The organism is Solimonas sp. SE-A11, assembly GCF_030345715.1.
Lineage (GTDB): Bacteria > Pseudomonadota > Gammaproteobacteria > Nevskiales > Nevskiaceae > Solimonas_A.
Window position 1 is genome coordinate 56292 of the sequence record NZ_JAUASX010000007.1, and the last position, 56384, is coordinate 112675.

At 67.8% G+C, this 56384-nt stretch carries 55 protein-coding genes (2 of these 55 cut by a window edge); 25 read left to right on the forward strand and 30 right to left on the reverse strand.

All coding sequences use genetic code 11. From position 1 onward, the window contains the following. The 4 genes from QT386_RS09735 to QT386_RS09750 form a co-directional block, all read left to right on the forward strand. Nucleotides 1–665, forward strand: the end of a protein-coding gene (locus tag QT386_RS09735) for a DUF1302 domain-containing protein (RefSeq protein WP_289273559.1). Its footprint begins 1264 nt before the window's first position; the window shows 665 of its 1929 coding nt (coding positions 1265–1929); the start codon falls outside the window, past its left edge; the stop codon is at nt 663–665. Between the two features lie 110 nt (nt 666–775). Further along, the gene (locus tag QT386_RS09740; RefSeq protein ID WP_289273560.1) at nt 776–1423 is read left to right on the forward strand and encodes a TetR/AcrR family transcriptional regulator; all 648 of its coding nucleotides are present in this window, start codon (nt 776–778) and stop codon (nt 1421–1423) included. A 30-nt stretch (nt 1424–1453) separates the two neighbouring features. Continuing rightward, the gene (locus QT386_RS09745) at nt 1454–1651 is read left to right on the forward strand and encodes a hypothetical protein (RefSeq protein ID WP_289273561.1); all 198 of its coding nucleotides are present in this window, start codon (nt 1454–1456) and stop codon (nt 1649–1651) included. 329 nt (nt 1652–1980) lie between these two features. After that, nucleotides 1981–2214, forward strand: coding sequence for a hypothetical protein (locus QT386_RS09750; RefSeq protein ID WP_289273562.1), 234 nt, complete (start codon nt 1981–1983; stop codon nt 2212–2214). Nucleotides 2215–2289: 75 nt separating this feature from the next. On the opposite strand, the gene QT386_RS09755 is transcribed toward QT386_RS09750, so the two are convergent. The 4 genes from QT386_RS09755 to QT386_RS09770 form a co-directional block, all read right to left on the reverse strand. Then, on the reverse strand, nt 2290–4617 hold the full coding sequence (locus tag QT386_RS09755) for a GH92 family glycosyl hydrolase (protein ID WP_289273563.1): 2328 nt from the start codon (nt 4615–4617) through the stop codon (nt 2290–2292). An 87-nt stretch (nt 4618–4704) separates the two neighbouring features. Then, nucleotides 4705–8319, reverse strand: a complete 3615-nt coding sequence (locus tag QT386_RS09760; RefSeq protein WP_289273564.1) for a PKD domain-containing protein — start codon at nt 8317–8319, stop codon at nt 4705–4707. Nucleotides 8320–8611: 292 nt separating this feature from the next. Then, a complete protein-coding gene (locus QT386_RS09765) occupies nt 8612–11491 on the reverse strand; it encodes a hypothetical protein (RefSeq protein WP_289273565.1) in 2880 nt (959 codons plus the stop codon). Next, nucleotides 11491–13299, reverse strand: a complete 1809-nt coding sequence (locus QT386_RS09770) for a hypothetical protein (protein WP_289273566.1) — start codon at nt 13297–13299, stop codon at nt 11491–11493. Before QT386_RS09770 ends, QT386_RS09765 begins: the two co-directional genes overlap by 1 nt. Nucleotides 13300–13578: 279 nt before the next feature. Between QT386_RS09770 and trkA the strand changes: the two genes are divergently transcribed. The 10 genes from trkA (at nt 13579) to QT386_RS09820 (ending at nt 23084) form a co-directional block, all read left to right on the forward strand. Further along, nucleotides 13579–14952 (forward strand): Trk system potassium transporter TrkA, encoded by a 1374-nt coding sequence (trkA, locus tag QT386_RS09775; RefSeq protein WP_289273567.1) that lies wholly within the window; start codon nt 13579–13581, stop codon nt 14950–14952. Between the two features lie 2 nt (nt 14953–14954). Beyond that, entirely contained in the window at nt 14955–16448 is a 1494-nt protein-coding gene (locus QT386_RS09780) for a potassium transporter TrkG (RefSeq protein ID WP_289273568.1), read from the forward strand. 215 nt (nt 16449–16663) lie between these two features. Beyond that, complete coding sequence (locus QT386_RS09785) at nt 16664–17602, forward strand: homoserine kinase (protein WP_289273569.1); 939 nt, start codon at nt 16664–16666, stop codon at nt 17600–17602. 169 nt (nt 17603–17771) lie between these two features. Then, nucleotides 17772–19064: an MFS transporter gene (locus tag QT386_RS09790; RefSeq protein ID WP_289273570.1), complete on the forward strand. Its 1293-nt coding sequence runs from the start codon at nt 17772–17774 to the stop codon at nt 19062–19064. Nucleotides 19065–19086: 22 nt separating this feature from the next. Further along, complete coding sequence (locus tag QT386_RS09795) at nt 19087–20388, forward strand: MFS transporter (RefSeq protein WP_289273571.1); 1302 nt, start codon at nt 19087–19089, stop codon at nt 20386–20388. 119 nt (nt 20389–20507) lie between these two features. Beyond that, nucleotides 20508–20837, forward strand: coding sequence for a hypothetical protein (locus QT386_RS09800; RefSeq protein WP_289273572.1), 330 nt, complete (start codon nt 20508–20510; stop codon nt 20835–20837). A gap of 41 nt (nt 20838–20878) precedes the next feature. Continuing rightward, nucleotides 20879–21325, forward strand: coding sequence for a hypothetical protein (locus QT386_RS09805; protein WP_289273573.1), 447 nt, complete (start codon nt 20879–20881; stop codon nt 21323–21325). A 112-nt stretch (nt 21326–21437) separates the two neighbouring features. Continuing rightward, a complete protein-coding gene (locus QT386_RS09810; protein ID WP_289273574.1) occupies nt 21438–21905 on the forward strand; it encodes a hypothetical protein in 468 nt (155 codons plus the stop codon). A gap of 156 nt (nt 21906–22061) precedes the next feature. Then, nucleotides 22062–22472 (forward strand): GFA family protein, encoded by a 411-nt coding sequence (locus QT386_RS09815; RefSeq protein WP_289273575.1) that lies wholly within the window; start codon nt 22062–22064, stop codon nt 22470–22472. Nucleotides 22473–22550: 78 nt separating this feature from the next. After that, nucleotides 22551–23084 (forward strand): alpha/beta hydrolase, encoded by a 534-nt coding sequence (locus QT386_RS09820; protein ID WP_289273576.1) that lies wholly within the window; start codon nt 22551–22553, stop codon nt 23082–23084. 163 nt (nt 23085–23247) lie between these two features. On the opposite strand, the gene QT386_RS09825 is transcribed toward QT386_RS09820, so the two are convergent. The 3 genes from QT386_RS09825 to QT386_RS09835 form a co-directional block, all read right to left on the reverse strand. Next, nucleotides 23248–24099, reverse strand: a complete 852-nt coding sequence (locus tag QT386_RS09825) for an alpha/beta fold hydrolase (RefSeq protein WP_289273577.1) — start codon at nt 24097–24099, stop codon at nt 23248–23250. Nucleotides 24100–24156: 57 nt separating this feature from the next. Further along, complete coding sequence (locus QT386_RS09830; RefSeq protein WP_289273578.1) at nt 24157–24537, reverse strand: nuclear transport factor 2 family protein; 381 nt, start codon at nt 24535–24537, stop codon at nt 24157–24159. Between the two features lie 92 nt (nt 24538–24629). After that, the gene (locus QT386_RS09835) at nt 24630–24860 is read right to left on the reverse strand and encodes a hypothetical protein (protein ID WP_289273579.1); all 231 of its coding nucleotides are present in this window, start codon (nt 24858–24860) and stop codon (nt 24630–24632) included. Nucleotides 24861–24988: 128 nt separating this feature from the next. Here QT386_RS09835 and QT386_RS09840 point away from each other — a divergent pair, with 128 nt between their 5' ends. Genes QT386_RS09840 through QT386_RS09855 form a run of 4 tightly spaced genes read left to right on the forward strand, consistent with a single transcriptional unit; the run spans nt 24989 to nt 27854 of the window. After that, on the forward strand, nt 24989–25918 hold the full coding sequence (locus QT386_RS09840; RefSeq protein WP_289273580.1) for a LysR family transcriptional regulator: 930 nt from the start codon (nt 24989–24991) through the stop codon (nt 25916–25918). Further along, the gene (locus QT386_RS09845; protein ID WP_289273581.1) at nt 25915–26655 is read left to right on the forward strand and encodes a DUF2238 domain-containing protein; all 741 of its coding nucleotides are present in this window, start codon (nt 25915–25917) and stop codon (nt 26653–26655) included. Before QT386_RS09840 ends, QT386_RS09845 begins: the two co-directional genes overlap by 4 nt. A gap of 1 nt (nt 26656) precedes the next feature. After that, nucleotides 26657–27283 carry a transglutaminase family protein gene (locus tag QT386_RS09850; RefSeq protein WP_289273582.1) on the forward strand — a complete coding sequence of 209 codons (627 nt, stop codon included), beginning with the start codon at nt 26657–26659 and terminating at the stop codon, nt 27281–27283. 43 nt (nt 27284–27326) lie between these two features. After that, nucleotides 27327–27854, forward strand: a complete 528-nt coding sequence (locus QT386_RS09855; protein ID WP_289273583.1) for a transposase — start codon at nt 27327–27329, stop codon at nt 27852–27854. A gap of 60 nt (nt 27855–27914) precedes the next feature. Here the strand turns inward: QT386_RS09855 and QT386_RS09860 are convergent, their stop codons facing one another. The 4 genes from QT386_RS09860 to QT386_RS09875 form a co-directional block, all read right to left on the reverse strand. Continuing rightward, nucleotides 27915–28142 (reverse strand): hypothetical protein, encoded by a 228-nt coding sequence (locus QT386_RS09860; protein WP_289273584.1) that lies wholly within the window; start codon nt 28140–28142, stop codon nt 27915–27917. A gap of 15 nt (nt 28143–28157) precedes the next feature. Further along, a complete protein-coding gene (locus QT386_RS09865; RefSeq protein ID WP_289273585.1) occupies nt 28158–28577 on the reverse strand; it encodes a PaaI family thioesterase in 420 nt (139 codons plus the stop codon). Continuing rightward, nucleotides 28568–29314: a TSUP family transporter gene (locus QT386_RS09870; RefSeq protein ID WP_289273586.1), complete on the reverse strand. Its 747-nt coding sequence runs from the start codon at nt 29312–29314 to the stop codon at nt 28568–28570. The genes QT386_RS09865 and QT386_RS09870 overlap by 10 nt, the downstream gene beginning before the upstream one ends. A gap of 101 nt (nt 29315–29415) precedes the next feature. Continuing rightward, on the reverse strand, nt 29416–30597 hold the full coding sequence (locus QT386_RS09875) for a magnesium transporter (protein WP_289273587.1): 1182 nt from the start codon (nt 30595–30597) through the stop codon (nt 29416–29418). Between the two features lie 94 nt (nt 30598–30691). Between QT386_RS09875 and QT386_RS09880 the strand changes: the two genes are divergently transcribed. Further along, the gene (locus QT386_RS09880; RefSeq protein ID WP_289273588.1) at nt 30692–31300 is read left to right on the forward strand and encodes a TetR/AcrR family transcriptional regulator; all 609 of its coding nucleotides are present in this window, start codon (nt 30692–30694) and stop codon (nt 31298–31300) included. Between the two features lie 16 nt (nt 31301–31316). Here QT386_RS09880 and QT386_RS09885 read toward each other — a convergent pair whose 3' ends face one another. After that, nucleotides 31317–31724, reverse strand: a complete 408-nt coding sequence (locus QT386_RS09885) for an energy transducer TonB (protein ID WP_289273589.1) — start codon at nt 31722–31724, stop codon at nt 31317–31319. Further along, nucleotides 31721–32632, reverse strand: a complete 912-nt coding sequence (locus QT386_RS09890; protein WP_289273590.1) for a LysR family transcriptional regulator — start codon at nt 32630–32632, stop codon at nt 31721–31723. Before QT386_RS09890 ends, QT386_RS09885 begins: the two co-directional genes overlap by 4 nt. A 104-nt stretch (nt 32633–32736) precedes the next feature. Here QT386_RS09890 and QT386_RS09895 point away from each other — a divergent pair, with 104 nt between their 5' ends. Next, nucleotides 32737–33435: a pirin family protein gene (locus QT386_RS09895; protein WP_289273591.1), complete on the forward strand. Its 699-nt coding sequence runs from the start codon at nt 32737–32739 to the stop codon at nt 33433–33435. Between the two features lie 84 nt (nt 33436–33519). Here QT386_RS09895 and QT386_RS09900 read toward each other — a convergent pair whose 3' ends face one another. Next, a complete protein-coding gene (locus QT386_RS09900; RefSeq protein ID WP_289273592.1) occupies nt 33520–34482 on the reverse strand; it encodes a DUF3187 family protein in 963 nt (320 codons plus the stop codon). 202 nt (nt 34483–34684) lie between these two features. Here QT386_RS09900 and QT386_RS09905 point away from each other — a divergent pair, with 202 nt between their 5' ends. Further along, nucleotides 34685–35749 (forward strand): 3-deoxy-7-phosphoheptulonate synthase, encoded by a 1065-nt coding sequence (locus tag QT386_RS09905; protein WP_289273593.1) that lies wholly within the window; start codon nt 34685–34687, stop codon nt 35747–35749. A 67-nt stretch (nt 35750–35816) separates the two neighbouring features. Here the strand turns inward: QT386_RS09905 and QT386_RS09910 are convergent, their stop codons facing one another. The 9 genes from QT386_RS09910 to QT386_RS09950 all read right to left on the reverse strand — a co-directional run bounded on the left by QT386_RS09910 (nt 35817) and on the right by QT386_RS09950 (nt 46606). After that, nucleotides 35817–37799 (reverse strand): SDR family oxidoreductase, encoded by a 1983-nt coding sequence (locus QT386_RS09910; RefSeq protein ID WP_289273594.1) that lies wholly within the window; start codon nt 37797–37799, stop codon nt 35817–35819. Between the two features lie 132 nt (nt 37800–37931). Beyond that, the gene (locus tag QT386_RS09915; RefSeq protein ID WP_289273595.1) at nt 37932–38240 is read right to left on the reverse strand and encodes an SH3 domain-containing protein; all 309 of its coding nucleotides are present in this window, start codon (nt 38238–38240) and stop codon (nt 37932–37934) included. A gap of 56 nt (nt 38241–38296) precedes the next feature. After that, nucleotides 38297–39277, reverse strand: a complete 981-nt coding sequence (locus QT386_RS09920; protein ID WP_289273596.1) for an outer membrane beta-barrel protein — start codon at nt 39275–39277, stop codon at nt 38297–38299. Nucleotides 39278–39403: 126 nt separating this feature from the next. Further along, entirely contained in the window at nt 39404–40243 is an 840-nt protein-coding gene (locus tag QT386_RS09925; RefSeq protein ID WP_289273597.1) for a hypothetical protein, read from the reverse strand. A 129-nt stretch (nt 40244–40372) separates the two neighbouring features. Continuing rightward, complete coding sequence (locus QT386_RS09930) at nt 40373–41200, reverse strand: hypothetical protein (protein WP_289273598.1); 828 nt, start codon at nt 41198–41200, stop codon at nt 40373–40375. A 20-nt stretch (nt 41201–41220) separates the two neighbouring features. Further along, nucleotides 41221–42942 (reverse strand): hypothetical protein, encoded by a 1722-nt coding sequence (locus QT386_RS09935; protein ID WP_289273599.1) that lies wholly within the window; start codon nt 42940–42942, stop codon nt 41221–41223. Further along, nucleotides 42939–43586 carry a hypothetical protein gene (locus QT386_RS09940; RefSeq protein WP_289273600.1) on the reverse strand — a complete coding sequence of 216 codons (648 nt, stop codon included), beginning with the start codon at nt 43584–43586 and terminating at the stop codon, nt 42939–42941. The genes QT386_RS09935 and QT386_RS09940 overlap by 4 nt, the downstream gene beginning before the upstream one ends. A 6-nt stretch (nt 43587–43592) precedes the next feature. After that, nucleotides 43593–46010 (reverse strand): hypothetical protein, encoded by a 2418-nt coding sequence (locus tag QT386_RS09945; protein ID WP_289273601.1) that lies wholly within the window; start codon nt 46008–46010, stop codon nt 43593–43595. A 125-nt stretch (nt 46011–46135) separates the two neighbouring features. Continuing rightward, nucleotides 46136–46606, reverse strand: a complete 471-nt coding sequence (locus QT386_RS09950) for an HIT domain-containing protein (RefSeq protein WP_289273602.1) — start codon at nt 46604–46606, stop codon at nt 46136–46138. Nucleotides 46607–46704: 98 nt separating this feature from the next. On the opposite strand from QT386_RS09950, the gene QT386_RS09955 reads away from it, so the two are divergent. Both QT386_RS09955 and QT386_RS09960 read left to right on the forward strand, forming a co-directional pair. Beyond that, the gene (locus QT386_RS09955; RefSeq protein ID WP_289273603.1) at nt 46705–47355 is read left to right on the forward strand and encodes an NAD(P)H-binding protein; all 651 of its coding nucleotides are present in this window, start codon (nt 46705–46707) and stop codon (nt 47353–47355) included. 5 nt (nt 47356–47360) lie between these two features. Beyond that, nucleotides 47361–47834: a hypothetical protein gene (locus QT386_RS09960; protein WP_289273604.1), complete on the forward strand. Its 474-nt coding sequence runs from the start codon at nt 47361–47363 to the stop codon at nt 47832–47834. 79 nt (nt 47835–47913) lie between these two features. Here QT386_RS09960 and QT386_RS09965 read toward each other — a convergent pair whose 3' ends face one another. From QT386_RS09965 to QT386_RS09990, 6 genes are all read right to left on the reverse strand, one after another. Continuing rightward, nucleotides 47914–48303, reverse strand: a complete 390-nt coding sequence (locus QT386_RS09965) for a hypothetical protein (protein WP_289273605.1) — start codon at nt 48301–48303, stop codon at nt 47914–47916. A 9-nt stretch (nt 48304–48312) separates the two neighbouring features. Next, nucleotides 48313–49203 carry a PPK2 family polyphosphate kinase gene (locus QT386_RS09970; RefSeq protein ID WP_289273606.1) on the reverse strand — a complete coding sequence of 297 codons (891 nt, stop codon included), beginning with the start codon at nt 49201–49203 and terminating at the stop codon, nt 48313–48315. 62 nt (nt 49204–49265) lie between these two features. Continuing rightward, nucleotides 49266–49982, reverse strand: a complete 717-nt coding sequence (locus tag QT386_RS09975; protein ID WP_367401420.1) for a hemolysin III family protein — start codon at nt 49980–49982, stop codon at nt 49266–49268. Next, nucleotides 49982–50410: an NfeD family protein gene (locus QT386_RS09980; RefSeq protein WP_289273607.1), complete on the reverse strand. Its 429-nt coding sequence runs from the start codon at nt 50408–50410 to the stop codon at nt 49982–49984. Before QT386_RS09980 ends, QT386_RS09975 begins: the two co-directional genes overlap by 1 nt. An 18-nt stretch (nt 50411–50428) precedes the next feature. After that, nucleotides 50429–51379 (reverse strand): SPFH domain-containing protein, encoded by a 951-nt coding sequence (locus QT386_RS09985; RefSeq protein WP_289273608.1) that lies wholly within the window; start codon nt 51377–51379, stop codon nt 50429–50431. A 53-nt stretch (nt 51380–51432) separates the two neighbouring features. Further along, on the reverse strand, nt 51433–51852 hold the full coding sequence (locus QT386_RS09990) for a SufE family protein (RefSeq protein WP_289273609.1): 420 nt from the start codon (nt 51850–51852) through the stop codon (nt 51433–51435). A 116-nt stretch (nt 51853–51968) separates the two neighbouring features. Here QT386_RS09990 and msrP point away from each other — a divergent pair, with 116 nt between their 5' ends. Beyond that, nucleotides 51969–52937, forward strand: a complete 969-nt coding sequence (msrP, locus tag QT386_RS09995; protein ID WP_289273610.1) for a protein-methionine-sulfoxide reductase catalytic subunit MsrP — start codon at nt 51969–51971, stop codon at nt 52935–52937. A gap of 316 nt (nt 52938–53253) precedes the next feature. Then, nucleotides 53254–53871 carry a protein-methionine-sulfoxide reductase heme-binding subunit MsrQ gene (gene msrQ, locus QT386_RS10000; RefSeq protein WP_289273611.1) on the forward strand — a complete coding sequence of 206 codons (618 nt, stop codon included), beginning with the start codon at nt 53254–53256 and terminating at the stop codon, nt 53869–53871. Nucleotides 53872–53976: 105 nt separating this feature from the next. Here msrQ and QT386_RS10005 read toward each other — a convergent pair whose 3' ends face one another. Then, nucleotides 53977–56384, reverse strand: the 3' portion of a protein-coding gene (locus tag QT386_RS10005; RefSeq protein WP_289273612.1) for a penicillin acylase family protein. Its footprint extends 82 nt past the window's final position; 2408 of the gene's 2490 nt are visible here — the last part of the coding sequence; the start codon falls outside the window, past its right edge; the stop codon is at nt 53977–53979.

The window sequence follows — 56384 nt, forward strand, 5'->3', positions numbered from 1 at the left end:
ACCTGACGACGCAGGCGCTGGGCCTGAAGGTGCCCACCACGTACAATATCCGCTACTTCGACGGCATCGACATGACCGCCATGAGCTTCTCCACGACGCTGTTCGGCGTCAGCGTGGGTGGCGAGGCGATCCTGCGCGAGGGCATCGACCTGCTCGTGGACGTGGACGGCGGCCTGCTGGGCCCGGTGCCCACGCCGAGCCGCGGCGACGTGGTGCAGGGCCTGCTGTCGGGCCTCTACACGGTTGGCCCGGCGCTGTTCTGGGACGCGCTGACCGTGGTCGCGGAGGGCAGCTACATCCACGTGCTGGACGTGGACGCCGCCTGCGGCCCCACCAGCTGCTCCAACGACCTGACCTACGACACCGACGCCTGGGGCTACTCGCTGCTGGTGCTGATCGACCGCAAGAACGTGATCGACGGCTGGGACCTGCAGATCCCGCTGTTCTGGCAGGGCATCGGCGACGGCCAATCCTCGATGCTGTCGGGCCTGGGCTCGCTGATGGGCGAGGGCGACCGCCGTGCCAGCGTCGGCGCAAACTTCACGCGCCTGCAGCAGTTCACGGTGGGGGTCAGCTACAACGCCTACCTGGGCGACCCGCACTTCCGCAAGCGGCCCTATGCCGACCGCGACTTTGCCGCGTTCACGATGAAGTACCTGTTCTGAGCTGACCGGCGCAGCACCCAGAGGCGTTCGCCACGGCGAACGCCTTTTTTTATTTCGCACGCCCTATTCAGGGGGGTCGTCGCGGCGCGGCGCTTGGAGTACAAATGCACATGACTGTCGCCTCCGAAAAACGACCCGCCCGCTGGTCCCGCCGCAGCGAAGCCCGCCCGGGCGAGCTGGTGCAGGCCGCGCTGGAGCTGTTCGTGGAACGGGGCTATGCCTCCACCCGGCTGGAAGACGTGGCCCAGCGCGCGGGCGTCAGCAAGGGCACCATCTACCTCTACTACGGTTCCAAGGAAGAGCTGATGCGCGCGGCCATCCGCCTGGCGGTGCAGCCCAAGCTGCAGTTCGCCGAGGAGGTCATGGAGCGCTCGGACCGCAGCACGCGCGACATGCTGCGCCTGATCGCGGCCAACTGGATGGAGGACAACAGCCGCTCCGCCAGCCGCGGCATCCTCAAGCTGCTGGTCTCGGAATGCCGCAACTTCCCCGAACTGGGCCACTTCTATTGCGAGGAGGTCATGCAGCGCGGCCGCGCCTTCTGGCTGCGCCTGCTGCGACGGGGCATCGAGCGCGGCGAGCTGCGCGACATCGACCCCGATGCCTACCTCGCCGTGGTGACCGCCCCCCTGACCCTGCTGACCATCTGGCAGCACTCCCTGGGGCTGTTCGAGAAACCTTCCATCGATCCCAGGGTCTACCTGGAAACCTATGTGGACATGCTGTTCCAGGGACTGGGCCGCCACGGCCAAGCCTGATGGCACGGCTGTTGCTCGACTGGAATCGTCATGGATAACCCTTATCTCCAACTGCCCGAGTGGCAGTGCCTCCTGCGTGCCGCTCGCGGCGCGTCCGTTTCCGATGCCGGACTGCCGGTGCTGGCCCGCCTGCAGCAGCTTGGCCTGCTGATCCGCGCGGGCAGCGGCCGCCATCTGGTCACGGCCCGCGGCCTGCAGATGCTGCAGCAGCCCGCCCAGGCGGCCTGAGCCCGCTTCCGCCCTCCGCGCCCCGCAGCGCGGGCTTGGTCCTGCGCCCGGCAGGCCCGCCTTGAGGCGTCGCCCAAATGGGCGGACCGCCCCTACCCTTGGCTTCAACCGTCGCATTCAGCAGCGCTTCATGCCACTTCTGAAGCCCGTGCTTTCTGCACGACCCGCTTTTCAGGCAGCGTGCGTGCTGCATGCCCGCCGGTCGGGCGGCCTTGGCCGTCTGTGACGCAGGTAACTGAAATTCCGAGACAAATATCTGACGATCGTGCCACGTTCGGGTTGGCAAGGAGCTTGCGCTGCAAGCCTTGAAACCCACGGGGGAACTGAACATGAAGAACCAACTTACCGCTGCCGCCATCGTCCTGGGCCTGCTCGCCGCCCTGGTCGCCGTGCCGCTGATGTTCCGCGCGCTGATGGACCTGCTGTTCGTCCAGCCGGGCGGCTGGCAGGTCTGGCTGCTGCTGGGCATGGCCGTGTTCGTGATCGAACAGGTCAGCGCCTGGATGGGCGCCGCGACGCCGCGGCGCCGGGTGGCCCTGGTCAAGGGCCGCGAGCGCGCCTGAAGCGCGCCTACCCCCGCTCCCGCGCCGGTCTGGCCGGCGCGGACTTTGTGCTCAAGCCCCTCGCCTTCCGGCCCCTCAAGGCCGGCAACCGAAAGCCTCCAGCCCACTGCCGCTGAGCGAAGGCGGCGTAGAATCCGCCGCCCAGCCCGTGTCGGGCAATCCCGCCGTCTGCAGCCGCACGGTGGCGGCGTCGCGCGGCAACAGCAGCCAGCTGCCGTCGATCTCTTCCCCCTCCAGCGACAGCCCGGTGACGAAGGGCTGCAACGGGCCCGCGCCCGGAGCCTCGATCACCAGCTTGCCGCCCGGGCGATGCAGCGTGACCTTCTCGAACGCCGGACTGCCCACCACCGCCAGCGGCGCGCCGGGGTTCATCGGATAGAGCCCGATCAGGGTCCAGGCCAGCCAGCCGGACAGCGCGCCGAGATCGTCGTTGCCCGGCAGGCCCAGCGGCGTGGGCGCATAGAGCGCGGCGGCGGAGCGGGCCACCACCTGCGTCTTCCAGGGCGCGCCGGCGTAGTTGTAGAGATACGGCGCCTGCAGATCGTGCTCGTTGCCGGGCGCGTACTGGTTGCCGTAGTAGAACAGGCCGAACACCGTCAGCTGGTTCTGCACGAAGGGCCAGGCACCGGGCAGCAGGTTGGCCGGCAGCAGGAAGAAGGTGTCCAGCCGGCGCTGCACCTCGGCATGGCCGCCCATGCGTTCGAACAGCCCCGGCAGGTCGTGCATCGCCAGCCAGCTGTATTGCCAGGACGTGCCCTCCTGGAAGCCGTAAGGCAGCTCCGGCAGGAACGGCGTGAGCCAGCTGCCGTCGTCATGGCGCGGGCGGATGAAGCCGCTCTGCGGGTCCAGCAGGTTGCGGTAGTTGAGCGACTGCTGCGCCAGGCGCTGCGCCTCGGCGACATCGCCGCTGCTGGCCGTCATCAGCGCCAGCGCGAAGTCGGCCAGGCCATACTCCAGCGTGGTGCCGGCTTCGCGCGCACCGCCGATGAACACCTGGAAGGGATTGCCGGGCTTCTCCACCGGCAGGTATCCGGATGACAAGACCTCACGGCGCGAGCGCTCCAGCGCCTGCGCCGCGGCCAGCAGCGGCGCACGCTCGGCGGCGGGCACCAAGCCGCGGCACCAGCCCTCGGCGATGAAGGGGATCACCGGGTCGCCGGACATGTGGCCGGCATCCACCGGGCCCTGCTGCCAGCGCGGCAGCCGGCCGCCCTGCGTGTGGAAATCCAGCAGCGAGCGCAGCATGTCGAGATAACGGGCGGGCTGGATCTCGGCCAGCATCTGGTTCTGGCCGCGGTAGCTGTCCCATAGCGAGTACTGGCTGTAGTGCGGGCGCGCCGAGGCATGCACGGCGTTGTCCGGTCCGCGGTAGCGTCCGTCCACGTCGTTGTGCAGGTTGGGAAACTGCTGGATGCGGTACATCGCGGTGTACAGCGAGCGGCGCTGCAACTCGGTGCCGCCCTCCACTTCCACCCGCGCCAGCTCGCCCTGCCACTGCTCGCGCACCCGCTGGCGCTGCGCCTCGAAATCCCAGTGGGGCAGCTCGGCGAGATTGCGCCGCGCGCCCGCAAGGTCGGTGTAGGACACGGCGATGCGCGCCTGCAGCGTGCGCGGCGCATCGTCGAAATCCAGCAGCAGCGCCAGGCGCTCGCCTTCCACCGTGACGCCCGGCTGCAGCGCCTCGCCCTCGCGCGTGGCGGCGCGGAACGGTGCGTCGAGCTGCAGCGCGAAGAACAGCGTGTAGCCATCGCCGGTATCGACGCTGCCGCTGAGCGTGCCGTCCGGCTCCAGCTGCGCACGCGCCGGGTGGTAGCCGGCGAGATCGCGCGAGACGTCCAGCAGCAGGCGCGGCGCCCCGGCGGTGTAGTGGTAGCGGTGCAGCGCCACGCGCTCGCTGGCGGTGATCTCGGCGGTGGTGCCGTAGCGCAGCAGGCCGACGCGGTAGTAACCCGCCTCGGCGCGATGATCCAGCGGATTCAGCGGCGAGGCATAGGCCGGCACCGGGTTGGGCCAGCCGATCTGCGACAGGTCACCCGGCGTCAGTTCGCCGGTGAACGGCAGCAGCGCAAACTGGCCACCCTTGGGCGCGCCCGCGGACATGTGCACCTGCGAGAATCCGGTGACCAGCAGGTTCTGCACCGAGTAGCCGCCGTAGTTCAGCGGGCCCTCGGTATCCGGGCCCGGCTGCACCATGCCGAAGGGCGCGAACGGTCCCGGATTGACGAAGCCGGGCGGGAAGCTGCCGATGAAGGGGTCGACGTAGGCGGCCAGGTCACCTGCTGCCCTCGGTGGTGCATCGGGCGGCGTGCTACCGCCGCCGGCCTGCGGCGCATCGCTGCGCGCGCCGCAGGCCGACAGCAGCAGCACCGCCAGCACCGCCGCGAATAAAGTCCGAACCCGCAAAACGCCCCCCGACGTTGCACGAGCCGGTGCCCCCTTCTTGCCACGGGGGAAAAACCTGAAGCCGGTCCTGTCTGCACGCATGCCGGGCTACGGCGCCGTGTACGGCGTCGCCACCGGCAACAGCGGCAGGCGCGCCACGTTGGCGTAGGGCTCCGCGATATTGCGCGGGCGCTCCGTGGGCACCATGAACTGCCACTGCTCGCCGTCCACCTCGGTCAGGCTCAGCGGCAGGAAGGCATTGTCGGTGTCGTGCGTGACGAAGAAGTGCACGCCATGCGCGGCATAGGCACCCTGGCGCTCGCTGCAGTCGAGCTGCTCGTAGGGCTTGCCGGCCATGCGCGCGTAGGCATCCTTGACGCGCGGGTCGTCGGAGTTGTCTCCCGGATAGGGCCGCTGCACCGGGTCATCGCCGGTGCCGTCGTCCAGGCAGGCGTCGTCGCGGTAGTAGGGCACCACCAGCGGGTTCACCAGCGAGGTCGCGCCCTTGATCAGGAAGGTGTAGACCAGCGAGCCGGAGTCGCCCTTGCCTGCCACCTGCTCCCAGTTGTCGAAGGCCAACGGCAGGTTGAAGGTCGGATCGGCGATGTCGACGAAGGCCGGGCAGCGGCCGGTGCTGGACGGCGGCCTTACGCCGTCGGAACTGGGGCACTGGCCGAAGATCGGCAGGAAGCCGTCGATGTTGCCGAGGTCGTCGTTGATGCCGTCGATCGGCACGCCCTGCGGGCGCAGGATGGTGAAGTAGCGCCCGCCCTCGATGCCGGCGGCGCGCTCGGCCTCGGTCGGCACCATCACGCCGCGGTTGTAATCCCAGGAGGTGTAGAGGCCGTCCGGCGGGATGGGGTGCACGCGCAGGCGATAGCGATAGCTGATGGCGTCGCGATAGAAGCTCTCGGTCTTGGTGACGTTGGTACCGGAGTCGGCACCCCAGACCTCCCGGATGCAGCGCACCGGGCCGCAGCGCTCGCCCAGCAACGAGGAGTTGGCCTCCCAGTTGACCTGCTCGTCCTCGAAGCCGACCAGCGAGATCACCGAGTCCGGCGATTGCTGGAAGGCGCGACCCTTCCAGCGATCGATCAGGTCCGGGCCCAGGGTGCCGTCGGCCTTGGCCACCTGGATCTCGCGCAGCATCCAGCGGCCCGAGGCCTTGAAGCGGTAGCGCGCCGTGCGCACCTCGATGCCGTCGCGCGGGAAGCGATCGCTGGACGGCCGCGCCGTGGCCGGCGTGCCGTCGGGGCAGACCATGCCGGACAGGTTGGCACCGTAGTTGGTGTTGCTGGTGCCGAGCTTTTCCGGATCGTCGTCGCGGAAGAAGGAGCGGTCGATCCACTGGTCGGCATTGGCGTCGCGCTGGTACTGCACGTAATGCGGGCGGCCGCGGAAGCTGGAGCCGCCCGGCTTGCGGAACAGGTAGACCACGCGCTGCGTGGCGGGGTCCAGCGGATCGGCCAGGCGGACCTGCTGCGCGCTGGCACCAGCAGGCACGTCGGCGGGCCGGCTGCCCGCCGGCGCACTGCCACCGGCATCGGCGGCCATGAAGACCACCTCGTCGTCGTTGTCCAGGCCCGGCACCGGGTCCGGCCTCGGGCCGGCCAGGCCTTCCTGGCGGCCGTCGTCAATGCCGTTGCGGTCGTAGTCGCGGCGGCAGATGCCGGCGGTCATGCCCCAGGACTCGTTGTCCCAGACATAGGACAGTTCAGGATCGGTGCCGGAGTAGATCGAGAAGGTGCTGTTGCCGTTGGCCAGGAAGTACGGCATGCGCTCGTCCACCTGCACCGGGATCTCCACCCAGGCGCCGTCGCGCCAGGCATAAGCCGCGATCTCGTCCACCGGCACGCCGGCCGCCGGTGCTACGCCGGGCAGCGGATACAGCAGTGTGCCGTTGTGCGCATTGCGCACGCCGACACCGCCGACCACGGTATCGAGCACGTCGATCAGCGGATTGCACAGCAGGTCCGAGGGCTCGGGACACTGGCGCAGGTCGGCGCCCGAGGGAAAGGGCTTGGCGATGCCGGTGGCGGCAGGCACGGACCAGCCCGGCAGGCTCATGCCGCTGACGACCACCGCCTCCACGTCGCGGTGGGCGGAAGTGGCACGCGCGATGGTGCCTGGCAGGTCCTGGTCCAGGCCGATGAATTCCTCCAGGCTGCCGGAGGCCGCAAGCTGCGCGAGGCTTTCGGCGTAGCCGCTGAAGGCCTGCTGCATCGCCGCGGCGGCGGACTCGAAGTCGCCGGTGAGCAGAGAGGAGATCGCCGTACCCGCCTGCGCGAAGAAGTGCGCGACCGCGCCGAGCACGCCGCCGCCGTAGCCTCCGGCGCAACTGCCATCCGCCAGGCAACCGGCGGGCGGCTCGGGGCCTTCCTCGTCGTCGTTGAGTATGCGGCCCGTGGCCAGGTTGTCGGCAATGCCGGCATTGGCCGGCGCCGACAGGATCATGCTGAAGGTCTCGTCGGGCTCCACCACGGTATCGCCACGCACCGGCACCAACACGCGCTGCGTGGTGCTGCCCGGCGGGAAGTACAGCACCGTGTCCACGGCGACATAGTCGCTGGCGGCACTGGCGCTGCCGTCGATGCTGCGAACGGCGACGCTGACCTGCTGCAACGCCGCCCGCGACAGCGTGACGACGAACTCCATCTGGCGGAAGCCGGCATTGCCTTCGGCGATGGCGGCATCGTCGATGCGCAGCAGCGGCTGCGGATCCACCGCGGGGCGATCCTGCACGGTCACCGCCACCTCGTCCTCCGAGATCGCGCCGGCCGGATCACGCACCTGCAGGCGGAAGCGCAGCACCGTGTCCATGACCACCACCGGCGCGGTGAAATGCGCCGCCTCGGTGTCGGCATCCGCCAGCGTCACGGTGGGACCGCCGGTCTGCGTCCACCGATACGTCAGCGGCTGGCCCTCGGGATCGCTGCTGCCGGCACCGCTCAGCGTGGCCTGCCCGCCCTCGATGATCGCGAAGTCGGGGCCCGCATTGGCCTGCGGCGGGCGGTTGAGCGGCGCGGCGTCGTTGACCACCACGCGCAGCGTGTCGCTGCTGCTCAGGCCCTGGTCGTCGGTCACGGTGAGCTGGAACTCGTAGACCGCACCTTCGGCGCCTACTGCCGGTGCCGTGAAGCGCGCCTGCACCGAATCCGCCGCGTCGAGCACGAGAGCCGGCGTGCCGGAGGTCTGCGCCCATCGATATGCGGCGATGACGCCGTCGGGGTCGCTGCTGAGTCTGCCGTCGAGGATCACGCCGGCGCCCTCGGTGACGCTGAGGTCGGCACCGGCATTGGCTTGCGGCGCGCGGTTGCCAGGCGCTGCGGGGATATCACGCACGGTGATGATGACCTGGTCCCGCGCCAGCGCTCCGACCTCATCGGTCACGGTCAGCTCGAAGCGTAGCGCGGCATCGGCATCCACCAGCGGCGCGGTGAAGTGCGGCTGCGCGGTATCGGCGTCGGATAGCACCACGATCGGCTCGCCGCCGACCTGCACCCAGCGATGGCTGCGGATGCTGCCTTCGGCGTCCTGGCTGTCGCGGCCGTCGAGCTGCACCGCGGCGCCCTCGTCCACGGTGCGATCGGCTCCGGCATCGGCCAGCGGCGGTTCGTTGCTTGAATTCTTGGCGTCGTCCGTGCCGCCACCACCGAGACAGGCAGCCAGCCACAGCGACAGGGACAGCACCGCGATGCGCGGCACGAAAAGCAGCTTGTCCATCAGACCTCCCCACGGTGGCACAGGCACGGCGCGCGCCCGTTCCCTGGACCCGCGCCGGCTGCTCCCCGCTTCTCCCCCAACCGGGTGCCGGGTCGATGCCGGCACCGCGCGCCTGCCGGCCCGACCGGGCCGGCGCTGTAATTTGTGTTCGAGCGAGTCTAGGACTGCGGCTGCCGTCAGCCCGATAGTAAATTTCGACTTTTGTCAGCGACGCGCCGATGCAGATCGTGCCGCAGAAAAAACAGAACCTGCGGCGCGCCCCCCGACGCACCGCAGGCCTGCCCCGGCACCGTCAGCGCAGTTCGTGCGTGCCGGTGTTGCCGTCCTGGTCGTACGCGCGGATGCGCGCACGGTCGCCGTCGCCCAGTTTCACGCTGACGCGGCAGGCCTTGCCCTGCGCATTGCAGGACGCGGCCAGGGTTTCGCTGGCGCCACCGGCGCGTATCACCTGCAGCTCCGCACGCTGGAACCAGCCATGCTGCGCCCAGGGGCGGAAGCTGCACTGGTCGCAGATGCGCGGATCGCCGTTGTCGGAGACGAAGGGGAAAGGGCTCCCTTCGTAGCTGCGCGGGTAGACGATGTCGGCCACGTCGAAGCCCACCGAGTCGGCACCGGCTGACGCATTGGCAAAGCCGATGCCGTCCCACACCGACACCGCGAAGGGCTCGGAGCAGAAGGCGTAGGGCACGGTAGCGAAGGACTGGCGCGACTTGCCCTCCACGCAGAAGCGGTAATTGCCGGGAGCCGTGCTGCCGAGGCGCGCGGGGAAGGCGGTGTAGGCTTCGTAGCTGGCGGTCCAGACCCACTCCTGCATGCCGGTGTAGGTGCGCAGTACGCCAGGCAGGCCCTCGGGGAACTCGACGCGCACCGGGATCTCGCCGCTCTGGTCGGCGTGCGGCAGCCACACGCCGGGCGCGGACTCGCGTTCCACGCGGACTCGCGGGTTGTCCACCGCGGTGGAGCCGCCACGCCACTGGAAGTGCGCGGCCTGGAAGCGCGTGATGCCTTGCGGCTGCTGCAGCGCCTCGGGCGTGCCCGAGTCATTCGGCAGGCCAGCGTTCCAAAGGTCATAGGCCGCGCCGCTGAGCGCGCCCACGGTGGTGGACACGATCTGCTGGCGCAGTTCGTCCACCGCCGCCAGTGGATCGAGCAGTTCGCCGGACAGCGCCGCGCCGCCCTGCATGCGGGCCGCCATGCGTACCAGGCGCGTGGCCATGTAGTCGGCGGTATGCGCGCCGTAGGACGTCAGGGCCTTGCGGTAGCTGTCGCGGTTCATGTACTCGCGGTAGCTCAGCGTGTAGCCGTTGTAGTCGCCGGCGTGGCCGATGCCAACGGCGAGCTTGTAGCCCGGGGCGTTGAGGTCCTGCACTTCCTCGCGCGTGAAGTTTCCCCAGATCTTCGTGATGTCGGTCGGCTCGCTGTTGGCGGCCAGGGCGTTCTGCGGCAGGTCCCAGCCGCGGGCATCGTTGTGCACCTGCGCACGCATGCGTGCGATGGCCTCGGGGGTGAAATTGTCTCCGGGGATGGTGGTGGCGTTCTCCGGATCATCCGGATCGAAATGGGTCTTCTGGATCGCGCAGGCCTGCGCGTAGGCCGGGTCGTCCTTGAACTCGGGGATCAGGCAGGCCCAGTCGAAGCCGGCGTAGATGTCACCGCGCGTGCGGTTGAGGCGCGACTCCAGATTGAGGATCAGGTCGGACTGGGCCTCGCAGGCACAGGAGGCCAGCAGCACGTCACCCAGGCGGAAGGTCTGCAGCTTGAGCCGCAGGTTTTCCTCCACGACACCGATCGAGGGCGCATCGTAGTGGTCCGGCACCGGGATGTTCTCGGACTTGAGCAGGGCGTAGAGCTGGCCCGCACGGCCCAGGATCGGATCGGCGCCCGGAACCTGGATGCGCGTGCAGTCCGGCAGTCCGATCACCGGTACGCCGATGTCGCCGCCCACGGTGGGCTCGGTGCGGCAGTTGGACACGCTGGGATACGGATGTGACAGCGGGCCCGGCACCCAGGCGGTGAGATGGTCCACCTCGAAGTCGCCGGACAGCGGCACGCGCGCCTGCGCCGTTCCGATCTGCTGCCAGGCCTTCTTGATGTCGTCGGCCAGGAAGCGGGCGTTGCGCTCGGTCTGCACGTAGCCGGAATGCTGCCAGTCGCGGATCACGCCCTGTCCGGGCGGGCAGTCGTTGCGCTCCGGGACTTCAGCGTCACCCTTCCAGCGGCCGCAGACGCGAGCCTGGTCATCGAGCAGTTCCTCGGGGTCGCCGCTGTTCTCGGCGCTGCCGACATCACCCTGGCTGAACACCAGCGGCGCACCGATCTCGCGGTCGATGAAGCGTTCCAGCGGACCGAGGTAGTCGGCGCTGTGCAGGTCGTGCGGGTCCAGGCTCTCGGGGTGCTCGCCCCAGTTGACCCAGACCGCCAACGGCTTGGGCTGCGCCGGGTCGCTGAGGTCGTCGAAGCGCATCACCACCAGGCCGTGGTCGTTGAACTCGCGCGGGTAGCCGGCGGGCGTGCCGTCGTCGGCGGTGGCGGTGCGCACGACATTGCCCTTGTAGACGCGGTGGTGGATCTCGGTGGCGCCCATGCGCGCGGGCTTGAGATTGGCCGCGGCGGTCTCGATGGCACTGGCCATGGAGCGCGCCTGGTGCTCGAAGAAGCGGGCGTCGAACACATCCTGGAACACGAACAGGCCCACTGCCAGCGATGAGGCGTAGGCCGAGGTGTGGTCGTGGGTGACGTGGTACAGGATCTGGTCGTAGCCGATGCCGGAGTCGCCCTGGTCAAGCAACTGGCCGACGCGGCGCAGCAGCATGTCCTGCGCCAGGTAGTTGTCGGTCTTCAGCAGGGCGATGCGCTTGCCGTTGCTGCCCTCCACCACGATGGCGCGCGCCGTGGGGCGCGACTGCACGCCGTAGCTGGCGTGCTTGAGCTTGTGCGTCAGGAAGGGATCGAAGTCGCCGTTGATGATGCCGCCGAGCGTGTCGGTGGCGTACTCGCAGTACTGCCCGGCGCAGTAGCCGACGTCGGCCGTCATGTCGGCCACGCCAACGCCGGCCTTGATCTTCGAGACGCCAGCCGGCGGATTGCCGCCGGCCTCGCCGTCCACGGGATCGCTGCGGCCGGTGCAGGCGCACAGGGCCAGCGCCAGGGCCAGCAGCAGGGTGGCGCGCATCACAGCGACTCGTCGTCGTTGAGCAGGCCGCAGATCGCCGGCGACAGGCTCAGCAGGCTGCAGAGGCTGGTGACCGGCAGCTTGGGGTCGATCAGCCCGCAGAAGGCCGCCGGGGCGCCGGCGTCCAAGCAGTTCTGCGCGAACTGCGTCTGCACGTACTCCAGCTGCAGGGCGATGTCGCTGATGATGCAGTCGCCGCTGCCCGGCGCAGTACAGGCGCGCAGGTTGGCGGGCAGGTACTCGATGGGGGACGCGTCGAACAGCGGCAGGTAGCCCTGCAGGCGCAGCAGCGGCGCCGTCAGCGGGCCCATCGACACGAATTCCTCGTAGCCGGTGAAGGGGATCAGGAAGCCGGTGTCGCCGGAGGCGTCGATATAGGAGAACTCTTCCTCGGGCAGGATGTAGCCGAAGGAATTCTGCGTGAGACCCAGCAGCATCACGCCGGAGCCGGGATTGGCGCCTTCAGCCAGGCCGCGGATGAACTGGCCAAAGGTGTTGGTGGCCTCGCCGGGGATGGTGGCCATTTCCAGTCCGCCGGCACCGCCCATGCTGATGCGCGTGACCAGGGTCTCTGCCGTCATCGGCACCTGGCCGATCTGGGTGGTGACGGTGCCGAGAATCTCGTGCAGCACCGGGATGCTGGTGATCTCGCGCGGGGTGAAGTCGTAGTAGCGGTTGAAGGCGCCCAGCGGCGCGGCCACCGCGAACAGCGGGTTGGTGACCGGCAGGATGACGTTGGCGTTGCGCAGCGCCAGCTGCGGCGCCAGCGCGCGGCGCGGCTGGCGCAGGGCGAAGGCGGCAAGATCATGGCCGCGGCAGCGCACGCTCTCGTAGGGGTCCGGCTCGGTGAAGGCGCACTGGCCACCGCGCGGCGAGGCATCGGCGATCGGGCCGTTGTAGTAGAGGCCGACGCCGCCGAGCCGCTCCAGCTCCTTCATGGCGCCGTATACGTAGTCGGCATGCGGGACGCGCGGGTCCTCGTCGATGCTGGTGGGGTGCGCGGCGTACTGCAGGATCTGCAGGATCGGCCGGCGACTGCGCGAATCCTCGAAGCGCAGCAGGCTGACCGCCGGATCGGCGTCGTCGGCCGGGTTCACCTGCGGACGCCGGTAGTTGTTGAAGTCGGAGTTGATGCCCTGGCCGAGGCTGGCGTTGGCGCGGGCGCGGCCGGCGATGGCGGCGCGCGTGGCCTGGGCAGCGCCGGCGTAGAGCACATCGGTGATCCACTGCTGGGGAACGCCGCCCCAGAGGCCCTGCAGGTCGGCGCCGGCATGGGTGTGGGTCTGGCCGAAGACGACGTGATCGGCCGCGATGCACCACTCCAGGGCACAGCTGGCCTCGACCACGGCGGCGCGCAGGCCGTCCTGGATCAGGTTGCCGGCCCCGATGGCGTCAAGCGTGACGAAGGCGACGCGGGTCTCGCCCTGCTCCACCACGGCCAGGCGCAGCCAGGTGTGCTCGTCCTCGCGGTAGCGGTCGCTGTGGTGCACCCGCTCCTGGGCCGGCTGGGTCAGGCTGGGGCCGAGCTGGGCGAAGGGGTTGGGCAGGTTCTGGATCGGGTTGATGCCGTAGCCGCCCAGGTTGAACTGCTGCAGCTTGGTGCCCAGGAACAGGCGCGATTCCTCGACGCCGTCGATCTGCTCCTGGGTGGGGCTGACGATGGCCTTGGCCGCCCCCACGCACCAGTCGCCCGCCTCGCAGGGCGTACCCGCCCCCCCGGGGCCGGCGGCGCCGTCTCCCTCCACCGGCACGCTGTTGTGGCAGCCAGCGAGCATCGCCAGCGACAGGGTGGCCCCTATCCGGAACATCCGCATCTGCAATCTCCCCCAGCACGGGGGTACGCCGCGGATGACCGCCGGTCGCCCCCTCTGGACTCGTTATGACGACGGCCTGGGGCCGCCCGTGCCCACGCCCGCCGGGCGCAGAATTCTGTTTTGTTACAAGGGAGTCTAGGTCGCCACCGGGACCGGCTACATAGTAAATTCGACCTTGAAGGCGAGCGGCCATTCGGCGCCTGGGTTCTTGCGGCGGTGCAACAAGAGGATTAACGTGCGCGCCCTTGAAGGCATGATGGGACAGGCCCTGTCGTGAAGATCATCATCCTTGGCGCGGGGCAGGTCGGCACGACATTGGCCGAGAACCTCGCGAGCGAGCAGAACGACATCACCGTCGTCGACCAGAGCGTGGCCTCCCTGGAGGACCTGCAGGAGCGGCTCGACATCCGCACGGTGGAAGGCAACGCGGCGCACCCCGACGTGCTGCGCCGTGCCGGCACCGACGACGCCGACATGCTGATCGCGGTCACCGACAGCGACGAGACCAACATGCTCGCCTGCCAGATCGCCTATACCCTGTTCCAGACGCCGACCAAGATCGCCCGGGTCCGCGCCACCGAATACCTCAAGGAACCCAGGCTGTTCGGCCCCGGCGCGCTGCCGGTGGACATGCACATCTCGCCCGAGCAGCTGGTCACCGACTACATCCGCCGCCTGATCGAATACCCGGGCGCGCTGCAGGTGGTGGACTTCGCCGACGGCAAGGTGCGGCTGGTGGGCGTCAAGGCGCACTTCGGCGGCCCGCTGGTGTCGCGCCAGCTCAAGGAGCTGCCTCAGCACCTGCCCGGGGTGGACGCCCGTGTCGCCGCGATCTACCGCCGCGGCCGCCCGATGATCCCCGAGGGCGATACCGTGATCGAGTCGGACGACGAGGTGTTCTTCGTCGCCGCGCGCGACCACATCCCCAAGATCATCGCGGAGCTGCGCCGCCAGGACAAACCGGTCAAGCGCATCATGCTGGCTGGCGGCGGCAACATTGGCCTGCGCCTGGCGCGCGGGCTGGAGGACAAAATCCAGGTCAAGCTGATCGAGCGCTCGCGCGACCGCGCGCGGCATCTCTCGGGCCAGCTGAACCACGCCATCGTGCTCTGCGGCGATGCCGCCAACGAGGCGCTACTGCGCGAGGAGAACATCGAGGACATCGACGTGTTCTGCGCGGTAACCAACGACGACGAGGCCAACATCCTCTCGGCGATGCTGGCCAAGCGCCTGGGCGCGCGCAAGGCGCTGTGCCTGATCAACCGCGTGTCCTACGTGGACCTGGTGGAAGGCAGCTCGATCGACATCGCGATCTCGCCGCAGCAGTCCACCGTCTCCGCCCTGCTGGCGCACGTGCGCCGCGGCGACGTGGTCAAGGTACACGCGCTGCGCCGCGGCGCCGCCGAGGCGATCGAGGCCGTGGCCCACGGCGACCGCCACAACTCCAAGGTGGTGGGCCGCCGGCTCGACGAGATCAAGCTGCCGCCGGGCACCACCATCGGCGCCATCGTGCGCGGCGACGAGGTGATCATCGCCCACCATGACACGGTGATCGAGGCGGAGGACCACGTGATCCTGTTCATCGTGGACAAGAAGCACGCCCGCGAGGTCGAGAAACTGTTCCAGCTGGGACTGCGCTTCCTCTGACCGTGGGCTACCGCGCGCTCGTCAACGGCCGTCCCCGCCACCACCGCTACGCGGGCGTGCAGCGCATCATGGGCATCCTGCTCATGGTGTTCAGCCTCACGATGCTGCCGCCGCTAGCCATGGATATCTTCTGGGCGGAGGAGACCACCACACCTTTCCTCGGCGGCATGTGGATCACGCTGACCACCGGCGCCCTGCTGTGGTGGCCGGTACGCCACGAGCGCAGCGAGCTGAAGGTACGGGACGGCTTCCTGATCACCACTCTGTTCTGGGCGGTACTGGGGCTGTTCGGCGCCATTCCCTTCTACTTTGCCGACGAGGGCTGGCACAGCATCACGGAGTCGGTGTTCGAGTCCGTCTCCGGCCTGACCACGACCGGCTCCACCACCATCGCCCAAGGCCTTGACGAGCTACCTCATTCGCTCAAGTACTACCGCAGCCAGCTGCACTGGCTGGGCGGCATGGGCATCGTGGTGCTGGCGGTGGCGGTACTGCCGATGCTCGGCGTCGGCGGCATGGGCCTGTACAAGGCCGAGACGCCGGGGCCGATGAAGGACTCCAAGCTGACGCCGCGTATCACCAGCACGGCCCGCGCCCTATGGATGGTCTACCTGGTGCTGACCATCGCCTGCGGCCTGGCTTTCTGGTGGGCGGGGATGACGCCCTTTGACGCGCTCTGCCACGCCTTCTCGACCATCGCCAACGGCGGCTTCTCTACCCACGACAACAGCATCGGCCACTACGGCACCTTGCGCATCGAACTGGTGGCGATGTTCTTCATGCTGGTCGGCGCCACCAATTTCGCCCTGCACTACACCGCCTTCACCCGCCGCAACCTGGGCAGCTACTTCCGCGACGGCGAGTTCCGCGTCTTCCTGTCGCTGTACCTGGGCATGGGCATCCTGGTCTGCCTGCCGCTGGTGGTGATGGGCCCCTACCCTGATGCGCTGACGGCGATCCGCCACGGCATGTTCCAGGTGATCGCCTTCGGCACCACTGCGGGCTTTGCCACCGACAACCCCACCTCCTGGCCGGTCTACGTACCGCTGCTGCTGGTGATGTGCACCTTCATGATGTGCAGCGGCGGCAGCACCGGCGGCGGCGTCAAGGTCGTGCGCCTGATGCTGTTCGTGCGCCAGGCCTTCCGCGAACTCAAGCTGCTGGTACATCCCAACGCCGAGGTCGCGATCAAGCTCGACGGCAAGGTGGTGCCCAATGACGTGGTCTACGCCGTGGGCGGCTTCTTCTCGGTCTACATCGGCATGACCCTGGCCCTCACTGGCCTGATGCTGCTGACCGGCATGGACGGCATCACCGCCTTCTCCGCGGTCGCCGCCAGCATCAACAACGCCGGCCCTGGCCTGGGCGAGGTCAACGCCAACGTCGCCAGCGTCAGCGCCTTCGGCAAGTGGGTCATGATCTTCGCCATGCTGGCGGGGCGCCTGGAGGTCTTTACCTTGCTGGTGCTGTTCACGCCGGCGTTCTGGCGACGGTGATCCGCTGTCCCCTCGCCCGCTTGCGGGAGAGGGTGGTCCGGAGGGTCGGGAGAGGGCTGCAGCTCTTGCCGGCATCTCCGAACCCTGAAGCCTTTACAGCCCCCTCTCCCCCCACCCCTTTCCCGCCAGCGGGCGAGGGGAGCCAAGCTTGCGGATGACGGCAGCCCAGGGACTTTGCTCTAATCCGTCCTCTCACCGGCCATCCGCCCCCTTTTATGTCCGTCTTCACCAAGGTCAGCCACAGCGAACTGCAGGAATTCCTGCGCCAGTACCCCGTCGGGGAGCTGCTCGGCTTCCAGGGCATTGGCGAGGGGGTGGAGAACACCAACTACTTCGTGGATACCGGCGACGGGCGCTGGGTGCTGACCCTGTTCGAGCGCCTGAACTACGCCGACCTGCCGTTCTTCCTGGGCCTGATGGAGCACCTGGCCACCCGGGGCTTCCCCGGCGCCATGCCGGCCCACACCCATGACGGCCAGTCGCTGACCACGCTCAACGGCAAGCCCGCCGCCCTGGTGCGGCGCCTGACCGGCCAGAGCGTGCTGTTCCCCGACATCGAGCAGTGCCGGCAGGTGGGCCGCGCCCTGGCCGAGCTGCACATCGACGGCCAGTCCTATTCCGGCCGCTGCGAGAACTCGCGCGGCGCGGCCTGGCGCCGCGAGACCGGCCGGCTGATAGCCCCCAAGGTGGACGCCGACGCCCGCGCCCTGATCGAGGACGAGCTGGCGGCACAGGAGACGCTGGACCTGGCGGGCCTGCCGCAGGGCGTGATCCACGCCGACCTGTTCCGCGACAACGTGCTGTTCGTGGACCAGCGCCTGACCGGGGTGATCGACTTCTACTATGCCTGCAACGACTCGCTGGCCTACGATCTGGCGGTGACGCTGAACGACTGGTGCTTCGGTTCCGACGGCGAGCTGAACCCGGCGCGCTGGGAGGCGATGCTGTCGGCCTACCGCAGCCGCCGCGAGCTGACTGCCGCCGAGCGCGCCGCCTGGCCGCTGGTGCTGCGCGCGGCGGCGCTGCGCTTCTGGCTGTCGCGCCTGCACGACTGGGTGTTCCCGCGCGGCGGCGACATGGTCCACATCAAGGACCCCAACCAATACCGCCGGGTCCTGGAGCATCACCGCAACACGCCGCCGCCGGCATTCTGATTTGATTTGCTCCCTCTCCCGCCGACGGGAGAGGGCTGGGGTGAGGGAGGGCCTTCGATCGGCGGCGATGTGCGTGGCCGCCACTGCACCACCCTCACCCTACCTTCTCCCGCCAGCGGGAGAGGAAAAACGAGTACGGCGATCGCCGAATAGCTTGGGGGAGCACCGGATGAGCAAGGGAACTGATGGCGCGGCACCGGCCGGCAATTCGCCGGGCAAGGTGCTGTTCGCGAGCCTGATCGGCACCACGATCGAGTTCTTCGACTTCTACATCTACGCCACCGCCGCGGTGCTGGTGTTCCCCAAGCTGTTCTTCCCCGCTGCCGACCCCACCTCGGCCACGCTGCAGTCGCTGGCGACCTTCGCCATCGCCTTCTTCGCGCGGCCCATCGGCTCGGCGCTGTTCGGCCACTTCGGCGACCGCATCGGCCGCAAGGCCACGCTGGTGGCGGCGCTGCTGACCATGGGCCTGTCCACCGTCGCCATAGGCCTGCTACCCACCTACGCGCAGATCGGCGTGCTGGCGCCGGCCCTGCTTGCGCTGTGCCGCTTCGGCCAGGGCCTGGGCCTGGGCGGCGAATGGGGCGGCGCGGTGCTGCTGGCCACCGAGAACGCCCCGCCAGGCAAGCGCGCCTGGTACGGCATGTTCCCGCAGCTCGGCGCGCCCATCGGCTTCATCCTGTCCGGCGGCTCCTTCCTGATCCTGGCGGAGACCCTGACCGACGAGCAGTTCTTCGGCTGGGGCTGGCGCATCCCCTTCGTCGCCAGCAGCCTGCTGGTGCTGGTGGGCCTGTGGGTGCGCCTGTCGATCAGCGAGACGCCGGTGTTCCAGAAGGCCATCGACCATGCCGAGCGCGTGGAGGTGCCGATGCTCACCGTGTTCCGCGAACACGGCCGCGCGCTGGTGCTGGGCACGGTGGCGGCCATCGCCACCTTCGTGCTGTTCTACCTGATGACGGTGTTCGCGCTGACCTGGGGCACCAGCGCCCTGGGCTACAAGCGCCAGGAATTCCTGATGATCCAGCTGTTCGCGGTACTGTTCTTCGCCGCGACGATCCCGGTCTCCGCCGTGCTGGCGGACCGCCATGGCCGCCGCCGCACGCTGATGTGGGTCAGCGCCGCGATTGCCGCCTATGGCCTGCTGTTCGCGCCGCTGTTCGGCAGTGGCAGCCTGCCCGGCGTGGTCGCCTTCCTGGCCCTGGGCCTGGCGCTGATGGGCATGACCTACGGCCCGCTGGGCACGGTGCTGTCGGAGCTGTTCCCCACCGCCGTGCGCTACACCGGCTCCTCGCTGACCTTCAATCTCGCCGGCATCTTCGGCGCGTCGCTGGCGCCCTACATCGCCACCACGCTGGCGACGAAGTACGGCCTGCATACCGTGGGCTGGTATCTCAGCGCCGCCGCGCTGCTGACGCTGGCCGCGCTGTGGGCCACGCGCGAGACCAAGGACGACGTGCTCTAACCCCGGACATCGAGACCCTGCCATGCTCGGCATGACCCGCTACCAGTGGACCGTCCTGTTCGCCGCCTGGCTGGGCTGGGGCTTCGATATCTTCGACAGCCTGCTGTTCAACTACGTGGCGCCCAACTGCGTGCCGACGCTGCTGGGCCTGCCCATCGGCTCGCCCGAGGCCAAGCAGGCCACGCTGTACTGGACCGGCATCCTCACCTCCGTGCTGCTGCTGGGCTGGGCGGCCGGCGGCATCCTCTTCGGCTGGGTCTGCGACCGCATCGGCCGCACCCGCACGCTGCTGCTGACCATGCTGATGTATGCGCTGGGCACCGCCGCCTGCGCCTTTGCCGACAACATCTGGATGCTGCTGGTGTTCCGCATCGTCGCCAGCCTCGGCATCGGCGGCGAGTGGGCCGCTGGTGCCTCGATGGTCGCGGAGGTGGTGCCGGAGGACAAGCGCGTGGAAGCCGGCGCCCTGCTCTACACTGCCGCCCCCTTCGGCCTGTTCCTGGCCACCTTCGTCAACTTCCAGGTGGCCGGCAACTGGATGGCCGCAAGCCCGGAGACCTCCTGGCGCTACGTCTTCCTGTTCGGCCTGCTGCCGGCGGCCGTGGCCTTCATCGTGCGCCTATTCCTGAAGGAGCCGGAGCGCTGGACCCAGGTGCGCCAGACCACGCAGCCGCCGCGCATCGCCGAGCTGTTCGGCCCCGAGGTGCGGCGCTACACCATCAGCGGCTTCCTGATGGCGCTGGTGGCGCTAATCACCTGGTGGAGCTGCAATGCCTTCATACCGGTGGTGTCCGCGGGCCTGGCACAGACCGAGGCCGCGCTGCGCGGCCTGGACAAGGCCGGCACGCTGGCGCTGGTGGAGAACTGGAAGCTCACCGCCACCGCCGCCTTCAACTTCGGTGGCCTGATCGGCACGCTGCTGACCATCCCCGCCGCCAAGCTGCTGGGCCGGCGAGCGATGTTCGGCATCTACTTCGCCGCCTCCGCCGCCGCGATCTTCGCTACCTTCGGCCTGGACCTGCCGAGCGAAGCGCGCTTGCACATGTACTTCGCCATCGGCCTGTCGGTGTTCGGCGTGTTCGGCAGCTTCACCTACTACCTGCCGGAGCTGTTCCCCACGCGCCTGCGCGGCACCGGCGCCGGCTTCTGCTACAACGCCGGCCGCGTGTTCGCCGCCGCCGGCCCCTTCCTGGTCGGCGTCATCGCCGCGCAGGGCGTGGACGCCGCCGTGGGCGTGCTGTTCTGGGTGGGCGTAGTCCCGATGGCGGCGCTGCTGATGATGCCGTGGGTGATCGAGACACGCGGGCTGCGGCTGGCGGATTGATCGGCAGGCCACGTCTTCGCGTTCGATGCAGAAACGTCGGCCGGCCTGGAGAGCCGAACGTTCATCATCGTTGCGGAGTCTTGTAGTGTCGTGCGCAACAGCCAAGGACGGAACCACGGATGAGGGAAGCACTGGCGCTGGCGCTGGCGCTGGTGGCAGGAGGCTTCGCCGTGCTCGGCAGCCCGGTCACCGGCTGGTTCACCTACATCTCCGCCGCCAGGCAGCGAGAGACCGAGCGCTACAAGCGCAAGCTGCGGCAGACCTACGCCGACGTCGCGGCCTTCCACCGGCTGGAGGAGCGCTACACCCGGGCGCTGGAGACCGACGGCAAGAGTGCCGAGTGCTGGAAGCGCGAGATGCGGCTGCGCCTGCGCGAGGACGGCTTCAGCTCGCCCAGCGACGAGGCCACCGTTCAGAAGGCCGAGCAGCGCATCGCCGAAATGGGCTGAGGCCCTCTACACAACGCGGTAACGACACCCTAGGATTACCCATGTTCAAGTTTTCCCTCTCCTGCGCCGCGCTGCTGCTGGCGCTCTCCCTGCCGGCCAGCGCGGAGGCTCCGTCAAAGGACGACACGGACCTGGCCGAGCAGTTCCTCGGTTGCGGCTACTACTTCGCCTTGCTGCCCTCGCTGTCCGACAACAAGACGCAAGGCGAGCAGCAGGTTCGCGTGAAGGAACTGGAGAACTTCAGCCGCCTGGCGGCACTGGCCCTGGTCGGCCGGAACAACGCCAGGCTGGCCTCGGCCGTGGCCCGCAACCGCTTCTCCGAGGAGTTGCGACAGGCCGACACCCAGGGCGATGCCGCGCTGGTGCAGATGCTGCAGTCCTGGTCGGACCGCTGCACGGCGCTGATGGAACAGCAGTCGGCCGGCGTCGCGCCGCGCATCGAGGCCTACGTCGCGGCAGACGAGGCGGCACACGCCAAGGCCCCGTAGGCGCGACTGTGGACTGAATCATCCGGCCAGTCGCCCTTCCTGGAATCTGCTACACAGTCGGCCCGGGGCCAAGACCCCGGGACCGATCGTCCATGAAGAGGAGAAGATTCCGATGCCTGGTGTCCGCCGCCCGTCGATGTCGTCCGCCTGCCTGCTCGCGTTGGCGGCCCTGGCCTTCTCTTCCGCCGGCATCGCGGCGGAAGAAGCCGCACAGGGGCATGCGCATCACGATCATCATCACCATCACGACCACAGCCCGCTGCACCTCGGCACCAAGAATGCGCCGTCGGTCTCGCTGAAGGCCGAGCGCGACCCCATGGGCGGATGGAACCTGCACATCGACACCCCCGGCTTCCGCTTTGCGCCGGAGCACGTGAACCGGGCCAACGTCGAGGGAGAGGGACATGCCCACCTGTACGTGGACGGTGTGAAGCGTGCACGGCTCTACGCACCCTGGTTCCATGTCGACGCGCTCGGCGCCGGCGAGCACAAGCTGCGCGTCACGCTCAACGCCAACTCGCACCAGGAGCTGTACTCGGGCGGCAAACCGATCCAGGCCGAGATCGTCGTCAAGGAATGAGAGCCGGGCGGGCCCTGCCCGCTTGAGCCGGCTGCCGCTGCGCTCATCGCCGGAGCTTTGCCCGCCATCGGAACCTGACATCTGCGGGCTGGACGGCATGCTTCCGGCATGCTGAAGTCGCTTCCATCCGGGGAAGCCAGACCAGCAGGGAACGCCATGGACCAGCAGGGACGCGAGGGCGGTTGCCAGTGCGGCAATGTGCGCTACGAGATCGGCGGAGAGCCGATGCTGGCGGCGATCTGCCACTGCAGCATGTGCCGGCGCGCCAATGCCGCGCCGGTCGTGGCCTGGGCCATGTATGCGCAGGAGCAGGTCCGCTTCACCCGCGCCCAGCCGCAGGAATACGCGTCCTCCGCCGAAGCGCGCCGCGGCTTCTGCCCGCACTGCGGCACGCAGATCAGCTTCACCGCCGACTTCCTGCCCGGCCTGATCGACATCACCATCGGCAGCCTCGACCAGCCGGAGGCGCTGAAGCCGACGCTGCACTACTGGCACTCGAAGCACCTGGGCTGGGTGGAATTCGCCGACGGCCTGCCACGTCATCCGGAGCTGCCGCCCTTCGAGTGAGGCGTTCCGAGTTCCGATGAATCCCGCCATCCGCCCCGTGGTCATGTTCCGCGCCTGCGCCCGCCAGGGAGAGCGCTCATGAGCACGCCGATCCTGATCCTGCCCGGCATCGGCGGCTCTGGGCCCGAGCACTGGCAGACGCTGTGGCAGCAGGCCGAGCCGCGCATGCAGCGCGTGCAGCAGCGCGACTGGGAGCAGCCGCACCGAGAGGAATGGGTGCAGGCGCTGGAAACAGCCGTGGCCGCCACCGCCGGCGACGCCATCCTGGTGGCGCACAGCCTGGGCTGCCTGCTAGTGGCGCACTGGGGCCTGCAGACCAAGCGCAAGATTTCCGGCGCGATGCTGGTGGCGCCGCCGGACCCGGCCGGTGCCGGGTTTCCCGCCGCGGCGCGCAGCTTCGGGCCGATGCCGCAGCAGCGGCTGCCCTTCCCCAGCATGATCGTGGCGAGCAGCAACGATCCCTACGGCAACGTCGCCTTCTCGCGCAATGCCGCGCGCGCCTGGGGCAGCCTCTACCGTTCGATCGGCCCCTGCGGCCACATCAACGCCGCCAGCGGGCTGGGCCACTGGAAGGCCGGGCGCATGCTGCTCTGGGAACTGAGCGCGAGCTGAGCGCTGCACTCCCATCGTCATGCCGGCGGAAGCCGGTATGACGTGCAAGGGTTTTGGAACCCCCTCCACAAACGGCTTCCAGCGCCAAAAAAGATGCCGCCGCCCCGACGATGAACGGGGCAGCGGCAGAGGAGTGAGCGCGGTGCGAGTGCGCTCGGAAGACTCAGGCGGCGCGGGGCAGTTCGGCGGTGAAGCGCTCCGGTGTCAGGAAGGCCATCACGCGTTCCAGCACGCGCTCGTCGGTGAGGATGCGCCAGTGGCCGAGGCGATTGGTGCTGTACAGCTCGGCCTGGGGCCAGGCGGCCGCCAGCGCGGCGCTGTCGCCGTAGGGCACGGTGTCGTCGTCTCGGTCGTGCACGATCAGCGCGGCGGGCTTCAGGCGCGGCGCGGTACGCACGCCGTCGAGCTCGTCCAGCGGCACGCCGGTGTAGTCCTCCACTTCCTGCAGGAAGCGCGCATGCGCCGCCTGCGGCAGGCCGACGAAGCCGGCGAAGCGGTTCAGCACGCCGCGCAGCGAGGACGGCCCGCCCAGCAGCACCACGCGCTCCACGTTGAGCCCCTGGCCCAGCGCGTAGACCACGGCGCCGGCACCCATGGAATGGCCGACGACGGCTTCCAGGTTCTCGATCTCCGGCACCACTTCCATCAGCGCGTAGGCAAAACTGATGACGTTGGCCTCGTCACCCGGCGACTGGCCATGGGCAGGGCCTTCCAGGGCGATCACTTGGCGGCCGGCGGCGAGCAGCGGCGCCACGAAGCGGCCGAACTGCGAGGGGCGGCCTTCCCAGCCGTGTAGCATCAGCACCACCGGGTCGCCAGCCTTGCCCCAGCGCAGGCCCGATAGCCCGAAGCGGAAATGGATGCGCTGCGCCGTGGCCAGCGCCGGCTGTTCCCAGTCGCGCGGCGGCAGGCGCCGCGGGCGCATCATCAGGCGGCGTGCCGAGCGCACCGCGAACTGCGGGGCGAACAGCCCGGCCAGGGTGTGGTAGGTCTGCAGGGTGCTGAGGCGGGTCATGGCAGGTACTCCGATTACAGAAAGCGGGTTACAAAAAGCGGCTGCTCGAAACCTCTTTCAGGCGACTTGAAGGACGACGGCGGCGGACCGCGCCGGGTCGTACTGGGTGTGTTCCTCGACGATGCGGTCGCCGCGCCAGCGCTGCTGCGCGAGCTCTTCCTGGCGGTGACGGCGGCCGTCATGCCCGGTGAATTCGTAGACCCAGCGGATCCGCGTGCGGTCGCCGTCGAGCATCCAGTCCGCCGCCCGCACACGCAGCCCGCGCACGGAGCGCAGCAGGTGCTGGGCGTTGGCGATCTGGCGCGCACGGCCCTGCAACGGCGGGTCCTGGTTGTCCTGCGACTGCGCGTCCTCGGCATAGAACTCGTGCAGGGCGTCGATCAGCATGCCCTCCTCGACGAGGGCGATCAGGGCGGCGACACGTTCGCGGTTCGGCATGTTCTGGGGTCTCGTCAGGGTTTCCGGTCCGGCCTGCGCGCGCTATCGGGGGGAGGGGGCGAGCGCGGGCAGGCCGGGCAGGAAAAGGGCGATCAGGGCACGATCTGGAAGGCCGGGGACAGGCGGCGGACGACCTGGTCGCGGCGGGTGCGCGCTTCCAGCAGGCGGTCGTCGGCGCCCCGGACCAGGGTCACGGCCGTGGCGTCGCCGCCGGCAACCGGGGCAGCGCCCGCCTGTTCGGCGGCGCGGGCCTCCGCGGCCGCCAGGGTCAGCAGGACCAGGCCTGCGGCGGCGCCGGTAACGGTCAACAGGTTGCGGGTCATGGCATCACTCCGGTTTCGGACTGATGCCTAGACTATTTACTTCCACGGCCCTGATAAGCTGGGGTATAAGACATTTATTGTTTCCGCCATGGAATCAATAGGCCCTCCAGGGCCGGGGGAGCGGGGCCATGGAAGATCTGAACTACGTGCTGACCTTCACCCGCGTGGTGCAGGCGGGCAGCTTCGCCGCCGCCGGCGAGCGCCTGAAGCTGGCGCCCTCGGTGGTCAGCAAGCACGTCGCCAAGCTGGAGAAATCGCTGGGTGCCCGCCTGCTGCAGCGGAGCACGCGCAAGCTCTCGCTGACCGACGCCGGCAGCGCCTACTTCGAGCATTGCGCGCGCATCGTGGAGGAGCTGGAGCAGTCGCAGCACGCGGTGGCGCGGCTGCAGGCCGAGCCCAGCGGCAAGCTGCGCGTCAGCAGCCTGAATTCCTTCGTCGACGCGGTGGTGGCGCCGCTGCTGCCGGAGTTCTTCCGGCGCTTTCCCAAGATCGAGCTGGAGATCGTCACCAACGACCGCACGGTGGACCTGGCCGAGGAAGGCTTCGACATGGCGCTGCGCCTGACGCATGCGCCGGGCCCGCTGCTGGTGGCACGCAAGCTGGCGCCGATCCACTTCGTGGTCTGCGCCACGCCGGAGTACCTGGCGCGCCACGGCACGCCGCAGCACCCGGACGACCTGCGCGCGCACAACTGCCTGGGCTTCCCCAGCCCGCTGGAGCGCAACTTCCACTTCCTGCGCGGCGGTGAGGCCTACACGGTGCCGATCAACGGCAACTTCCGCGTCAACAACATCAATGCCCTGCGCACCGTGCTGCTGAAGCACACCGGCATCTCGCTGCTGCCCACCTACTGCATCGGCCCGGACCTGGCCGCGGGCCGGCTGGTGGCGCCGCTGCGCGGCTGGTACGGCTCCGACGCCACCTCGGTCTACGCCGTGCACTTGCCCAACCGCTACGGCTCGCCCAAGCTGCGGGCCTTCGTCGATTACCTGCAGCAGAGCATCGGCGACCCGCCCTACTGGGACCGGGACCTGGACATCCACAAGGGGGCCGCATGAAAATCGAACGCACGCAGGCCTGGCGCACCTATGTCGGCGGGCTGATCGTCGTCTACACGCTGATCTGGCTGTGGCTGGGCATCTCCCCGCTGCACCGCAAGGACTGGATCCTGGAGAACGTGCTGGTGCTGGCCTTCGGCGTGGGGCTCTGGGCCAGCCGTCGCGTGTTCGTGTTCTCGCGTGTGTCCTATACGCTGATCTTCGTGTTCCTGTGCCTGCACTGCATCGGCTCGCACTACACCTACGCCATGGTCCCCTACGACCAATGGTGGGAGGCGCTGACCGGCCACACCTTCAACAGCCTGTTCGGCTGGGAGCGCAACCACTTCGACCGCCTGGTGCACTTCTCCTACGGCCTGCTGCTGGCCTACCCGCTGCGCGAGATCTTCCTGCGCGTGGCCGAGGCCCGCGGCTTCTGGGGCTACTTCTTCCCGCTGGAATTCACGCTGGCCACCTCGGCGCTCTACGAGCTGATCGAATGGGGCGCCGCGGAATTCTTCGGCGGCGAGCTGGGCGCCGCCTACCTCGGCACACAGGGCGACATCTGGGACGCGCACAAGGACATGGCCCTGGCCGGCTGCGGCGCCCTGCTGGCGATGCTGATCACCGCCGCGATCAACCGATATTTGCAGCGCGACTTCGCCCGCGAGTGGAGCAACAGCCTCAAGGTGAAGGACTCGCGCCCCTACGGCGAGAACGAGATCAAGCGCATGCTCGACGAACGCGAGGGGGCCTGAGTTGCGCGACCTGATCGTGGAGCAACCGCTACAGGCCTACCTGCAGGCCACGCCGGTGATCGACTGGCGGCAGCCGCAGGTGCTGGCCCAGGCGCAGGCGCTGTCGGCCGGCGATCCGGTGGACACCGCGCGCCGCTGCTTCGAGTGGGTCCGCGACCAGGTGCTGCACAGCGTCGATCACCAGCGCAACCCAGTCACCTGCCAAGCCTCGGACGTGCTGCAGCACCGCACCGGCTACTGCTACGCCAAGAGCCACCTGCTGGCGGCACTGCTGCGCGCCAACGGCATCCCCACCGGCTTCTGCTACCAAAGGCTCAGCATCCACGACGACGGCGAGCCCTACTCGCTGCACGGCTTCAACGCGCTGTACCTGGAGTCCTGGGGCTGGGTGCGCGTGGATGCGCGCGGCAACCGGCCGGGGATCGCTGCGCGCTTCGATCCGCCCAAGGAAACCCTGGCGTTCGCGGGAACGCTGCCGGGCGAGGCAACCTTCGCCAATGTGCTGGCGGAGCCGCTAGAAGTGGTGGTGGAGGCGCTGCAGGCCGGGACGAGCTGGGACGGGATGCTGGAGATGCTGCCGGATGTGGGGACGGCGGAGGCTGCGAATCTGGGGCTGGAGCCTCAGTAACGTAGGGCGGGAAAGCGAAGCGCATCCCGCCTTAGGGGAAGACATGCCGAACTATATCCGAGCCTTCATCCCTGGCGGCACATTCTTCTTCACTGTCACGCTCCTGGAGCGACGCCGGCGTTTATTAGTCGACCACGTCGATCTGCTCCGTAAGGTCTTCGATGACGCGCGCCGACGCCGGCCCTTCTCGATCGACGCCATCGTGATCTTGCCGGATCATCTGCACTGCATCTGGACATTGCCGGAAGAAGACGCCGATTTTTCGGTGCGTTGGCATGACATCAAGTCGCGCTTCTCTGCTGGCATTCCAAAAGACGAATTGCTCAGCCAGCGCAGGCTGTCCAAGGGCGAGCGCGGCATCTGGCAGCGGCGCTTCTGGGAGCATGCTATCCGCGATGAACAGGATCTTGAGCAGCATATCGATTACATACACTACAACCCAGTGAAGCATGGGCATGTGCTCTCACCGGCAGAATGGCCGCATTCCAGCTTTCAGCGGTTCGTTAGGGCTGGAATCTATGCCCCGGATTGGGGCGGAACCGATGAGGTTCGGGCGATCGAGAGGGAGTAGAAAAAGGCGGGATGCGCTTCGCTTTCCCGCCCTACGATCCCGCCAGGAGCATCATTATCATCACCATGGCCAAACCGATTGTCTGCGCAGGTCGATGATATCTTCGACTTCAAAAGGAACTCCGCCCTCTGGATTCAAGCGTGTTCCGGTTAGGTAGCGCGAGCCACGAACCACCAATCCGCGATGCACCGCACCGGATTTCAGCTTCACGTCTACCCAGTGCACATCCATCTTCATCTCCGGCCCGAGTCGGGCACGAAATGGGTCCGGAACCTCCAGCGCCTGCATGCGCCCTCCCAATGCCTACTTCACCGGCAACGCATAACTCCCCGTCACATGCGCCACCGGCATCGGATCGCCGCCGGTGGTGATGCTCACTTCCATCACCGCGAGCCGGCGGCCCAGCTTGAGCATTTTCGCCTCGGCTAGCACGTCGCCGGGGCGGCCCTTGTTGAGGAAGTTGATGTTGAGGTTGGACGTCACCGCCATCAGCTCGGGGCCGACGTGCGACAGCACCAGGGCGTACATGGCCGAGTCCGCTGCGCTGAACAGCGTGGGACCGGAGATCACGTTGCCCGGTCGCAGCATCTTCTCGTGGTACGGCAGGCGCACACGTGCATAACCAGGGCGCACCTCCTCCACCGCAAAGCCGCTCTTACCCACCGCCGGCAGGCCACCACGAATCAGCATCTGCACTTCTTCCGCCGTCAGCTTCAGATCCACCCCAATCCCCTCGATGCGTCCCACAACAGTTTCAGCGACAGCACGACCAGGATGATCTTGAATATCCGGTCGAACTGATCCTGGGCGATGCGCCCGTTGAAGTGCTTGCCCAGCGCCGTGCCGGCGATCACCGCGACACACAAGGGCAGCAAGCGCTCCGGCTGCGCCAGCGCGCTGAAGCCGACCACGCCGAAGGCCGCCACGCGCAGGCCGTGGCCGAGCATCTGCGTCAGCGCCAGCGTGCCGATCACGGTTTCCTTGCGCCATTGCGGCAGAAAGAACAGGCGCCCCACGAACAGGCCGGTGGCACCGACGAACATGCCGAGCACACCGTTGAGTGCGCCCGCGGTGAGGAAGGCCAGCGTCGGCGGCATCAGTGCCTGGTCACCACGGCCCGGTGCCAGCGAGACCAGGATCAGCCCCGCCAGCAGCAGTTGTACCCAGTTGGCATCCACGCCCACTGCATAGGGCGCCACCAGGAAGGTGATCGGCACCGCGGCCAGCAGGAACCAGCCGGCGGCACGCCATTCCACGTGCTTCACGTAGGCCACGGTGCGCGAGGTGTTGGAAACGAACTGTACCGCGGCGAACAGCGGCACAGCCTCGGCCGTGGTCATGCCAATGGCATAGAACAGGCCGATCAGGATGGTGCCACCGCCCAGTCCGGCCACGCCGGACAGCGCCGAGGTCAGGAATCCGGCGACGGTGATGACGGCGATGAGGGGGAGGTCGGACAACGAAACTTCCAGGACAGCAGGGCGCTCATTGTAGGAGCCGGCTCGCCGGCGACAAGTTGGGTGTCGCCGGCAAGCCGGCTCCTACAAGGGAACAGAGGCCCTCAGAGTACGAACGCCGCCGCCAGCCCCAGCATCAGGCCCATGCCGGCGATATCGGTGCCGGTAGTCAGGAAGATGCTGGAGGCCGTGGCTGGGTCGGCACCGAAGCGGCGCAGCGTCAGCGGCACCATCACGCCGAACAGGCCGCTGAGCACGCAGGCCCCGGTCATGGCGGCGCAGATCACCACGCCCAGCAGCGGGGCCTGCTCGTTGCCGTCACGCGCGGCGGTCCACCACATGGCGGCACCGGCCACCAGGCCGGTGAGGAATCCGTTGAGCGCACCCAGCAGCATCTCCTTACCCAGCAGGCGGCGCATCGGGAAGCCGTCCAGGTCGCCCAGCGTCAGGCCGCGCAGCGTGATCGCCAGCGTCTGGCAGCCGTTGTTGCCGCTCTGCCCCGCCAGCACCGGCAGGAAGGCCGCCAGCGCCACGACCTTGGAGATGGTGTCCTCGAAAGCACCGACCACGAAGGCGGCGAGGAACGCCGTGAGCAGGTTGATCTGCAGCCAGGGGTGGCGCTGGCGGAAGGCCTGCCACAGCGGCGTCTGCACGCGCTCTTCCTTGTCCAGGCCCACCATGCTGCCGGACTGCGCGCTGATCTCCACCGCCTGGCGCTCGAACAGCTTCCAGCCGCGCACGATGCCGGTGAGCCCGCCCTCCGCGTCCACCACCGGGTACACCGGGTAGTGCCGGTAGACCGCCGCCTTGATCGCATCGCCCGCCGCCATGTCGGCGGTCAGCGCGAAAGGATGGGGCAGCATCACGCCGGCCAGAGTCTGCTCCGGCTGTGCCAGCAGCAGGTCGCGGATCACCACCATGCCGGCCAGGCGCTTTTCGCGGGTGACGTAAAGGTAAGTGATCTGCTGCGGATTGTCGTGGCCGCGCAGGTAGGCGATGGCCTGCGCCACGGTAGCGTCCGCGTCGAGCACGCCCACCGCCGGTTCCATCATCTCGGCCACGGTGCCGGGGATCTCCAGCTCTGTGGTGGCCTGGTCTCGCCCGTCCGGGCAGAGGTGATCCGGCAGGTGCTGCTGGATCTCCGCGGCGAGCTTGGCAGGCAGCTCGCGCAGCACCGCCGCCACCCGTTCCACCGGCTCGCGGCTCAGCAGCTGGGCGGCGTCCAGGGGTACGCGGGTCCGTACGGCGCGCACCAGTTCCTTGTGCGTATGCGACGAGGTTTCCATGAGGCTGATCTCCCCTCTGTTTACCGGATTATGCCGGGCGGCATTGACATCGTGGCAGCCGGCCAGATACTAGCCGGTATGCAGAGCCCGCCCCATGCCCGCCGCCGCGCCTAAGCGCCAGCCCGACGTCACCCGCCAGCGCCTGCTGGAATGTGCCTTCGACGAGATATACCGATGCGGCTTTCGTGCCGCCAGCCTTGACGCGATTCTGCGCGACTCCGGTGTGACCAAAGGCGCGCTTTACCACCACTTCGAGAACAAGACGGCGCTGGGTTATGCCGTGGTGGACGAAATGGTGCGCCCCTGGATCGAGCAAAGCTGGCGCCCATTGGTGGAGGCCGACGACATCGTCACCACCGCCCTGGCCCTGAGCGGCGAGCTGCTGCGCGAGCGCGCCGAGAAGATCCTGGCCTACGGCTGCCCGCTCAACAACCTGGTCAACGAGATGGCCCCGGTGGACGAGGGCTTCCGCGAGCGCCTGCAGTCGATCCTGGACGACTGGCGCAGCGGCCTGGCCGAGGCGCTGAGCCAGGGCCAGAAGCGAGGCCAGTTGCGCCGCGGCTTCGATCCGGGCGCGGCGGCGGACTTCATCATCGCCTGCGTGGAAGGCAGCTTCGGCCTGGCCAAGCTGCGGCAGTCACCGCAGGTGCTGCAGTCGGTGATGCGCGGGCTGGGCGATTACCTGGAGCAGTTGCGGGCCTGAGACAACTCTCGCCAATTCAGCAGGGCGGGCCGGGGCGAAGGCAGAGCCTGAGCACCAGGACTGGATCGAAGGCGGGCGCGTAGTCCGGTAAAGGCATCGGGCTGGCGCGATGAGCGGCAGCTATCACCGAGCGATCCAGTTCCTCACTGCCACAGGGCTGGACCAAGCTAGCGTCCGTCACGCGTCCATCGTCCGCCAGCTCGACACGCACCACGCATCTGAAGTTCTCCGTCACGGGGCCATTCACCATCCAGGCAGCGCGCAGCTTCCGCGCGATAGCCTGCGCCCAGGCGGCCTGCTCCTTCTGCAGCATCGACGCTGCACGATCCTCAACCGGCAGCGTTTGGGGCCGCTCCACAGCACCGCCGGCGCAGGCCACCTGCATCATCAACAGCGCCAGCAGGAGTATTCGCAGGTCCTTCACCCCTGGCGCCCCATCAACGCCCGCATCCCTGGCTCCTCCGCGATGCGGTCGCGGAACCACTGCAGCGCCCGCCCCTCTTCGCCGGAGCGCCAGGCCAGGTGCATGGTCACCGGCGAGCGCTCGGCAGCCACCTGGCGCTCCACCAGCCGCCCGGCCTCGATGTGCGGGCGTGCGAGGTGCTCCGGCAGGTAGCCCACGCCCAGGCCGGCGATCTGCGCCGCGGCCTTGGCGGACAGCGAGGACACCACCATCACCTCCTGCCCGGGCTGGATGCCGTTGCTGCGCGCCGGCAGGCGCCGCGAGGAGTCCGCGGCGGCGATGCTGCGGTAGCGCGCCACGATCTCCGGCAGCAGCGGCTCCGGCGCCTCGACCAGCGGATGGTGCGGCGCCACCACGAAGACGAAGGGGATGACGCCGATCTGCTTGGTCAGCAGGCCATAGCCATGCGGGGCATCGCCGCCCGCGCCCACGGTGAGGTCGGCACGGCGGTCGATCAGCGCGTCCCAGGTGCCGCCGAATATCTCCTGGGTGAAGCGCAGGCGCGTGCCGGTCATCAGCGCGTCGAAGGCCGAGATCACCGGGAACAGGGCCTCGATCGGGATGATGTCGTCCACCGCAATGACCAGCTGCGTCTCCCAGCCATGGCCGGCGCGCTTGACCGAGTTCTCCAGGCTCTCGGCCTGGCGCAGAAGCTCGCGGCCGCGCTCCAGCAGCACCAGCCCGGCAGGCGTCAGCCGGGCCCGGCGGCCGCTGCGGTCGAACAAGGGCACGCCCATGTCGGACTCCAGCTTCTGCACGGTGTAGGTCACGGCGGAGGGCACGCGGTGCAGGGCCTCGGCGGCCCGAGCGAAGCTGCCGTGCTCGTCGATGGCGTCCAGGGTCTCCAGGGCTTCCAGGGTCAGGCGCATCTTCAACTCGTTTGAATGTTCGCTTCGAAACTTTCCGCTTTTTTGACCCCAGGTCAAGTCTTACATTGGGTTTGAGCATTCAAACGAACTGACTGGAGCGAACCATGCAAGCCCTGATACGCAGCGATGAACGCGGCCATGCCGACCGTGGCTGGCTGGAGTCCTGGCACAGCTTTTCGTTCAGCGACTACTACGACCCCCAGCGCATGGGCTTCAGCGCACTGCGCGTGATCAACGAGGACATCATCGTGCCCACGGCGGGCTTCCCGCCGCATTCTCACCAGGACATGGAGATCATCACCTACGTCCTGGAGGGCACCATCCGCCACCGCGACTCCACCGGCGGCAGCGGCGACCTGCGCCATGGCGAACTGCAGGTGATGCATGCCGGCGGCGGCATCACCCACAGCGAGATCAACCCCTCGACGCAGGAACGCACGCACCTGCTGCAGATCTGGGTGCAGCCCGACCGCCGCGGCCATGCGGCCGGCTACGAGCAGTCCGCGCTGGACACCAAGGCGCTGCGCCGCGGCTTCACCACGGTGGTCGGCCCCGCCGGCAGCGGCACGCCCTTCCAGATCAACCAGGACGCGCGCCTGGACATCGCCTGGCTGGCGGATGGGCAGGTGGCGGAGAAGGCCCTGCAGCCGCAGCGGGCCTACTACCTGCATGTGGCGCGCGGCGCGGTCGTGATCAACGGCGACGCGCTGTCGGCCGGCGACGCCCTGGCGCTGAAGGACGAGACCCGGCTGGCGGTGACGGCCAGCGGCGCGGCGGAAGTGCTGTTGTTCGATCTGGCTTGATCGAAGCGAAACGGTCGCCGGCAAGCCGGCTCCTACAAGAAGCCCTGCTATAGGAGCCAGCTTGCTGGCGACAGGCGCCTTCGTTTACCGCGACGCCAGCGTCAGCCCGACGTGGATCGAGAAGTCCGGCGAGGACTTGGTGATCAGGTCTTCCTGGAAGGCGATGTCCAGCGCCCAGGCCTTTTCGATCCAGCGGCCGCCGAACACCAGCTGCAGGCCGGCACGGTCAAGCTGGTCCAGCGCGGAATCCTTGTAGAGCGGGCCGTGGGCGTAGAGCTGCGCGCCCAGCTCGATCTTCTGCGTGGCGCGCAGGAAGGCGCCCGCGCCGCCGAAGGGCACCAGGGTCTCCTGCTGGTCCTCCAGCACGTCGCCCTTCTGGTTCAGCGACAGGCCGGCGGAGGCAAAGCCGCTCCAGCGGCTGTCCTGGTCGAAGGGCAGCGCCCAGTCGGCCCACAGCGCGCCGCCGAGATTGCCCCCCGTGAGCTTGTCCTCGTCGCCGGTGGGCAGCTTCAGCTCGGCACGCAGCGCCAGGTCTTCCGTGGCGGCCCAGCCGGCGGAGACGCGCAGGTCGCCCAGCGCCCAGCCTTCCTCGGTGCGGTCCAGCAGCACCACGCCGTTCTTCTCGTAGCGGTACTGGTAGCGGTCCTGCGGCACCAGCTCGCGGCCGCCGTTGGGCAAGCCGAAGAAGTCGTGCCAGCCCTCGATGAAGCTGTCCATGAAGCCGCCGCCGACATGCACCACCGACAGTTCCGCGCCCCACTCCCAACCTTCGCCCAGGCCCGCGCGGTAGCGGCCGGTCAGGTGGGCGCTCTCGCCGTCCAGGCCGATGGTCTCGGTGCCCACCGTGTCGGTGGTGTATTCGCTGGTCAGGTCCAGGCTGTAGCGGCTGGCGCTGTCGCCCTTGGCCAGCACCCGGCCATGGCCGATCACGGGCAGGGCGAAGCCCTGCGCCAGCGCGCCCTGGTTGGTGGTGTCGAAAGGGGCGGCCTGGGCCACCGGGGCCAGCACCGCCAGCAGGGCCGCAAGCGGCAGGGTCGGACGGATCATGGGATTCCTGTGTTTATTTATTGATTAATACTGCAAATGATTATTTTAAATCTCTTTCTGCCAGGGCCCTTCCTGGCATCCCGGCCGCAGCACCGTCGCAGTATGCCGCAAGCGGCCGGCCAGACCCGTGACAGCCGCGTTTTGCCGCTCCCTGGCCTTTGCTATAGCATCGCCCTCCCTTTTGCTTGACAAGCGGTTACCGATGTTTGCCACCGAAAATACGCGGATCAGTTCCGTCCGCCCCGTCTCCACCCCCGCCCAGGTCCAGGACGAATTCCCGCTGACCGATAACGCGGCGGCGACGGTGTTCCAGACCCGCAAGGAAATCCAGGACATCCTGCACGGCCGCGACAGCCGCCTGCTGGTGATCGTGGGCCCCTGCTCGATCCACGACACCCAGGCCGCGCTGGAGTACGCCGCGCGCCTGAAGGCCTTCCGCGAACAGGTGCAGGACGACCTGCTGGTGGTGATGCGCGTGTACTTTGAGAAGCCGCGCACCACGGTGGGCTGGAAGGGCCTGATCAACGACCCGAACCTCAATGACAGCTACGACATCGAGCAGGGCCTGCGCGTGGCGCGCAAGCTGCTGGTCACGCTCAACGACATGGGCGTGCCGGCCGGCGTGGAGTTCCTGGACCTGCTGACGCCGCAGTACCTGGCGGACCTGGTGAGCTGGGGCGCCATCGGCGCGCGCACCACCGAATCGCAGCTGCATCGCGAAATGGCGTCCGGCCTGTCCTGCCCGGTGGGCTTCAAGAATGGCACCGACGGCAGCGTGAAGGTGGCGGTGGATGCCATCGTCTCCGCCCAGAGCCCGCACCGCTTCCTGTCGCTGACCAAGGACGGCCAGATCTCGATCTTCGAGACCGCCGGCAATGCCGACTGCCACGTGATCCTGCGCGGCGGCAGCAGCGGCACCAACTACGACGCCAAGAGCGTGGACGCCGCCTGCGCGGCGCTGACCAAGGCCGGCCTCAAGCCGCAGGTGATGGTCGATTTCTCGCACGCCAACAGCCAGAAGCAGCACAAGCGCCAGGTCAATGTCGGCGAGGACGTGGGCCACCAGATCGCCGGCGGCGACGATCGCATCGTCGGCGTGATGATCGAGTCGCACCTGGTGGAAGGCCGCCAGGACATCGGCCCCGACATGGTCTATGGCCAGTCGATCACCGACGCCTGCATCCACTGGGACGACACCACCGCGGTGCTGGGTGGGCTGGCGGCGAGTGTGGCCAAGCGCGGCAAGCGGCTGGTGAAGAGCGCGTAAAGCACTCCGGCTTCAGAGCATGAAAAAGGCCCGTGAAAGCGGGCCTTTTTCGTTGCTGCGGTGAAGCCTAGAAATATTCGCCCTTGAACACGTTCGCGAACACCACCTGCTCCAGCGTCGGCTTGCCGCCGTCCTTGCGGCCCTTGGCCGAGGCCGAGGAGGGGAACAGGCGGAAGCCGCGGTTGAGCATGCTGTCGTTGAGCTTGGGCCACAGCGCGTAGGACACGGCGGCGACGGTGCCCAGCGGCGTGGCGATGGACTTCGGGCGGCGCAGCACCGACTCCAGCACGGTGTCGCCGGCCTTCTCCGGCGACCAGGCCGGCACGTAGTCGTAGAGCTTGGTCGGCGCGATCATCGGCGTGCGCACCAGCGGCATGTAGATCGCGGTGACCTCGATGCCGCGGTGCTTCACCTCGGCCGACAGGCAGCGGCTGAAGGCATCGAGCGCGGACTTGCTGGCGACGTAGGCGGAGAAGCGCGCGGCATTGGTCAGCACGCCAATGGAGCTGATGTTGACGATGTGGCCGTCGCGGCGCTTCGCCATCCCCGGCAGGAAGTTGAGGATCATGCGGATGGCGCCGAAGTAGTTCAGCTGCATCGTACGCTCGAAGTCGTGGAAGCGGTCCAGCGACTCGAACACGGCACGACGGATGGAGCGGCCGGCGTTGTTGATCAGGATGTCGACGTGGCCGAAGTCCTTCAGGATCTCGGCGCAGCAATTGTCGATGGCCTGCATGTCGTTGAGGTCGCAGGGGTACACATGCGCCTCGCCTCCGGCCATCTGGATGATCTTCTGCGTCTCTTCCAGTTTCTCGCGCGTACGCGCCACCAGGATCACCTTGGCGCCGGCGGCGGCGAACTTCTTGGCCGAGATGAAACCAATGCCCGAGGACGCGCCGGTGATGACCACGACCTTGCCGGACAGCTTGCGCTCGGCGCCCTTGGGAATCTTGGCGTAGATGTCGAGGAACTGTTCCCAATAGGCCCAGAGCTTGTCGGCGTAATCCTTGATGTCCGGGCAGTTGATGCCCGAGCCCTTGAGGGCGCGGCGCGCGTTCTTGTCGTCGAACACCGCCGGGTTGGTGACGTAGCCCAGCACCGACACCGGCACGCCGATGGCCTTGGAGAGGGTCTTGCTGACGTTGCCGGGGATGCTCTCGCCGAGGCGGTTGGCCAGGTCGCGCGCCGCCTTGGGTATCGCCGGCAGCTCGAACTTGGCGGCGAACTGCGGGCCGTGCGCGGCTTCCATCAGTGTCTGCAGCAGGCTGCCGACCGTGGGCGAATCCGACTGGATCAGGCAGAAGACCTGGCCGTCGAGACCATCCTTGTGCGCGATGTGGTCCATGGCCTTGGCCACGTAATCCACCGGCGCCAGCGGCACGCGGCCGCCTTCGATGCCCAGCAGCGGCAGCCACTTGGGCACCGCGTACGACAGCTTCTGGATGGTCTTGAAGAAGTAGTAGGGGCCGTCGATCTTGTCCATCTCGCCCGTCTCGGAGTGGCCGACCACGGCGCCCGGACGATAGATGCGGAAGGGCACCTTCGACTCCTCGCGCACGATCTGTTCCGACTGGAACTTGGTGCGGAAGTAGGGGTGCGCCACGCGCTGGCCCTCGTCGAACATGTCCTCGGTGAAACGGCCGTTGAAGTCGCCGCCGGCCACCGCCACGCTGGAGGCGTGATGCAGCTTCACGTTGCCGCCCAGGTCGTTGGCGAAGGCCACGAGATTGCGCGTGCCCTCGTTGTTGATGCGGTCGCCGGTGGCGTCGTCCATGCCCATGTCGTAGACGGCAGCCAGGTGGAAGACATGGTCGATCTTGCCCTGCAGCTTTTTGAAGTCGGCCGCGGACACCAAGCCCGGCGTGGTGATGTCGCCATACACGGCGTGCAGGCGCGTGCCGGCCTCACCGTAGCGCTCCTGCAGTGCCGCGAACTTGTCCTTGGACGACTCGCGTACCAGGACATGCACCTGCGCCTCGGGCCGGGCCAGCAGCTGTTCCAGCAGGAACTTGCCGATGAAACCTGTCGCCCCCGTCACGAAATAGTTCACGGCCAATCTCCTCAAGAAAGTGATTTCGGGATCATTCTGGGAGATCGATATTACCGGGGACATGGCCGCAGAGACACAAACGCCGGCGGGGTCTCCGCCGGCGCTGGAAAATCGGACACGCGTTTGCAGCGATCACTGTGACAGTGTGGCTTCCTCGATCCAGCCGCTGTACTGCTGGTGCTGCGTATACCACCAGCCACCATCGCGATTAGTCTGCCGCACCTGCAGCTTGAGGCTGGCGCCCGCCGGCACCGGTCCCTCGATGGGGGACTGATGCTGCGGCCGTGCACGGAGCACCGTGGCCTGCTTGGTCTTCGCCGGGCCCGGCATCAGGGCCGGTGGCGGTGCCACCACGGGCGGAGCCACGATCATCACCGGCAATTGCGCCTGCGCTGAAAAGCCCAGCCCCGCCAGCACGGCAGCCACCAGAATCCTGTTCACGCCTCCCCCTTACTTTTTTTATAAGGCGGCCCGCCCGCCGGGCCGCCTTGTCCAGCTTACTGCGGCGCCAGGGCGCTGTCGTTCACCCAACCGGTGGTGTTGCCGGCATAGACATACCACCACACGCCGAGCGCATTGGGTACGCGCTGCATGAGCTGCACCTCCGAGCCGGCAGGCAGGCTGCCGTCTACCGGAGCGCCAGCACGCGGCTGACGCAGCAGCGCGGTCGGCTGGGCCGTGCGGCGGACGCCGATGATCGGCATGACGGGCTTGGACGCGGACGCGGCAGCGGCCGGAGCCACCGGGGCCGCAGCCAGTACCGGCTGCGGGGCCGGGGCCGGCGTAGCCACCGGTTCTGGCGGCATCGCCGCAGGAGCCGGGGTGTAGGCCGGTGCGGGGGTGTAGGCCGGCGCAGGCGCCGGTGCGGGAGCCGGCGGCGGTGTATAGCTGCTGCGGCTGCTGGAATTGGAGGAAGAGGAAGAGCCTCCCGAGGGCAATTCGAACACCAGGCCCAGACTGATCACGGTAACGTCGCTCTCGTTATCGACGGTCACCGGATAACCATTGAAATCCTTCACGCCCATGTAGCTTTCGAGGTCTAGCCGCAGGCCGAAATGGCGGGTGATCTTCCAGTCGCCGCCGATGCCCCAAGTAAAGCCGCTGCTGGACAGCTCATCGCTGCCGAAACCCGCCTCTTTTCCCTCGGAGTCACCCTTGTAGTAGCCCCCCTTGATCCAGACACCGGAGCCGCTTGGGCTCAGGCGGCCGTAATAGCCAGCCGAGGCACGTACCCCGGAGAATCCAATGCTGACACCGGGAAGGTCGGAAACGTCATGCTCGCCGAAGTCCGTGTAGGCGACCTCGAACATTAGCGGCAGCGATTCCGGGCGGAACCCCGCGAAAGCGGTGAAGCCGGCCGCGTCATCGACATTCTCGTATTCGTACTGCGTCATGCTGGCGGCGCCGCCCGCATAGACGCCCGCGTGTGCCGCTCCGCTCAGCAGGGCAGCGAGCCCCACCCATTTCGCCCCTTTCATGCATCCCCCGTTGTATGCGCCCGTTCCTGGGCTGGTTTGAACCCTAATCTTATTCTGCCGCGAGGGATCGGGTCATGGCATTAGCCGATCGGCTAAAACCCCCTGAAGGCCCCCAGTAAAACCAGCCTAGTAGTCCCCTTCATGGTGCTTGGCCGCCTCGCGCAGCTCGGCCCGCTGCTGCAGGCGCTGGGCGCGGTCCTTGTCGGAACGCCAGATCACGTCCGGGAACAGCAACACGCGCAGCAGGCCCACCAGCATGAACAGGTAGCTGAAGCTGAACAGGATGCCGCAAAACATCGACACCCACTCGAAGCTCGGCGCCACGTACTTGATGCCCCACCAGGACATCACGTCCACCATCGAGGCGGCCAGGCCCACCGGGAAGATCCACTGGTAGGACTGCAGCTGGTTGAACTGCATCGAGAACGGGATGCCGATGATGAAAAAGCAGGTGGTGAAGCCGAACAGGTGCGCATGGGTGAAGGCGATCAGCTTGCCCAGCGACATCTGCTCGAAGTAAGCCTGCGCCGTGCCGTGCAGCCGCAGCTGGTACCAGATCTCTGACGCTCCGAAGCAGAAGGCGATGCCGAACATCACCACTGCCATGGCGATGCCGCGCTTGGCCGCCGGCGGCAGCTCGCGCAGGTTCAGCTCCACGCTGTGCGAGTCGAAGGGGATGAACCACCACACCGCCGCCAGGATCAGGAAGAACACCGCGATCAGCGCCAGCGGGCCGCCCGCGGTGATCCACAGCGGCTTCTCCGGCGGCAGTTCGACCACCGCCGCACTCTCCACCGGCTGGTCGCTGAAGAAGTCGAAGTCGTCGCCGCCAGGCTGGGCCTGCTGCGTCTCGGCCGCCGGCACCTGCGCGGCATCCGCGTCGGCCGCAGAAACCGCCAGGCTGCGCGCCAGCAGGAACACGGCGACGAAGAAGGCCACCAGGCCGAATTCGAACAGGCGTATCACTCCCCTCTCCCGCCATGCGGGAGAGGGGCTGGGGGAGAGGGTTTCTGTAGAACTCTCCCGACGTCGCCATCCTCTAGCTTTCACAGACACCCTCTCCCCTGCCCCTCTCCCGCAAGCGGGCGAGGGGTATTAAGCATTCTTGAGCCTCACGTAGAGCAGCGTGCCCGCCTTCTTCACCGCCGCGGTGATAGCAGCATCGAGGTCACTGCCGGTGGCTGCCGGCAGCTGGTCCACGGCGATGCCGTTGAACTTGCCATAGACCTTGCTCTGCGCCGCGGCCGGCACCTGGGTGCTGCTCATGGGCTTGACCTGGGTCACCTTGAGCTGGCGGTCGGTCACCATCAGCAGGAAGAACAGCTTGCCCTTGAACTCGGCGGGGAAGATCAGCGCCGTGCCGGCTGGGCGTTTGTCCTGCAGCGGCACGTAGATGGTGTTCTCGTCGGCCTTGCCCAGGACGGCGCCCATTGTCTTGGCACGGGCGATATCGGCGTCGGTCAGGATCGCGTCGCGCGGCAGGTACTCGCGCACGCCGGGGAATGCCGCCTGCACCTCGCGCGGGATCAGGCTGGCGGTGTCCAGCCAGTCACCCTTGCTGGCGGGCGTGGAGCTCTTGCTGCCGGGATTGGCGCGGGCCTGCGCCTCGGCACCGTTGGCCGCGCCGTCGCCGTCGGCATCCTTGCTGGCGATCTTGGCGAAGGACCCGGCACTCATGCCGGCGTCCTTGAACTCCTGTCCGTAGGCATTCAGCGGCGTGCCGCCGCCATCCTTGTGGCAGGCATTGCAGGAGGGCGCGTAGCCGTACTCGGCCTTGTACATCCGGGCGAAGGCGGGCTCGGCGCTTGCGGTGCAGCTCCACAGGAGCAGCGCCGCCGTGAGGCGTGAGGCGTGAGGCGTGAGGCGTTGAAAAGCCGTGCGCCGCCGCGGCGCTGCTTCTGTCTTCTTGCTGTTACGCCTCACGCCTCACCCCTCACGTTTTTCTAGAAGTCGAACAGCCCCGGAACCGTGTCGCGCATGCGCTCCATCAGCTTCGGATCCTTCTTCAGCGCATCCTCCATCGCGGCGCGCTGCGGCGAGTCCGCAGGCGGCATCAGGGTATGCGCCTTGTCGCTGCCGCGGTAGCGCTCCCAGTCGAGCACGTCGCGGATCTTGGGCGTGGCCTTGACCTGGGCCAGCACCTCGGCCTCGTTGCGCCCGCCCATGAAGTCCAGGCGCTTGGCCGGGTTACCGCGGTGGCAGCTGAAACAGTATTCCTCGAAGGGATGCAGCGGCGAGCCGGCGGACAGTTCCAGCGGCGGACCGCCGCTGGCCTGGGGCGGCGACATCTCAGCCGTATCCAGGCAGCAGTAGGCCGGCAGGGTCTTCTCGCCCAGGGCGCCGAGCAGGGCCTGCATGAGCTTCACCCGCGAGACGGGCGCGGCACGGAACAGCATCGGGTCGAGCCGGTCCACCGCCGCCTCCAACCGCTCGGGGCCGATGCCCCCGGCCTGCTCCAGCCGCGCGCGGTCGCCGTCGCTGAACAGCGCGGCCAGGCCGTAGACGCCATCGATGTCACCAGCGGTCAGCTTGCGCTTGGGTGGGCGCGGTGTCAGCGGGTCCAATACCGCCGGCAGCTTCGGCAGCTGGTCGAAGGCCACCAGGTCCTCGTTGTTGCGGGCACCCTCGCCCGGCTGTGGTGCCGGCGTGAACAGTGCGCGGATGCGGTTGCGCAGGCCGCGCTGCCCGGCCAGCGGATCGCGGTTGCGCAGGTCCGACTCCGGCACGGCGATGCCCTCCGGCGGCCAGGACGCGGCCTGCATCTGCCGCAGCCGCGCGGCATCGACGGACTGGGCGTCGAAATTGCCGGGGTCGGAGAGATAGCGCAGTGCCAGCTTCAGCATCAGGCGGCGGCAATCCGCTCCCTCCGCGCCGCAGGCATCGATCCACAGCTGCTGCGTCACCGCAACGAAGGTGCCGGTGTCGGTCAACTCGTCGAAACGCTCCGGCGAAGCCAGCGGCTGCTCCAGCGGCATGCCGAGGTAGGGCTCGTTGCCACGCGCGGCGGCGATCATCGCGGCGATCTCGGGCTGCCCGTTGGTCTCGGCCCAGGGGCGCTGCGGGAAGATCGGCGTGCCGCCCTGATGGCAAGTAGTGCAGACCGCGCGGCGCGCGTAGACGATGCGACGCGCACCGGTGGCGGAGTAGTCCTGCACCAGCTGGAACTCGAAGCGGCCAGCGGCCTCGTTGTAGCTCAGCACCTCGATCTCGTTGGCATCTTCCACGAAGCCGAGGAACAACTGGCCACGCGGCGCCAGGCCCAGCGAGGCCGGCGTGCCCGGCGCCTGGAAATCCGCCGCCACCAGCACGCGTGGATGATGAAAGTCCGCCTGCGCCTTCAACAGCGAACGCCCTTGCGGGATCATCAGCGTCACCGGCATGCGGCCTTCCGGATCCTGCTTCTTCAGCATCTCCACCAGCTTCTCGAAGGGATACGGCAGGCCGTCGTTCTGCGCCACCAGGTGATCGAACAGCGAGCGCGTGCCGGCCGGCGGCAGATCCTCGGTGGCGATCAGCCTCGCGCTCAGGCGCGGCGCGGCATGCACCGGCTCCTGCGTGCTGCGCTGGACGATATCCGGCCCGCGCGGCCCCGACTCGGGCCGCAGCCAGAGCCAGGCGGCAATGCCCAGGCCGGCAAGCAACAGCAGGACGAAGAGGCGCTTCATGCCGGCGCGGCTCCGCGCTCGGCCCAGCCCGCGGCGACGGCAAAGACCAGGTAGCCGCCCAGCGCCATCGCGGCCACGCCGCGGGCGTCATTCATCAGCCACGGCCCCAGTGTATGACCGGCCTGCACCAGCGCCAGCACCGCGCCGAGCGTCCAGGCACGCCGCGCATGCTGCGGCAGCGCGCGCACGTAGAGCAGGATGGCGCCGGCCAGCAGGCCCAGTTCCAGCGCCAGCTCGGGCAGCGGGTAATTCCAGAGGCCCAGGCCCTGCTTGTGCTGGTCCCCATACAGCGGTAGGTCCGGGGCGTGGACCAGCAGGTCGAGGAACCAGTGGGAGGCCACGGCCGCCGCCACCGCCAGCGCCGCCGCGCGGCCGTCGCCACGGCGCCAGGCGAGATATGCCAGCCCCAGCGCGGTCGCCCAGATCGCGGTGGCCAGCAGGCTGTGGGTGTAGGGCATGTAGTAGAGTTCCACCGGGAAGGCCGCGGTGAAGCCCGGCACCACCCGTGCCTTCTCGATGCCCGCCATCACCAGCAGCGCCCAGCCGATGTCCACCGCCTGCACGGCGAGGAACATCGCCCACAGCGGCACCCTCGGCTGCGAGGCCTTGAGCGCGAAGGCGGCGCTGTAGTGGCCGACGAACATGGCCGGCTACATCAGCTTGAGGAATTCGCGCAGCGCCAGCTTGTCGTCCTTCGACAGCGACACGCCGAACTGGTGACCCTTGTTCTCCACCAGGTCATCGCACTTCATGAAAAGCGGCGAATGCGGATCGGACGAGGTGAAGGCCGCGACCGGCGTGCCCTTCTTCACCGGCAGGCGGATCGGCCCCTGCTGGTCTTCGCGCGGCGCCAGCTTGATGTCGCGGTCGGTGACGCTGATCTTCTGCGGGCGGTGCGGCGTGACCTTGGGATTGTCCGAGGTCAGCAGCTCGTCGAAGGCCATCTCGAACTGCTTCACGCGGCCGCGCACGGTGTAGTCGATGCTGCCGTCCTTCAGGTGCGTCAGCTCGCCGACCGCGTTGTTGTGCAGGAAGGGCGCGGTGGCCCAGGCCGACAGCAGCGAGAAGTTGCGCAGGTAGCCGCTGCCGCCCTCGATCTTCTTCTCGCCCAGCACGCGGCCGCCCAGGCCCGGCACCATGCGGTTGAGCACCTGCGGCACCGAGCCCGGCGACGGCCGCGCGCGATAGTCCTCGGAGGCAAACTGCTCCCAGATGTGGCCGGCGCTGTGATTGTCGTGCATGGCGCGGCACATGTTGGTGCCGATGATGTTGAACGGCACCGGCTCGTCGTTGGCCAGCCAGTCCTGCCCGAGGAAGTCCTTGCCGACGAACTGGCGCGGCCGCAGCTTGCCGCTCTGCGGATCCTTGGCCAGGTACTTGGCCTGGAATGCCGGCGAGTCGCGCTCGGCCTGGGTAAACTCGTGCTGCCAGTAGTCCTCGGCGCCAAAGACATGGCCCTCGTAGTAGCGCTCCAGCGCGGCCTTGTCGGCGCGCACGTTGTCCGGCGCGAACTTGGAGCTGTGGCAGCCGGCGCACTCGCGCGCAAAGACCTTGCGCCCCTGCGGCACCTTGGCCAGGTCGATGAAGGCCGAGCCCGGCGTGCCGTCCACGTCCCTGGCCTTCAGCAGGTAGGTGGGGCCGCCGGTCATCAGGAAGGAGGCCAGCTCCGGCATCTTGGCGTCGGCATAGTTCCAGGCCTCGCAGTCCTTGGCGCACTGCGCGATGTCGAAGGGCTGCTGGTGCGACTTGTCGCCGAAGAACGTGCCCGGCTTGGGGAACTTGGGTGTCCAGCATTCCTCGGTGCACATGCCGATGTTGACGTACACGCGGATCAGCGCGAGATGTTCTCCGACGCTGTCCTCACCGCCCTTAAGCACGTGGCGCGTGCGCGCCTTGGTGATCTTGCCGGTGACGGGGTCCTTCATGCTCTCCTCGAACAGACGCTTGTTCGAGAAGTCCATGATGTTGTTCTGCGTGCCCGGGTTGTGCTGGAAGTCGGTGGCCACCAGCGAAGTGTCGATGGTGCCCACGCGATGGCCTACGCCCAGCACCTGGCGCGACAGCGAATCCTCCGGCGTACCCATCACGTACTGCATCGGCTGCATGGTGTACTGGTTGCCGATGGTGGCGTGGATGTTCTCCCACTTCGGCTGGTTGGGGTCCTTCGGCGGGTTGGTGGGGTCGAAAGCCACGTGGCACTGCACGCAGGGGCCACCCAGCACGTAGCGCAGGTTCTTCTGCAGCTCGTCCTTGCGGTAGGGCGAGGTGGCCGGGTCGAACGTCACCTTGCCGGAGGCATCCTTGGTCACGTCCTGGTGGTACTTGCGGTAGCCCAGCACGCCGGAGCTGTGCGCGTCCGGGCAGCGGTCGTACCAGTTCGTGCTGGCATCGCCTTCCGTGCAGTCCGGGTCGTTGATCATTCCCCACTTGGTGAAGCGGTGCTTGCGCTCGCGCGTGTCGAGCCAGGGATACCAGACGTTGTCCTTGCCCACCGTGCGCGTCGTGTGCAGGTACTCCTCGTCCTGGTTGCCGAAGCTGCCCTTGAACCAGACATCGCGGCCGCGGCGGACCTGCTCACGCGCCAGTCGGGCGGCGGCGGGGTTGGTCTTGGCCAGGTCCTTGAACAGCTGGTTGACGTAGCGGCAGGACTCGGCGTCGTAGCCGGTGGGCTGCGGCTGGTCGCAGGGCGGCGGCGGCGCCTGCGGGATCGGCACGATGTCCCAGGTGATGGGCCCCTGGAACGGCGGGTAGCGCGGCGGCGAGCTGCCGTCGCGCCAGACCTTGCGGGCGGCCAGGGTGTCGTAGAAGTGCGCGTCGTACCAGGCGCGGTCCTTCTGCACCTTGGGCGAGCCATGCCAGGTGCCGGTCGTAAGGTTCAGGCGGACCAGGTCGTCCAGCGAGATCGAGCGATAGGTGGCGGTGTACGGCGCATCGGGCACCGGGTATAGGCCGGCGCCGCCGGGCACGGCGTAGGGCGCCGGGGCGGCAGCCGCGGGCTGCGCGGCCGGTGTCGCGGCCAGCGCCGCCGGTGAAGACAGCAACAGCGCCCACAGCAGCCGCTTGACCATGCCCTATCCCCTCGTCTCTCGCTGTATCGTGTGCTGGGGCCGGACGGCCCTGGCCCGCCTCGTGTCGGGCGGTGTCGGGCCAGTCTAGGGACCGGCCACGGGGGGAAGCAAGCGGAGCGGAAGGCCTACTGGTCGGTCGGCGGAGCGACCGAGGGCGAAATCGTGCGCAGCGGCATCAGCGGCAGCTCCAGCCGAGGCAGCAGGCGCTCGATCTGGGCCAGGGCCTCGCCCTCCGAATACGGCACGGCCGGGTGCTTGCCCCAGACCGGCGAGGGCCAGGCGGCGTCGCTGGTGAAGCGCACGATATGGTGCAGATGCAGCTGCGACACCATGTTGCCCAGGGCGGCGATGTTCAGCTTGTCGCCCTTGTAGGCCTGGGCCAGGGCACGGCTCAGGATCATCGACTCCCGGAACAGCTGGGTCTGGTCCGCCGCGTCCAGCTCGTGGATCTCGCGGATGTCTGCGCGCCGGGGCACCAGGATGTACCAGGGGTACTGGCTGTCGTTCATCAGCAGCAGGCGGGACAGCGGCCAGTCGCCCGCCACGATGCAGTCGGCGTTGAGGCGGGGGTGCAGGGCAAAAGAGACAGAAGTCATGGGCCATCCTTGGCAACGGCAAGCTTTGACCAGCGACCGTTGCCGCAGTTTCAACTGCCGGCGGGTACACTTCCGGCCATTGATTCGAGGATAGCACCGTGAACGAGTCCAAGACCGCCCTGCTCGCCGGGGCTACCGGCGCCATCGGCCAGCAGCTGCTGCCGCTGCTGTTGGCCTCCCCCGACTACGGCCGGGTCAAGGTCATCGGCCGCCGCCCGCCGGCCCAGGCCCACGCCAAGCTCGAGGCCGTCATCAGCGACTTCAGCGACCTGAAGGCCCTCGGCAGTCAGCTGGCCGCGGACGATGTCTACTGCTGCCTGGGCACCACCCAGGGCAAGTCCGGCCGGGCCGGCCTGGAGCAGGTGGACCATGACTACGTCGTGGCCCTGGCCGCCGCCGCCCTGGCCCAGGGCGCCCGTCAGTTCCTGGTAGTGTCCGCCATCGGCGCCTCGTCGCATTCCCCCTCGTTCTATTCCCGCGTGAAAGGCCGCATGGAAGAGGACGTGGCCGCGCTGGGCTACCCGTCCCTGCGCATCGTGCAGCCCTCGCTGCTGCTGGGCCCGCGCGAGGAGCACCGCCCCGGAGAGGCCTTCGCGCAGAAGCTCAGCCCCCTGCTCTCGCCGCTGCTGGCCGGCCCGCTGGCCAAGTACCGCCCGATCAGCACCCAGGCCGTGGCCGCGGCGCTGCTGACGCTGTCGCGGCGGCCGTACCAGGGGACGCGGGTGCATACGCTGCCGTTACGGGGGTAGCCCCGATGTTCATCCTCGCGGCGCAGCGAGATGATGACCATGTCGGGGCATTTCACAGGTATCGGACTTACCTGGAAGAGAATCGGACTCGCTTTCCGAAATGCGCCCATGCCCTGGCGATCTCGGCCTGGTACTTCGACTTTCAGCGGCACGACTGCCCGCATGACGCCTGGCTGGAATGGATACGGATCGAAGAGGCCTCCTCCGGGCAGCGCCATGAAATCCGAAGCTCGGCCATCACCATAAGGCTGCTCGGCGCTTACCACGATGGGAACATCGAGCTTCATTACCCGCGTGTTTTCGAGTACCAGTTCGACTCGCCGGGGATCGAGGGAGGCCATCGGAACTGGCGCTATGACGAATTGCGCGTGGACACCCAGGGGCGTTTGATCCATGAGATCGAGTGGTGTGGCGCCCGTACGGCCGCCACATGGCGAATCGTGGCCTCGGATGTCGAGTTTCGCTGGATGCCTTGCTAGCTACGTAGGGCGGGAAAGCGCAGCGCATCCCGCCTTCCGCATTGCCACCAGAAGGCGGGATGCGCTGCGCTTTCCCGCCCTACTGTGAAGGCTGGAAAATACATCGCCCGTAATACTGCGAGGGCACCAACTCTCCAGCCAGTATCGTATTTCTGCTGTGAACAGATTCACCATTGGCCGCGATAGCCGTGGACATAATGTTTCCGGCGCCAGTCACCTCGACGAAGCTAACTCCGTCGTTCGCCTCACTCCCGAAGGCAAGAACTTCGCTGCTCCCGCTGTTTCCTATGAGCGTGGCCTTGCCGGCCGAATCGACGACAAAGATCAAAGCGAAGGCTGGCTTCGCTTTGTGTATAGATTCACCATCAGAGAAGTGCTCATAGTTGCATCGATAAGTGGACGTCCCACCTACAGCCCACGTCGGTGAGACGAAAAGCATCCAAAAAATGGCCACGAGCGCCTTCTGCATATTTCCTCTCTACCGATCCTTCCGCAGCAACTCCCGCATCTCGTCAAACCGCAGCTTCTCCTCCGGCTCCAGCTCCGGATAGCGCAGGTCCAGCTTCTTCAGGCTGGCGACGACCAGCTCCGCCACGGTGGCGCGCATGAAGGGCTTGTTGTCGGCGGGGATCGCGTACCACGGCGCCCAGGGGCGCGAGGTGGCGTTGAGCGCGTCCTGGTAGGCTTTCATGTAGTCGCGCCAGAAGCCGCGCTCGGTGATATCGCCGCTCTCGAACTTCCAGTTCTTCTCCGGCTCGTCCAGGCGGGCCAGGAAGCGCTGGCGCTGCTCCTCGCGCGAAACGTTGAGCCAGAACTTGAGGATCAGCGTGCCGTTGCGCGCCAGGTGCTTCTCGTGGTCGCGGATGGACTCGTAGCGCTCTTCCCAGAGCTCGTCGAGCTTCTTGGGGATGCGCGGCAGCTTCTGGTACTTGAGGAACTCCGGGTGCACGCGCACCGCCAGAACTTCCTCGTAGTAGCTGCGATTGAACACGCCGATGCGCCCACGCTCGGGCAGGCGCGTGGCGGAGCGCCAGAGGAAATCGTGGTCCAGCTCCTGCAGCGAAGGGCGCTTGAAGGAATGCACGTCGCAGCCGGCCGGGTCCACGCCTGTGAACACGGCGCGGATGGTGCTGTCCTTGCCGGCGGCGTCCATCGCCTGGAAGACCAGCAATACGCTGTGGTAGTCATGGGCATACAGCATGTGTTGCAGCCCGGAGAGTTCCTCCACGGCCTCGGCCAGCCAGAGCTTGCAGGTCTCCTTGTCGGCATGCTTGGCCGGCGGCTTGGTCGCCGTGCGGTCGACGCGGAACGTGCCGTCGTAGGGCACCAGATAGGGGCTGCGCACCGCGGCAAAGCCGTTCTTGGCCATGGACTCTCCTCTTTGTTCCGGGAGTCTAGCTTGTTCCGGGAGTCTAGCCGCCCGGCAGGCTCCTAGTCTTGGGGTCCGGGAATCACGTAGAACAGGATCGCAAAGAAATGCAGCACGCTGCCGCCCAGCACGAACAGGTGCCAGACCGCGTGGTGGTAGCGCAGGCTGGTCCAGGTGTAGAAGGCCACGCCGCCGCTGTAGGTCAGGCCGCCCGCCAGCACCAGCCACAGCGCCGCCGGCTCCAGCGCCACCAGCAACGGCTTGATCGCCACCAGCGCGCACCAGCCCATCAGCAGGTAGATGGCCAGCGAGATCTTCTCGAACTTGCCGGTGGCGAAGATCTTGAACACCACGCCGGCCAGTGCCAGTCCCCAGGTGAAGGCGAACAGGCCCCAGCCCCAGGGGCCGCGCAGCGTGATCAGCGTGAACGGCGTATAGGTGCCGGCGATCAGGAAGTAGATCAGCGAGTGGTCGATCACGCGCAGCACGCGCTTGGCGCCGGGCAGCGGGATCGAGTGATACAGGGTGGAGGCGGCGTACATCAGCACCAGGGTGCTGCCGAAGATCGCCGCCGCCACGATATGCCAGGCGTTGCCGTAGAGGGTGGCCTTGGCCACCAGCACCACCAGGCCGATGATCGACAGCACCACGCCCAGGCCGTGGGTCACGGCGTGGCTGATCTCCTCGCCGAGCGAGTATAGGTTCTCGGCACCGGTGATGTGCGGCGGCTGCAGCGGATGCCGCAGCGGCGTGCCTTCCTTGGCGTGTTGGTGCTCGATTACGCGGGCTCCACGTGCAGGGTGGCGCCGTCGGCACGGGTCACTCGCACCTGCGTGCCGGCAGGCACGTCAGGGCCGGTGATGCGCCACTGCGAGTCGTCCACGCGCAGCTTGCCGACGCCGTTGACGATCGGGTCCTTCAGCGTGAAGTTGCGGCCGATGTAGGACTGGCCGCGGCGATTGAGCATCGGCTGGTCGCTTTCCTGCGCCGCCGGGCGGAATGTCTTCCACACCAGGAAGCTGCCCAGCGACAGCACCGAGAACAGCACCAGCTCGATCTCCCAGCTCAGCGGCAGCAGCCAGCTCAGGGCCCCGACGATGATCGCCGAGGCGCCGATCCACAGCAGCACGAAGCCGGTGGGCAGCAGCATCTCCGCCACCAGCAGCACCAGCCCGAACACCCACCAGTGCCAGTAGAGCACGTCCATCACGACTCTCCGTCCGGGTTACTTCGCGGGACCCGCGGAAACCTTCTTGGTCAGCTCGGCGATGCCGCCGAGGGCGCCGATCACGTTACCGGCTTCCAGCGGCATCAGCACCAGCTTCTCGTTGGGGCTGGTGGCGATACGGCCCAGCGCCTCGATGTACTTGGTGGCGACGAAGTAGTTGATCGCCTGCACGTCGCCCTTCTCGATGGCCTGCGACACCATCATGGTGGCGCGGGCTTCGGCCTCGGCCTGGCGCTCGCGGGCCTCGGCATCGCGGAAGGCGGCTTCCTTGCGGCCCTCGGCGTCGAGGATGGCCTGCTGCTTCTCACCCTCGGCGATCAGGATTTGCGACTGGCGCTCACCTTCGGCCTTGAGGATGGCGGCCTGGCGGAAGCCCTCGGCCTCCAGGATGTTGGCGCGCTTCTCGCGCTCGGCCTTCATCTGGCGCGCCATGGAGTCGACCAGGTCGGTCGGCGGGCGGATGTCCTTGATCTCGATGCGGGTGACCTTGATGCCCCAAGGCGTGGTCGCCTCGTCCACCACCGACAGCAGCTTGGCGTTGATGTGGTCACGCTGGCTGAGCAACTCGTCCAGATCCATGGAGCCCATCACGGTGCGCAGGTTGGTCATGGTGAGCTGCATGATCGCCAGTTCCAGGTGCTGCACCTCGTAGGCGGCCTTCGGCGCGTCCAGGATCTGGAAGAACACCACGCCGTCCACGCCGACCATGGCGTTGTCCTTGGTGATGACTTCCTGCGAGGGCACGTCCAGCACCTGTTCCATCAGCGACAGCTTGCGGCCGACGCGGTCCACCCAGGGCACCAGCCAGTGCAGGCCCGGCGTGAAGGTCGCGCGGTACTTGCCGAAGCGCTCGATCGTGTATTCCTTGCCCTGGGGCACGGTGACCACGCCCTTGAACAGGGTGACCACGAAGAAGATCACCAGTGCATAGAAGAAGAATGCGCCCATCGCCATCTCCAATTACTCCCTCGATTTGTCCGGCCGATTCTATCGGCCCCTTGTTACGCGCGCGCGAGTTCCTCGCGGGCGATGTTCTGGATCCGCTCCACCATAGAGTAGAAACCGTTGCGTCGGTTCATCGTGATGTGGTTCTCCAAGCCCAGGCGGGTGAAGATCTCGCCAATGTCGGAGTCCACGATCTGTTTCGGCGTTTTGTCGGAAACCACCGCAAACAGCAATGCGATCAAGCCCTTGACGATGTGGGCGTCGGAATCGCCGCGGAATTCCAGGGTGGCGGGCGAGCCCGGCTTGAGGCTATGCGAAAACCACACCTGCGACATGCAGCCGCGCACCTTGTTGGCCTCCGTGTGCTCGTCCGCCGGCATCGGCGGCAGCTTGCGCCCCAGATCGATCAGGTAGCGGTAGCGCTCCTCCCAATCACCCAGGAATTCGAAGGTCTCGATCAGTTCGTCCAGCTCCATATGCCCGTTCGTCCGCGTTTCATGATGCAACGTCCGGACATTATGACAGCCACGAACAGCCGGCATCCGGCAGTGTCAGACTGGCGTAGTTCCGAAATAAGCCCCGGAGTTCTCCCATGCTGATCCGCATCCTGCCGCCGTCGGCCGTCATTTCCAGCGAAATCACGCCGGAACCAACCTATTACCGGCGCCGCGACATCCTGGCCCGCATGGGGCTGGGTACGGCCGCGCTGCTGGCGGCCGGTTGCGGTGACGCCGCCGCGCCCGCTGCTCCGGCGGCGGCACCCTCCCTTGGCGGGCTGAAGATCGCCAAGCGCAGCGAGCAGGCCGGCGGCGAGACCGTGACGCCCTTCGAGACCACCAGCACCTACAACAACTACTACGAATTCGGCACCGACAAGGGCGACCCCGCGCGCAACGCCCACAGCCTGCGCACCCGCCCCTGGTCGGTGGCGGTGGAAGGCGAGTGCGAGGCCCCGGGCCGCATCGACCTCGATGCCCTGGTCAGGCCGCATGCCCTGGAAGAGCGCATCTACCGCCACCGCTGCGTGGAGGCCTGGAGCATCGTGGTGCCCTGGCTGGGCTTCCCGCTGGCGGACCTGCTGAAGCGCTTCAAGCCAACCTCGAAGGCGAAGTACGTGGCATTCGAGACCCTGTACGACAAGGAGCAGATGCCCCTGTCGCGCTGGAGCGGCCTGGACCTGCCCTACAAGGAGGGCCTGCGCATCGACGAGGCCATGCATCCGCTGTCCTTCATGTCGGTGGGCATGTACGGCAAGGTACTGCCGAACCAGAACGGTGCGCCGCTGCGCCTGACCATCCCCTGGAAGTACGGCTACAAGAGCATCAAGTCGGTGGTGCGCATCCGCTTCACCGAGCGCGAGCCGGTGACCACCTGGAAGCAGATGGCGCCGCAGGAGTACGGCTTCTACTCCAACGTGGACCCGGCGGTGGACCACCCGCGCTGGAGCCAGGCCACGGAGCGTCGCCTGGGCGAGCTGTTCAAGCGCAAGACCCTACCCTTCAACGGCTACCCGGAGGTGGCGCCGCTCTACGCCGGCCTGGACCCGAAGAAGCTGTACTAGGGCCTGTTGACGCTATGAACATCGCTGCGATGCCACCCGATTTGCCGCCAGGCCAGACGCGAGGAGGGCGCTTGGTGGTTCCAAGTAACCGACGAGGCCATTGGCCCAAGCTGCGGAGCGACTCAATGTCGCTCCGCAGTAAGCCCGATGGCCCGCATGGCGGCAAATCGGGCGGCACCCGGAGGGCGGGACCGTTTTGGCGCAGGGCGTCGTCCCGACCCGCTGATTTACGTTCCGTACACGGCGCGTGCCGGGACATAGCCCTGCGCCAAAACGGTCTCCGTCGCAGCGATGTTCATAGCGTCAACAGGCCCTAATGCCCGCCATCAGACGCCCGCTGCTGTGGTGGCGGCTGGCCGCCTGGACCTTGGGCGGCGGGCCGCTGCTGTGGCTGGCCTGGTGCGTGGCCACCGCCCGGCTCGGACCCAACCCGGTGGAGTTTCTGGAGCACCAGACCGGGCTGTGGGCCCTGCGCCTGCTGCTGGCCACGCTGGCGATGACGCCGCTGCGCCGCCTCAGCGGCCGCGCCGAGGCGATCCAGGTGCGGCGCCTGCTGGGGCTGTGGGCCTATGCCTGGATCACGCTGCACTTCGCGACCTACCTGACCTTCGACCTCGAATGGTCGGCGGCTCAGTTGGGCAAGGACCTGGTGAAGCGCACCTATATCACGCTGGGCTTCACCGCCTGGCTGCTGCTATTGCCGCTGGCCCTGACCTCCACCCGCGGCTGGCAGCGCCGGCTGAAACGCCGCTGGACGCTGCTGCACCGGCTGATCTACCCGGCGGCAATCCTGGCCTGCCTGCACTTCCTGTGGCTGGTGAAGTCGGATGTGCGGGAGCCGGCGATATATATCGGAATATTGACGGTGCTGTTTGCACTGCGCATCAGGAAGCCCAGTGCCATTCCCTCTCCCCGCTTGCGGGGAGAGGGCTAGGGTGAGGGGGGCGCGCTGGCAGTCTGCACTTTGGCGCGAACTGAAAGCTCCGCCCCTCACCCCCACCCTCTCGCAAACGGGGAGAGAGAGAGTCAGGAAGTTCAGCTACTCGCTCAGACTGTACTTCCGGATCGCATCCGCCTCCACATCCGCCGCCTTAAACGGCAGCTTGTGCCAGCGCTTGGCCGAGTACTCACGGGTGTAGTCGGAGAAGTGCGGGTTGGCCGGGTCGGTGGACTCGGAGTAGGTGAGGAAGCCCTCGGCCTCCACGCCGCCGCTGCCCCAGGTCACGGTCTGGATGTAGCTGTTGCCGTAGTCGATGTTGTAGCCGTCCGCGGAAATCGGGCCGGAGTTGGCGATGGTGAACGCGCCCTCGAAGCCCTCGCCGCCGAACACGGGGATGCTCTTGTCGATGAAGCCTGGGTGCTGGATCTCGCCCAGGGGCGCGTCCGGCGCAAAGCCGGCGTCGGCCACGGCCTTCACGGCATCCGCAAAGGCCACGCTCACCATCGGCAGCAACACGTTGATGCCACGCGGCGTGTTGACCGGATCGCTGGCGGAGAACGGCGTCAAATACAGCAGCGGGTTCTCGGGCCCGATCGGCAGGGGCAGCAGCGGTCCGGCGACGTTGCGGTAGAACTCGCGCCAGACGTGCGCGCCGCGCGAGTCGAGGTTGGCCTTCATGTCCCAGTTCTTCAGTGCCTCGCAGGCCGCCGCGACGTTCACCGGGCCGGTGCTGCCCACCAGCACCGGCAGGCGGCACAGGGTGCCGACCACGGTATCCCGCTCCATCTGCGCCGACAGGATCTGGCTGGACAGCACCACATCCTGTAGCGTCGGGATGTCGAAGCGGTTGCCGGGGCGGCCGTCGGTGCCGCTGAGGCGCTTGGTGATCTGCTGGATGCACAGGCGCGTGCGCAGCGAACGGGCGCTGCGCTCATCGCCGATGATGCCGGCATAGCCCTCGATGGGTTCGGCCGGGTTGGTCAGCCAGTAGCTGTCGTTGCAGTTGTGCACCCAGTCGTCACGCTGGATCTTGGGCAGGTTGGACGCACCGAAGATGCCGGGGCGCGGCGCGTCCTCGTCCGAGTCCCACTCGCAGGCGGAGCGCGAGCCATCCAGCAGCGGCAGGCCGGGCGCCAGCAGCTGCACCACTTGGTGCAGGGGAATGGCCTGGCAGGTGGTGACCTTGGAGTCCGGGACATTGGGCACTACGGTGACGTCGGAATAGTAGACCTTGCCACCCGGGCCGCTGGCCACGGTGTTGACCCAGGGCACGCCCAGCACCTCGGCCTGCGCGCGGATGAACTCGTCCAGGTTCGCCGCCTGGTTCCAGCGCGCGAACTGATTGATCAGGCTGTCGTTCTCGGCGTTGGCGTCCCGCAGCGCGTAAGCCTTGAGGTTGTTCCAGCCCAGGATCGGGATGCCGGCGGCCTTCAGCACCAGCACCGGGCCGTAATGGGTCTTGTACAGCGTGCGCGTCGCTTCCGACAGGCTGCCGTCCTCGTTCCTGACCTGGATCGTGACCGGCACCGCCACCATGTCGCGCAGCTTGCCGTCATACAGGTACTGGCGCGGGTTCAGCGGGTTCAGCGTCAGTTCGTAGAAGGTGAAACGGTAGGCGGTGGAGACGGTGTGGGTCCAGGCGATGTGATCATTGAAGCCGATCAGCACGGCCGGCACCCCGTAGAGCGAGGCGCCCATGATGTCGAGCTTGCCGGGAATGGTGGCGTGCGCCAGGTACAGGCGCTCGGTGCCGATCCAGGGGAAGTGAGGGTTGCCGTAGACCACCGAGCGGCCGTCGGTGGTGGCGTCCTTGCCCAGCGCGTACATGTTGCTGCCGAAGGTCTTCTCGCGCTGGAAGAAGCGGAAGGGGCCGGGGTCGCTGCGCAGTGCCGCCGCCTTCTGCTCCGCCGAGGGCTCGGCGGCCGACTTGGCGCGTGCCGCAGCGGCGCTGCTGCCCGACGGCGGCAGCGGCGGCGGCTGTGCCGTGGCTACTTCATTGATCCATACCGAACCGGAGGCGATCAGCGCCAGGCGCAGGTAGCGCCGGTACATGTCGTTTTCCTCGATCTCGAACACCCAGTCCGCCGCGCGGCAAGCAGCGTGGCGGCCCTCGTGCCCGCCGGCCTTGAGCTCGCGGACGTAGCGGTTGTAGCCGTCGACGAAACCACGCGTCACGTCCTTGTAGTCGGCCAGCGTCTTGTCCCGCGCCGGCGCGATCGCCTCGTCGGTGGCGGTGCTGCGCCAGTAGAAGTCGCTGTCGACGTTGTTGGCGGTGACACCGTTGGGCTGGATCGTATAGCTGCCGTCGCGGCCGAAGTAGCGCGCGCGCAGGCCGCGAATGGTGATGAAGTCCTCCTGCATCACGCAAAGGTTGTCCTCCGCGAAGGCATAGCCGTAGCCATAGCCAAGGCTGCCGAAGTCCTGCGCCTTGATGTGGGGGATGCCCAGGGACGTGCGGGTGATGTCCGCCGTGTACTTCGCCCCGCCGGGACCGGGGCCGCCGGTTT

Bases quoted from the DNA above. Each gene is read 5' to 3' on its own strand.
- QT386_RS09740 (WP_289273560.1), top strand. From the start codon at position 776: ATGACTGTCGCCTCCGAAAAACGACCCGCCCGCTGGTCCCGCCGCAGC.
- QT386_RS09745 (WP_289273561.1), top strand. From the start codon at position 1,454: ATGGATAACCCTTATCTCCAACTGCCCGAGTGGCAGTGCCTCCTGCGT.
- QT386_RS09750 (WP_289273562.1), top strand. From the start codon at position 1,981: ATGAAGAACCAACTTACCGCTGCCGCCATCGTCCTGGGCCTGCTCGCC.
- QT386_RS09760 (WP_289273564.1), bottom strand. From the start codon at position 8,319: ATGGACAAGCTGCTTTTCGTGCCGCGCATCGCGGTGCTGTCCCTGTCG.
- QT386_RS09765 (WP_289273565.1), bottom strand. From the start codon at position 11,491: ATGCGCGCCACCCTGCTGCTGGCCCTGGCGCTGGCCCTGTGCGCCTGC.
- QT386_RS09770 (WP_289273566.1), bottom strand. From the start codon at position 13,299: ATGTTCCGGATAGGGGCCACCCTGTCGCTGGCGATGCTCGCTGGCTGC.
- QT386_RS09785 (WP_289273569.1), top strand. From the start codon at position 16,664: ATGTCCGTCTTCACCAAGGTCAGCCACAGCGAACTGCAGGAATTCCTG.
- QT386_RS09790 (WP_289273570.1), top strand. From the start codon at position 17,772: ATGAGCAAGGGAACTGATGGCGCGGCACCGGCCGGCAATTCGCCGGGC.
- QT386_RS09795 (WP_289273571.1), top strand. From the start codon at position 19,087: ATGCTCGGCATGACCCGCTACCAGTGGACCGTCCTGTTCGCCGCCTGG.
- QT386_RS09800 (WP_289273572.1), top strand. From the start codon at position 20,508: ATGAGGGAAGCACTGGCGCTGGCGCTGGCGCTGGTGGCAGGAGGCTTC.
- QT386_RS09805 (WP_289273573.1), top strand. From the start codon at position 20,879: ATGTTCAAGTTTTCCCTCTCCTGCGCCGCGCTGCTGCTGGCGCTCTCC.
- QT386_RS09810 (WP_289273574.1), top strand. From the start codon at position 21,438: ATGCCTGGTGTCCGCCGCCCGTCGATGTCGTCCGCCTGCCTGCTCGCG.
- QT386_RS09815 (WP_289273575.1), top strand. From the start codon at position 22,062: ATGGACCAGCAGGGACGCGAGGGCGGTTGCCAGTGCGGCAATGTGCGC.
- QT386_RS09820 (WP_289273576.1), top strand. From the start codon at position 22,551: ATGAGCACGCCGATCCTGATCCTGCCCGGCATCGGCGGCTCTGGGCCC.
- QT386_RS09825 (WP_289273577.1), bottom strand. From the start codon at position 24,099: ATGACCCGCCTCAGCACCCTGCAGACCTACCACACCCTGGCCGGGCTG.
- QT386_RS09830 (WP_289273578.1), bottom strand. From the start codon at position 24,537: ATGCCGAACCGCGAACGTGTCGCCGCCCTGATCGCCCTCGTCGAGGAG.
- QT386_RS09835 (WP_289273579.1), bottom strand. From the start codon at position 24,860: ATGACCCGCAACCTGTTGACCGTTACCGGCGCCGCCGCAGGCCTGGTC.
- QT386_RS09840 (WP_289273580.1), top strand. From the start codon at position 24,989: ATGGAAGATCTGAACTACGTGCTGACCTTCACCCGCGTGGTGCAGGCG.
- QT386_RS09845 (WP_289273581.1), top strand. From the start codon at position 25,915: ATGAAAATCGAACGCACGCAGGCCTGGCGCACCTATGTCGGCGGGCTG.
- QT386_RS09855 (WP_289273583.1), top strand. From the start codon at position 27,327: ATGCCGAACTATATCCGAGCCTTCATCCCTGGCGGCACATTCTTCTTC.
- QT386_RS09860 (WP_289273584.1), bottom strand. From the start codon at position 28,142: ATGCAGGCGCTGGAGGTTCCGGACCCATTTCGTGCCCGACTCGGGCCG.
- QT386_RS09875 (WP_289273587.1), bottom strand. From the start codon at position 30,597: ATGGAAACCTCGTCGCATACGCACAAGGAACTGGTGCGCGCCGTACGG.
- QT386_RS09880 (WP_289273588.1), top strand. From the start codon at position 30,692: ATGCCCGCCGCCGCGCCTAAGCGCCAGCCCGACGTCACCCGCCAGCGC.
- QT386_RS09890 (WP_289273590.1), bottom strand. From the start codon at position 32,632: ATGCGCCTGACCCTGGAAGCCCTGGAGACCCTGGACGCCATCGACGAG.
- QT386_RS09895 (WP_289273591.1), top strand. From the start codon at position 32,737: ATGCAAGCCCTGATACGCAGCGATGAACGCGGCCATGCCGACCGTGGC.
- QT386_RS09900 (WP_289273592.1), bottom strand. From the start codon at position 34,482: ATGATCCGTCCGACCCTGCCGCTTGCGGCCCTGCTGGCGGTGCTGGCC.
- QT386_RS09905 (WP_289273593.1), top strand. From the start codon at position 34,685: ATGTTTGCCACCGAAAATACGCGGATCAGTTCCGTCCGCCCCGTCTCC.
- QT386_RS09920 (WP_289273596.1), bottom strand. From the start codon at position 39,277: ATGAAAGGGGCGAAATGGGTGGGGCTCGCTGCCCTGCTGAGCGGAGCG.
- QT386_RS09935 (WP_289273599.1), bottom strand. From the start codon at position 42,942: ATGAAGCGCCTCTTCGTCCTGCTGTTGCTTGCCGGCCTGGGCATTGCC.
- QT386_RS09940 (WP_289273600.1), bottom strand. From the start codon at position 43,586: ATGTTCGTCGGCCACTACAGCGCCGCCTTCGCGCTCAAGGCCTCGCAG.
- QT386_RS09945 (WP_289273601.1), bottom strand. From the start codon at position 46,010: ATGGTCAAGCGGCTGCTGTGGGCGCTGTTGCTGTCTTCACCGGCGGCG.
- QT386_RS09950 (WP_289273602.1), bottom strand. From the start codon at position 46,606: ATGACTTCTGTCTCTTTTGCCCTGCACCCCCGCCTCAACGCCGACTGC.
- QT386_RS09960 (WP_289273604.1), top strand. From the start codon at position 47,361: ATGTTCATCCTCGCGGCGCAGCGAGATGATGACCATGTCGGGGCATTT.
- QT386_RS09965 (WP_289273605.1), bottom strand. From the start codon at position 48,303: ATGCAGAAGGCGCTCGTGGCCATTTTTTGGATGCTTTTCGTCTCACCG.
- QT386_RS09970 (WP_289273606.1), bottom strand. From the start codon at position 49,203: ATGGCCAAGAACGGCTTTGCCGCGGTGCGCAGCCCCTATCTGGTGCCC.
- QT386_RS09980 (WP_289273607.1), bottom strand. From the start codon at position 50,410: ATGGACGTGCTCTACTGGCACTGGTGGGTGTTCGGGCTGGTGCTGCTG.
- QT386_RS09985 (WP_289273608.1), bottom strand. From the start codon at position 51,379: ATGGGCGCATTCTTCTTCTATGCACTGGTGATCTTCTTCGTGGTCACC.
- QT386_RS09990 (WP_289273609.1), bottom strand. From the start codon at position 51,852: ATGGAGCTGGACGAACTGATCGAGACCTTCGAATTCCTGGGTGATTGG.
- msrP (WP_289273610.1), top strand. From the start codon at position 51,969: ATGCTGATCCGCATCCTGCCGCCGTCGGCCGTCATTTCCAGCGAAATC.
- msrQ (WP_289273611.1), top strand. From the start codon at position 53,254: ATGCCCGCCATCAGACGCCCGCTGCTGTGGTGGCGGCTGGCCGCCTGG.